This is a genomic window from Parasedimentitalea huanghaiensis, assembly GCF_009753675.1.
GTDB lineage: Bacteria > Pseudomonadota > Alphaproteobacteria > Rhodobacterales > Rhodobacteraceae > Parasedimentitalea > Parasedimentitalea huanghaiensis.
The window spans coordinates 1-57,339 of sequence record NZ_WQLV01000006.1; the positions used below are offsets into that span (position 1 = coordinate 1).

Annotated in this window: 55 protein-coding genes and 1 tRNA gene (1 of these 56 only partly in view); 23 read left to right on the plus strand and 33 right to left on the minus strand. The window is 55.5% G+C overall.

Annotated features, from left to right (window positions below; genetic code table 11):
- Window positions 1–334: 334 nt before the first annotated feature.
- From msrQ to GO984_RS10900, 3 genes are all read right to left on the minus strand, one after another.
- Complete coding sequence (msrQ, locus tag GO984_RS10890; RefSeq protein WP_157022577.1) at window positions 335–955, minus strand: protein-methionine-sulfoxide reductase heme-binding subunit MsrQ; 621 nt, start codon at window positions 953–955, stop codon at window positions 335–337.
- Window positions 955–1,857: a protein-methionine-sulfoxide reductase catalytic subunit MsrP gene (msrP, locus tag GO984_RS10895; protein WP_157022578.1), complete on the minus strand. Its 903-nt coding sequence runs from the start codon at window positions 1,855–1,857 to the stop codon at window positions 955–957. Before msrP ends, msrQ begins: the two co-directional genes overlap by 1 nt.
- A gap of 68 nt (window positions 1,858–1,925) precedes the next feature.
- Window positions 1,926–3,419: an FMN-binding glutamate synthase family protein gene (locus tag GO984_RS10900; RefSeq protein ID WP_157022579.1), complete on the minus strand. Its 1,494-nt coding sequence runs from the start codon at window positions 3,417–3,419 to the stop codon at window positions 1,926–1,928.
- 115 nt (window positions 3,420–3,534) lie between these two features.
- Here GO984_RS10900 and GO984_RS10905 point away from each other — a divergent pair, with 115 nt between their 5' ends.
- The gene (locus GO984_RS10905) at window positions 3,535–3,972 is read left to right on the plus strand and encodes a DUF302 domain-containing protein (RefSeq protein ID WP_157022580.1); all 438 of its coding nucleotides are present in this window, start codon (window positions 3,535–3,537) and stop codon (window positions 3,970–3,972) included.
- Window positions 3,973–3,995: 23 nt separating this feature from the next.
- Here GO984_RS10905 and GO984_RS10910 read toward each other — a convergent pair whose 3' ends face one another.
- Entirely contained in the window at window positions 3,996–4,643 is a 648-nt protein-coding gene (locus GO984_RS10910) for a TVP38/TMEM64 family protein (protein ID WP_157022581.1), read from the minus strand.
- Window positions 4,640–5,236: a TetR/AcrR family transcriptional regulator gene (locus GO984_RS10915; protein WP_157022582.1), complete on the minus strand. Its 597-nt coding sequence runs from the start codon at window positions 5,234–5,236 to the stop codon at window positions 4,640–4,642. Before GO984_RS10915 ends, GO984_RS10910 begins: the two co-directional genes overlap by 4 nt.
- Before the next feature lie 93 nt (window positions 5,237–5,329).
- Here GO984_RS10915 and GO984_RS10920 point away from each other — a divergent pair, with 93 nt between their 5' ends.
- Window positions 5,330–6,145, plus strand: coding sequence for a peroxiredoxin family protein (locus GO984_RS10920; RefSeq protein WP_167740301.1), 816 nt, complete (start codon window positions 5,330–5,332; stop codon window positions 6,143–6,145).
- A 93-nt stretch (window positions 6,146–6,238) separates the two neighbouring features.
- Here GO984_RS10920 and GO984_RS10925 read toward each other — a convergent pair whose 3' ends face one another.
- The 3 genes from GO984_RS10925 to GO984_RS10935 form a co-directional block, all read right to left on the minus strand.
- Entirely contained in the window at window positions 6,239–8,005 is a 1,767-nt protein-coding gene (locus tag GO984_RS10925) for a TadE/TadG family type IV pilus assembly protein (RefSeq protein WP_157022584.1), read from the minus strand.
- A gap of 778 nt (window positions 8,006–8,783) precedes the next feature.
- On the minus strand, window positions 8,784–9,500 hold the full coding sequence (locus tag GO984_RS10930) for a TlpA family protein disulfide reductase (protein ID WP_157022585.1): 717 nt from the start codon (window positions 9,498–9,500) through the stop codon (window positions 8,784–8,786).
- On the minus strand, window positions 9,487–9,963 hold the full coding sequence (locus tag GO984_RS10935) for a MarR family winged helix-turn-helix transcriptional regulator (protein ID WP_157022586.1): 477 nt from the start codon (window positions 9,961–9,963) through the stop codon (window positions 9,487–9,489). The genes GO984_RS10930 and GO984_RS10935 overlap by 14 nt, the downstream gene beginning before the upstream one ends.
- A gap of 69 nt (window positions 9,964–10,032) precedes the next feature.
- Between GO984_RS10935 and GO984_RS10940 the strand changes: the two genes are divergently transcribed.
- The gene (locus tag GO984_RS10940; RefSeq protein WP_245231079.1) at window positions 10,033–10,644 is read left to right on the plus strand and encodes a hypothetical protein; all 612 of its coding nucleotides are present in this window, start codon (window positions 10,033–10,035) and stop codon (window positions 10,642–10,644) included.
- Window positions 10,645–10,728: 84 nt separating this feature from the next.
- Here the strand turns inward: GO984_RS10940 and GO984_RS10945 are convergent, their stop codons facing one another.
- Entirely contained in the window at window positions 10,729–11,199 is a 471-nt protein-coding gene (locus tag GO984_RS10945; protein ID WP_157022587.1) for a hypothetical protein, read from the minus strand.
- An 89-nt stretch (window positions 11,200–11,288) separates the two neighbouring features.
- Window positions 11,289–11,885: a helix-turn-helix domain-containing protein gene (locus GO984_RS10950; RefSeq protein WP_157022588.1), complete on the minus strand. Its 597-nt coding sequence runs from the start codon at window positions 11,883–11,885 to the stop codon at window positions 11,289–11,291.
- A gap of 171 nt (window positions 11,886–12,056) precedes the next feature.
- Between GO984_RS10950 and GO984_RS10955 the strand changes: the two genes are divergently transcribed.
- Complete coding sequence (locus tag GO984_RS10955) at window positions 12,057–12,578, plus strand: fasciclin domain-containing protein (protein WP_157022589.1); 522 nt, start codon at window positions 12,057–12,059, stop codon at window positions 12,576–12,578.
- Between the two features lie 65 nt (window positions 12,579–12,643).
- Here the strand turns inward: GO984_RS10955 and clpB are convergent, their stop codons facing one another.
- Window positions 12,644–15,262, minus strand: coding sequence for an ATP-dependent chaperone ClpB (gene clpB, locus GO984_RS10960; protein ID WP_157022590.1), 2,619 nt, complete (start codon window positions 15,260–15,262; stop codon window positions 12,644–12,646).
- 232 nt (window positions 15,263–15,494) lie between these two features.
- Between clpB and GO984_RS10965 the strand changes: the two genes are divergently transcribed.
- The 3 genes from GO984_RS10965 (at window position 15,495) to pyrF (ending at window position 17,260) form a co-directional block, all read left to right on the plus strand.
- The gene (locus tag GO984_RS10965) at window positions 15,495–15,752 is read left to right on the plus strand and encodes a hypothetical protein (protein WP_157022591.1); all 258 of its coding nucleotides are present in this window, start codon (window positions 15,495–15,497) and stop codon (window positions 15,750–15,752) included.
- Window positions 15,753–15,986: 234 nt separating this feature from the next.
- Window positions 15,987–16,499 (plus strand): methyltransferase, encoded by a 513-nt coding sequence (locus GO984_RS23810; protein ID WP_157022592.1) that lies wholly within the window; start codon window positions 15,987–15,989, stop codon window positions 16,497–16,499.
- A gap of 65 nt (window positions 16,500–16,564) precedes the next feature.
- Entirely contained in the window at window positions 16,565–17,260 is a 696-nt protein-coding gene (gene pyrF / locus GO984_RS10975; RefSeq protein ID WP_157022593.1) for an orotidine-5'-phosphate decarboxylase, read from the plus strand.
- A gap of 330 nt (window positions 17,261–17,590) precedes the next feature.
- Here pyrF and GO984_RS10980 read toward each other — a convergent pair whose 3' ends face one another.
- A complete protein-coding gene (locus tag GO984_RS10980; RefSeq protein ID WP_157022594.1) occupies window positions 17,591–17,998 on the minus strand; it encodes an NUDIX hydrolase in 408 nt (135 codons plus the stop codon).
- Window positions 17,999–18,096: 98 nt separating this feature from the next.
- On the opposite strand from GO984_RS10980, the gene GO984_RS10985 reads away from it, so the two are divergent.
- A complete protein-coding gene (locus GO984_RS10985; protein WP_157022595.1) occupies window positions 18,097–19,350 on the plus strand; it encodes a DNA polymerase IV in 1,254 nt (417 codons plus the stop codon).
- 134 nt (window positions 19,351–19,484) lie between these two features.
- Here GO984_RS10985 and GO984_RS10990 read toward each other — a convergent pair whose 3' ends face one another.
- Window positions 19,485–20,345, minus strand: coding sequence for an N-formylglutamate amidohydrolase (locus tag GO984_RS10990; RefSeq protein ID WP_157022596.1), 861 nt, complete (start codon window positions 20,343–20,345; stop codon window positions 19,485–19,487).
- A 159-nt stretch (window positions 20,346–20,504) separates the two neighbouring features.
- Between GO984_RS10990 and GO984_RS10995 the strand changes: the two genes are divergently transcribed.
- The 4 genes from GO984_RS10995 (at window position 20,505) to GO984_RS23635 (ending at window position 22,379) form a co-directional block, all read left to right on the plus strand.
- Window positions 20,505–20,579 (plus strand) — tRNA-Val (locus GO984_RS10995).
- A 79-nt stretch (window positions 20,580–20,658) separates the two neighbouring features.
- Window positions 20,659–20,784: a type B 50S ribosomal protein L36 gene (gene ykgO, locus GO984_RS11000; RefSeq protein WP_008205324.1), complete on the plus strand. Its 126-nt coding sequence runs from the start codon at window positions 20,659–20,661 to the stop codon at window positions 20,782–20,784.
- A gap of 183 nt (window positions 20,785–20,967) precedes the next feature.
- Window positions 20,968–21,984: a Fe(3+) ABC transporter substrate-binding protein gene (locus GO984_RS11005; protein WP_157022597.1), complete on the plus strand. Its 1,017-nt coding sequence runs from the start codon at window positions 20,968–20,970 to the stop codon at window positions 21,982–21,984.
- Window positions 21,985–22,169: 185 nt separating this feature from the next.
- A complete protein-coding gene (locus tag GO984_RS23635) occupies window positions 22,170–22,379 on the plus strand; it encodes a GDCCVxC domain-containing (seleno)protein (RefSeq protein ID WP_157022598.1) in 210 nt (69 codons plus the stop codon).
- A gap of 8 nt (window positions 22,380–22,387) precedes the next feature.
- On the opposite strand, the gene GO984_RS11015 is transcribed toward GO984_RS23635, so the two are convergent.
- From GO984_RS11015 to GO984_RS11055, 9 genes are all read right to left on the minus strand, one after another.
- Window positions 22,388–23,947 (minus strand): ABC transporter permease, encoded by a 1,560-nt coding sequence (locus GO984_RS11015; protein ID WP_245227062.1) that lies wholly within the window; start codon window positions 23,945–23,947, stop codon window positions 22,388–22,390.
- A gap of 254 nt (window positions 23,948–24,201) precedes the next feature.
- Entirely contained in the window at window positions 24,202–25,404 is a 1,203-nt protein-coding gene (locus tag GO984_RS11020; protein WP_167740302.1) for a phenylacetate--CoA ligase family protein, read from the minus strand.
- A gap of 14 nt (window positions 25,405–25,418) precedes the next feature.
- The gene (locus GO984_RS11025; RefSeq protein ID WP_209279403.1) at window positions 25,419–25,610 is read right to left on the minus strand and encodes a hypothetical protein; all 192 of its coding nucleotides are present in this window, start codon (window positions 25,608–25,610) and stop codon (window positions 25,419–25,421) included.
- A 50-nt stretch (window positions 25,611–25,660) separates the two neighbouring features.
- Entirely contained in the window at window positions 25,661–26,497 is an 837-nt protein-coding gene (locus GO984_RS11030) for an ABC transporter ATP-binding protein (protein ID WP_157022602.1), read from the minus strand.
- A gap of 118 nt (window positions 26,498–26,615) precedes the next feature.
- Window positions 26,616–27,899 (minus strand): ABC transporter substrate-binding protein, encoded by a 1,284-nt coding sequence (locus tag GO984_RS11035; protein ID WP_157022603.1) that lies wholly within the window; start codon window positions 27,897–27,899, stop codon window positions 26,616–26,618.
- Window positions 27,900–27,988: 89 nt separating this feature from the next.
- A complete protein-coding gene (locus GO984_RS11040) occupies window positions 27,989–29,065 on the minus strand; it encodes a branched-chain amino acid ABC transporter permease (protein WP_157022604.1) in 1,077 nt (358 codons plus the stop codon).
- A 115-nt stretch (window positions 29,066–29,180) separates the two neighbouring features.
- Complete coding sequence (locus GO984_RS11045; RefSeq protein WP_157022605.1) at window positions 29,181–30,176, minus strand: branched-chain amino acid ABC transporter permease; 996 nt, start codon at window positions 30,174–30,176, stop codon at window positions 29,181–29,183.
- Between the two features lie 29 nt (window positions 30,177–30,205).
- Window positions 30,206–31,015 carry an ABC transporter ATP-binding protein gene (locus GO984_RS11050; RefSeq protein ID WP_157022794.1) on the minus strand — a complete coding sequence of 270 codons (810 nt, stop codon included), beginning with the start codon at window positions 31,013–31,015 and terminating at the stop codon, window positions 30,206–30,208.
- Window positions 31,016–31,106: 91 nt separating this feature from the next.
- The gene (locus GO984_RS11055; RefSeq protein ID WP_157022606.1) at window positions 31,107–33,080 is read right to left on the minus strand and encodes an AMP-binding protein; all 1,974 of its coding nucleotides are present in this window, start codon (window positions 33,078–33,080) and stop codon (window positions 31,107–31,109) included.
- A 225-nt stretch (window positions 33,081–33,305) separates the two neighbouring features.
- Here GO984_RS11055 and GO984_RS11060 point away from each other — a divergent pair, with 225 nt between their 5' ends.
- The 4 genes from GO984_RS11060 to GO984_RS11075 all read left to right on the plus strand — a co-directional run bounded on the left by GO984_RS11060 (window position 33,306) and on the right by GO984_RS11075 (window position 37,780).
- Window positions 33,306–35,207, plus strand: a complete 1,902-nt coding sequence (locus tag GO984_RS11060; protein ID WP_157022607.1) for a PAS-domain containing protein — start codon at window positions 33,306–33,308, stop codon at window positions 35,205–35,207.
- Entirely contained in the window at window positions 35,204–35,908 is a 705-nt protein-coding gene (locus GO984_RS11065) for a response regulator transcription factor (protein WP_138162973.1), read from the plus strand. The genes GO984_RS11060 and GO984_RS11065 overlap by 4 nt, the downstream gene beginning before the upstream one ends.
- An 80-nt stretch (window positions 35,909–35,988) precedes the next feature.
- Window positions 35,989–37,434 carry a sulfatase-like hydrolase/transferase gene (locus GO984_RS11070; RefSeq protein WP_157022608.1) on the plus strand — a complete coding sequence of 482 codons (1,446 nt, stop codon included), beginning with the start codon at window positions 35,989–35,991 and terminating at the stop codon, window positions 37,432–37,434.
- Between the two features lie 118 nt (window positions 37,435–37,552).
- On the plus strand, window positions 37,553–37,780 hold the full coding sequence (locus tag GO984_RS11075) for a WGR domain-containing protein (protein WP_138162971.1): 228 nt from the start codon (window positions 37,553–37,555) through the stop codon (window positions 37,778–37,780).
- Here the strand turns inward: GO984_RS11075 and GO984_RS11080 are convergent.
- Complete coding sequence (locus tag GO984_RS11080; protein ID WP_157022609.1) at window positions 37,765–38,961, minus strand: hydantoinase/carbamoylase family amidase; 1,197 nt, start codon at window positions 38,959–38,961, stop codon at window positions 37,765–37,767. The genes GO984_RS11075 and GO984_RS11080 overlap by 16 nt on opposite strands.
- Before the next feature lie 170 nt (window positions 38,962–39,131).
- Here GO984_RS11080 and GO984_RS11085 point away from each other — a divergent pair, with 170 nt between their 5' ends.
- Genes GO984_RS11085 through GO984_RS11100 form a run of 4 tightly spaced genes read left to right on the plus strand, consistent with a single transcriptional unit; the run spans window position 39,132 to window position 42,699 of the window.
- Window positions 39,132–39,785, plus strand: a complete 654-nt coding sequence (locus GO984_RS11085; protein WP_157022610.1) for a histidine phosphatase family protein — start codon at window positions 39,132–39,134, stop codon at window positions 39,783–39,785.
- A gap of 34 nt (window positions 39,786–39,819) precedes the next feature.
- Window positions 39,820–40,434, plus strand: a complete 615-nt coding sequence (locus GO984_RS11090) for a glutathione S-transferase family protein (protein WP_157022611.1) — start codon at window positions 39,820–39,822, stop codon at window positions 40,432–40,434.
- 11 nt (window positions 40,435–40,445) lie between these two features.
- Window positions 40,446–41,498 (plus strand): saccharopine dehydrogenase, encoded by a 1,053-nt coding sequence (locus GO984_RS11095; protein ID WP_157022612.1) that lies wholly within the window; start codon window positions 40,446–40,448, stop codon window positions 41,496–41,498.
- Window positions 41,499–41,556: 58 nt separating this feature from the next.
- On the plus strand, window positions 41,557–42,699 hold the full coding sequence (locus GO984_RS11100; RefSeq protein WP_157022613.1) for a saccharopine dehydrogenase family protein: 1,143 nt from the start codon (window positions 41,557–41,559) through the stop codon (window positions 42,697–42,699).
- Window positions 42,700–42,831: 132 nt separating this feature from the next.
- Here the strand turns inward: GO984_RS11100 and GO984_RS11105 are convergent, their stop codons facing one another.
- The 9 genes from GO984_RS11105 to GO984_RS11145 form a co-directional block, all read right to left on the minus strand.
- Window positions 42,832–43,149, minus strand: a complete 318-nt coding sequence (locus tag GO984_RS11105; RefSeq protein ID WP_138162965.1) for a DUF3775 domain-containing protein — start codon at window positions 43,147–43,149, stop codon at window positions 42,832–42,834.
- A 96-nt stretch (window positions 43,150–43,245) separates the two neighbouring features.
- Window positions 43,246–44,523: an adenylate/guanylate cyclase domain-containing protein gene (locus GO984_RS11110; RefSeq protein WP_157022614.1), complete on the minus strand. Its 1,278-nt coding sequence runs from the start codon at window positions 44,521–44,523 to the stop codon at window positions 43,246–43,248.
- A gap of 69 nt (window positions 44,524–44,592) precedes the next feature.
- Window positions 44,593–45,993, minus strand: coding sequence for a DNA recombination protein RmuC (locus GO984_RS11115; protein WP_342448077.1), 1,401 nt, complete (start codon window positions 45,991–45,993; stop codon window positions 44,593–44,595).
- A gap of 80 nt (window positions 45,994–46,073) precedes the next feature.
- A complete protein-coding gene (locus tag GO984_RS11120; protein ID WP_157022615.1) occupies window positions 46,074–46,319 on the minus strand; it encodes a hypothetical protein in 246 nt (81 codons plus the stop codon).
- Between the two features lie 80 nt (window positions 46,320–46,399).
- Window positions 46,400–48,286 (minus strand): DNA mismatch repair endonuclease MutL, encoded by a 1,887-nt coding sequence (mutL, locus tag GO984_RS11125; protein WP_157022616.1) that lies wholly within the window; start codon window positions 48,284–48,286, stop codon window positions 46,400–46,402.
- 54 nt (window positions 48,287–48,340) lie between these two features.
- The gene (locus GO984_RS11130) at window positions 48,341–49,270 is read right to left on the minus strand and encodes a metal ABC transporter permease (protein WP_157022617.1); all 930 of its coding nucleotides are present in this window, start codon (window positions 49,268–49,270) and stop codon (window positions 48,341–48,343) included.
- Window positions 49,267–50,472, minus strand: a complete 1,206-nt coding sequence (locus tag GO984_RS11135) for a metal ABC transporter permease (protein ID WP_157022618.1) — start codon at window positions 50,470–50,472, stop codon at window positions 49,267–49,269. The genes GO984_RS11130 and GO984_RS11135 overlap by 4 nt, the downstream gene beginning before the upstream one ends.
- Window positions 50,473–50,477: 5 nt before the next feature.
- Window positions 50,478–51,281 (minus strand): metal ABC transporter ATP-binding protein, encoded by an 804-nt coding sequence (locus GO984_RS11140; RefSeq protein WP_157022619.1) that lies wholly within the window; start codon window positions 51,279–51,281, stop codon window positions 50,478–50,480.
- A gap of 2 nt (window positions 51,282–51,283) precedes the next feature.
- Window positions 51,284–52,249 carry a metal ABC transporter solute-binding protein, Zn/Mn family gene (locus GO984_RS11145; protein ID WP_157022796.1) on the minus strand — a complete coding sequence of 322 codons (966 nt, stop codon included), beginning with the start codon at window positions 52,247–52,249 and terminating at the stop codon, window positions 51,284–51,286.
- A gap of 198 nt (window positions 52,250–52,447) precedes the next feature.
- On the opposite strand from GO984_RS11145, the gene deoC reads away from it, so the two are divergent.
- A complete protein-coding gene (gene deoC, locus GO984_RS11150) occupies window positions 52,448–53,437 on the plus strand; it encodes a deoxyribose-phosphate aldolase (RefSeq protein ID WP_157022797.1) in 990 nt (329 codons plus the stop codon).
- A gap of 12 nt (window positions 53,438–53,449) precedes the next feature.
- Window positions 53,450–55,786 carry an aldehyde dehydrogenase family protein gene (locus tag GO984_RS11155; protein WP_157022620.1) on the plus strand — a complete coding sequence of 779 codons (2,337 nt, stop codon included), beginning with the start codon at window positions 53,450–53,452 and terminating at the stop codon, window positions 55,784–55,786.
- 68 nt (window positions 55,787–55,854) lie between these two features.
- Here GO984_RS11155 and GO984_RS11160 read toward each other — a convergent pair whose 3' ends face one another.
- Entirely contained in the window at window positions 55,855–56,046 is a 192-nt protein-coding gene (locus GO984_RS11160; RefSeq protein ID WP_138162957.1) for a DUF1674 domain-containing protein, read from the minus strand.
- 87 nt (window positions 56,047–56,133) lie between these two features.
- Here GO984_RS11160 and GO984_RS11165 point away from each other — a divergent pair, with 87 nt between their 5' ends.
- Window positions 56,134–57,339, plus strand: partial view of an RsmB/NOP family class I SAM-dependent RNA methyltransferase gene (locus tag GO984_RS11165; RefSeq protein ID WP_157022621.1) — the 5' portion only. It continues 72 nt past the right edge of the window; 1,206 of the gene's 1,278 nt are visible here — the first part of the coding sequence; the start codon lies at window positions 56,134–56,136; its stop codon lies beyond the right edge, outside the window.

Consider the following 57,339-nt stretch of genomic DNA (forward strand, 5'->3'; position numbering starts at 1 on the left):
GCGCCGCCGGTAAGGGGGGTTCTAGGGTTATCCAACCAAACCCGCAAGCGCTAAATCTACCTTTTTGAAACTTTCTTGAAAAAAACGTGAAAACATCAGAAAAACAATATGTTAGACAAAGAGACATCACGCCAGTTTTCAATAAACTTGAGTTTTCCAACGCCCCAAACCCGCAAACAATCAACGAGCCACCAGATCTGGTAGACGAACCCAGAGCCAGCACTAATACCAAATCGCAAAACCCGAGTCGCCACGCGAAGCCGCAGTGGAAAAACGTCAAAGGCAGGTCAGCTTCCTGACCTGCCTTTGACGTCTGATAGCCTACCCAGAATATTCAGGCGCGCTGCCTGAGTGGGCGAAGGAATGCGGACAGGCGGTCAAAGGGCAACCGCAGTAGCAACAACCCCACAATTAGCGCCAGATAGATCACCGGTTCAAACTGGAAGCCTTTGACCAGGATGACATAGTGAAGAGCACCAAGCAGCCCCGCTGCATAAACGGCACGGTGCAGTTTTCGCCAGCTACGCCCCAGCCAGCGGATAGACCTGTTATTCGAAGTCAAAGCCAGCGGCAGCAGCAACACAAAACCCGCCATGCCAATCGTAACATAGGGACGTTTGACGATGTCAGCCCAGATCTGTCCGGGCAGTTGGACATCCAGCACCAACCAGACAGCCAAGTGACAACACACATAGAAGAAGCACAACAGGCCTAGCGCTCGGCGAAATTTGAGGAGGTTCAACCCAACGTACTTTCGCAATGGCGTTACAGCCAGGCCAAGCACCAGCAATTGCAGAGCCAGCTTACCGTACTCGTGCTCCAAGGCTTTGATCGGCTCGACCCCTAACCCACCTGTCAAACCCTGATAAAACAACCAGGGCGCAGGCAATGCACCCAGAAGGTAGATCACCCAGGTTGGCAGGCGACGCAGACTATGATTGAGACGGTCCCGCATCAGAATGACTTGGCCAGATCCATACCACTATACAACGACGCCACCTCGTCGCCGTAGCCATTGAACATCTCGGTGGGCTGGCGCTTGGCAAACAAGCCACCGCCAATGCGACGTTCTGTGGCTTGGCTCCAGCGCGGGTGCGAGACCTCGGGGTTTACATTACTATAGAAGCCATACTCGCGAGCATTGGACATATTCCAGCTGGTTGGCGGTTCCTGGTCAGTCAGGGTGATACGGACAATCGACTTGATCGATTTGAATCCGTATTTCCACGGCACCACCAGACGCAGCGGTGCGCCGTTTTGATTGGGCAGGTCTTTACCAAAAATGCCGGTGGCCATCAAGGTCAGCGGATGCATCGCCTCGTCCAGGCGTAGCCCTTCGCGGTAGGGCCAGTCCAAAACGCGGTAGGCTGTGCCGGGCATTTCATCAGGCCGGTACAGGGTTTCAAACGCGACATACTTGGCATTCGACTGCACCCCAGCCATAGCAAGCAGATCCGCCAACTCAAATCCTGTCCAGGGAACAACCATGGACCAGGCTTCAACACAACGGAACCGATAGATGCGTTCCTCGAGGGTCATCTCGGACAGGATTTCCTGAAAGTCATAATCCCCCGGACGATCCACCAGGCCATCAATTTTGACACTCCAAGGCGTGGTGGTCATTTGATGGGCATTGGCAGCCGGGTCGCCCTTACCAGTGCCGAACTCATAGAAGTTACAATAGGTGGTGACGTCTTCCCAGCTGTTAGGTTCCAGTGCTTGTTCAGCCTGCGCCCCACCGGCCAATGCGCTAAGCCCCAATCCAGCCGCACCCGTCATGATCTGGCGGCGGTTCAAAAATGCCCCGTGTGGTGTCACATCGTCATGGGTCAGGTCGTTGGTCCAGCGATAGGCCATCTAGGTCTCCTTACATCTCGTTTCTTCCGAGATACGCAAAGCGAGCCCAAGAACCAAAACATATCCTGTCACGTTTCGGCGACGGGACTGTAACTTGGCATCAACTCGTTCATCGGACGGGACTGCCCACCGTCCTGCATAATGCGCACATGGCGGCGACGGATTTGACGCGGTTCGGACACCCCAACCGAGTGAGCGATGACCTCAACCTCATGGGTGATTTCGCGGGCATAAGCGGCCACGCGGGCATATTTATCCTCAGCTACCAAACCCTTTTGGAACCTTGGGTCATGGGTCGTGATGCCTGTTGGACAGGTGTTCTTGTTGCACTTCAGCGCCTGAATGCAGCCCAGCGCAAACATGAATCCACGGGCCGAGGTCACAAAGTCAGCCCCAGCAGCCAGCGCCCAGGCCACATCTCCAGGATTGACCAGCTTACCAGACGAGATCAGTCGAATCCGGTCTTTTAGCCCATGTTCATCCCGCAGATTGGCCACCATCGGCAACGCCTCGCGCACCGACATACCAACCAAATCTATCAACGGCATCGGCGCAGCGCCGGTGCCACCTTCGCCTCCATCAATCGTGATAAAGTCGGGCGCGCAGTCTGTGTTTCGTGCCTGAATGCATTCAAACAACTCGCGCATGACATCTTCGGAGCCAACCACAGTTTTGATCCCCACCGGCTTGCCCGTCACCGAACGGATATGGGCAACCATATCCAGCAGATCGCCAAAATTCTCCATCTCTGGGTGGCGATTGGGCGAAAGACTGGCCTGACCAACAGGTATACCCCGTATCCCCGCAATTTCCTCGGTCACTTTGGCAGCGGGCAAGATGCCACCTTTGCCGGGCTTGGCCCCTTGGGACAGTTTGATTTCGAACATCCGAACAGTGTCATGAGCCGCAATCTCTGCCAGCTTGGTATCACTTAATCCGCCTTGTTCGTTTCGCACGCCGTATTTGGCGGTGCCAATCTGGAAAACGAGATCACAGCCCCCTTCCAAGTGAAACGGACTCAGCCCACCCTCGCCTGTGTTCAGCCAAACCCCTGCCTGTTTGGCCCCACGGCTAAGTGCCTGAACGGCTGGTTTCGAGATGGCACCAAAGCTCATCCCTGAGATATTAAAGATCGATGGCGCCAAATACGGCTGCTTGGCAGTAGGACCGATCTGCAAAGCCGTCGTCTGCGCGCTTTGGTCATCCAGTGGTGGGAACGGCGCATTCACAAAGATCGGCGTGCCGGGAACAGTTGCATTGCGGGTCGAGCCAAAGGCAACTGTGTTGCCTTCACCCGATGAGGCCCGCCCAACCCACTCGCGCTGTGCGCGGTTAAACGGCAGTTCTTCGCGGTCCATTGCAAAGAAGTACTGGCGAAAGAATTCACCCAGTTCACTGAACAAATGACGGAATCGCCCGATAACCGGATAGTTACGTCGTATGGCATCATGGGTTTGGAACCGGTCGATCACAAACAGAACTGCGGCCCCTACGGCCAGTGTTCCCAAAATAAACACAAAAGAAAGCGCCATGAATTCTATGGCATTCGCTGCGAAACCCATGCAAAATCTCCTATATGTTAATTGGGCGCGCAACTGCACACCTGGAAATGATATATAGTCTGAGCGCGATTGTCGGGCTTCACAAGTCAAGGCTGATCACATTGGGAGAAAATGTATGAAACAGATCATCGCGGCCTGGGTATTTGGGCTGGTTTCGCAGATGGCAACTGCTCAGGACATGGTGAGCTATACCACCACCTTGGATTTCGACGATGTCACCTTTGGCATTGAGAACGCGATTACCGACCTGGGGCTGGTGGTGGATAACATCAGCCATGTTGGTGAAATGCTGGAGCGCACCCGAGGAGCAACCGGATCTGATGTCGTGTTGTTTGAAGCAGCCGAGGTCTATTCGTTCTGTTCCGCCACCCTGTCGCGTCAGGTTATGGAAGCTGATCCCATGAATATCGTGTTTTGCCCCTATGACATCTTTATAGCCCAGCTACCCGGCTCTGACGAAGTCACTGTTGGGTTCAGGCAATATCCCGAAGGTGCGATGCAGTTGATCCAATCCATGCTGGACGGGATCGTACAGGAAGCCATCGAAGAGTAAGGCCCGGGGCGGGATCGGCTCAATCAATTCTGGCGACGGGATTTAACCAGACGCTGTAGCAGACACAGCGTCACAATTCCGCCGCCTGAAACCATCAATAACAACGGCCAGCTCATGTTTTTCATATGGGCGCCCAGGTAGGCTGACAACACAGTGATTGGGACAATGCCTAAACCCGTGGTCCAGACAAATGTCCATAGTCTTACGCGGGTCAACCCAGCGGCATAGTTGATCAGGTTAAAGGCAATCACGGGGATAAAGCGGCTGATCAACAGGGTGAAGGTACCCTGCTGGTCCGTCCACTCGTCCAACCGCGCAGACTGACCTTTGGAAAGCCAACTCTGAATGACTGAACGCCCCAATTTGCGTGACAGACCAAATGCGGCCAACGCGCCCAGCATGGCGCCGACCCAGACCAGCGCACTGCCAACAAGTGTACCAAACACTGCGCCTGCACAGATCGCCAAAATTTCAGCCGGGAACGGGATAAAGCTGTGCAACACCATCAGCGCAATTATGGCAACTGGCGCCCAGGCTCCGGTGGCACGCAGCTGGTCTGCCAATGCCTCGGGGGTGGGAAAGGTACCTTCAGAAACATAGGCCAGCATACTACCCAGAAGCAGCACAACAGCGATCCCCCATAGGGCAACGCTGCGGCCGGACAAGGTCATCCCACAACACGCCACTGCCGGATCATAGCGGCGGCGGCGGCGGCAAATGGCTGGGCAAAGGCATCATTTGGACGCGCCTTGATTGTCAAAGACAGCCCCAGCAGCGTGTTTTGAAGTAGTGTTGCCTTTTCGTCTGGATCAAAATCAGCTGCGACCTCCCCCGTCTCTATTGCCTTACCAAGGATCTGCGCAAAGCGGTGATGCAGAACCTCGAAATAGTGTGCAATTCTAACGTCGACTTCGCCGCCATTGCGATCAAACTCGGTGATTGCATTCAGCAGCAGACACCCCTGGGCCCCAATTTGTGGCATGGCCGCAGGATCTGCACGATCCGCAAACCACTGGGCCAATTCCTCGAGGTTGGTGCTGCCTGCGTCCGGCAGATGCTCCGCCTCGACCCGGCTCATATAGGCATCAAGGGTTTCCAGAAAAAACGCCTCTTTTCCACCGTAGGAAGTTTGTAGTGTAAACCGGGTCAATCCGGTGCGTTCTTCGATCTGCCGGGTACTGGCGCCTTGATAGCCGTGCTCCCAGAATACAGCCTGAGCGGCGTCGATCACGGTTTTGTGGTCAGCTTTGCGTGCGCGAGACATGGGATACCTGTTGTTTTTTCTATCCCCACGGATAGATACATATCTATCCGCAAGGCTAGCATGCCCTTTCGCGCCCCTCAACAGGAGACACCCATGAATACCTATGCTCTTTTGTCCGCTTTCGCCGGCTTTGCTCTCGTGATGGGGACGCTCACCGTCTACTTTGCCGCCATTCCCCGCGGCACTGTACCAGTGAAAGTCAACGGGCTGACACTCAGACTGGTTTTCGGTGTCGCCCTAGCCGCAGCCGGGATTTATTTGGGACTTACCGGCGTCGGGTCCGCAGGTGGCCTTGTCTATATACCCGCAGTTCTAGCGTTGTTGTTTGGCAGCTTTATCTTGTGGGTTCTACCACAGCGACATACGCCATTGGGTGATATCAAGGTTGCAGTTGGTGATCCAATCATCCCATTCAAAGCCCTGACGACTGATGGCACCCCGTTCAACAGCAGTGAGCTGGCGGGCAAGCGTATTTTGTTCAAGTTCTTTCGCGGTGGCTGGTGCCCCTATTGCGTCGCTGAACTCGCGGAATTCAACAAGATTGTCCCTGAGCTGGAAAAAATGGGTGTTCAGATCATTGCACTCAGCAAAGACACTCCAGACCAGGCAGCCCTGAACAAGTCCCGTGACGGATTGAAATTTGATTTGCTGTCAGACCCGAACCTGTCGGTCATCCGCGCCTATGGTGTTGAACACCACAAGGCGCTGGGTCAGACCAAGAACCCCAAATCCACCTATGGCGGCCTGGCATTGGGGCTGGCCCCGTTCAAAATCGAAACCATGGCGATCCCCACTACTTTGCTGATTGATGAAACCGGCGTGATCCGCTGGATTGATCAGACTGACGACTACCGGTTGCGCAGCAGTACTGAACGGGTGATGTCGGCGGTCAGCCAGGTTTTTGAGTAGCTCTATACCGGTCCGCTTCAAATCCAAACCCGTCTTGCCAAGATAGAGCCTTGAGCAAGACGGATTTCGCAGCGGTTCAGGCAGACCTTGGCTTCATTGAATAAGCCGTAGATGTTGAATGGAGGATGCAATGGAAACAAACGCGTCAGCCAACTCCTGCGTAGTGACCTCAAAGAAATGCCCCGCCGACGAAGCACACTCACCGATTTCATCAACGGCAGAGCCTGCAACATCCACTGCAACAGTGTAGACAATCACCCCTCTATCCTTAGCCAGTTCACACTGCTGTAAGAACATCGAAAGATTAGAAGCCTGCCCGGATTCCAGAGTGGTATCAGTTAATGGGCGCGCGGTGAGTTCTGTAGTTGAATTTTCTTCGGTCAGTGCATCGCTTGGGCGGACCTGTGCACTGGTGCGGCCATCCGTCATCAATACAATGAACTTTGACGAGTCCGCTGCATCCCATTGCAGCGGACGATTGCTGAATTGCTCTGGCACTTCACCAGTTGTGCTCAGGAATTCGAAGGCCGGTTGGGTGTCCGGGTCAAGCAGCGCGAGGGCATATTTCATGCCGTAATTGGTACCGGTCCCGTCATATAGCCTCAGGTTGTCGATAAAGCTGTGCAGGCTGGCGGCATCATCCTGTGCGTACTGAATGCTCATGGTGTCATCCGGGCACCATCCCCAGTTCTGTGTCACCTCGTCATAGTCCCAATTCACGAAATACGGGACCTGATCAATCGAGCCTCCAGGCAATCCGGTTGACAGGAAATCGTCGTAGGTCATTTCCAGACATGAGGCGACGTTATTGGGAACAAGGCCCGCATAGAACTCCGCGAACGGGATCTCCAGATCCACTTTGTTGTAATTGGTCGGACCATCGACCAACTCATCCCCGGTCATACTGTAAAAGCTGGTTGGTTCCAGACCGCCTTTGATCGTAGCACCAAGCATCGACAGGTGACCTTCCAGACTGGGGTTCAGGCGGACGATGTAGTCCTGCGCATAGAGGTAATAGGTGTCCAGATCATCCTTGTTGAACAACTCAACATCGTCGTCCGGATAGCCCTCAATCTTGACCGAGTAATCAATTTCGCCATCACCAGTTGTGTCAAACCAGAATACAATATTTGAAATGTCTTGCCCCCATTCAGGAAAGTAATCCTCGGATGTGGTGGTTCCAAACCGTTCCCCCCCTAGATATTCAAACATCGCTTCACCGGGATTCGCCTGCCCGGCAAATGGAATGACATTGATCGAAGTCTGATGTGGGCCGCTGACCCCCGTCTCGGAATCGACATTCCTGCTCAATGAAGCCGTGACAAATTCATTGGCTGCCGTTTGCATAATCTCAACACGCCCGTTCAAGCTCATACTGCCCGACACGTCCAACACCAGCGAGATTTCGGTGGCTGGTTCGTTTTCAATGGCAATGGCGCCCAGATTCATTGACAAACTATCAACCCCAGTCATCCGCATATACTGGGTGACAATAGCCCCCTGCGCCGTCGCCGAGACCTGTCGTTGAAAAGTGTCCTCCTCAACCACGACGCCCGTCAGGTAGGACAGCATGCCAGACACGTTCAGATAATCCCTTACCACGGCTTCTGGCTCGAGCGGCTGGTTCATACTGGAGGCCGCCAAAACCGCATTATCAAGCGAAGCCTGAAGACGGACCCGATCTCGCTCGTATCGCATCAGGTCGATACCGATCCCTCCGACCATCAGCATGATCGCAAATAAAACCAAAACAGGTATGGCCAACACCCCATCTTCAGCTCGCCTGAAGGCTTTGAACAGATGAATTAGCGGATGGGTTTTGGTGTTTTGATTTGCTGCGAACTTGGCTCTGCAAGTCATGGCTACATCCTCTATTCTGAAAGGCTCGTCCCTATAAACGCTATTCAGAAATGTGGCCGGAAATGCGCTCAAATGCGGCGAGGATGTGGCGGACGCCTTTGAGCCACCACATTGTTTACCCTTTGTTCATATGTGCGCAACTTTTTCGCCACCCTTATGACGCATTGCTTTCATTGAAGAGTTTTGAAATCTGGCCAATTGCTGAATGGCCAAGCCCGGGCCGGCAAAAAACTAGCGCGTTTCTTGGCAACAATTCGAGACAGTTCTGAGTGATCTCAGAAACTGTGGCTTTGCTACGGGTTGGGGTTGTTTTGCACGCCATAAGATCGCCCCGCAAGGGTGACGACTTGCCTCCCCTTTGCTGTTTGCGTGCCGAATTGATACCGCGCCTGCGCCTTCATTCCATAGTTCCTCTCCCCATTAAGCTTATCCCTTAGCGGGTATCTCCGACGGAAGTTGAACCTGTCATTTGCCAAGGAAGACCCGGAGCATTGACCTGCCGGTTGGGCGCAGCCGTATTCTCCCGACTGGGTTCATATCCCAGCGGGTGATGCTGCTGTTTTGCTTGCCTACTTCGCAGTTGATTACTAGCGGCGACGTCGCCAAAGCGGGTTCGGACCAGGACTTTATCCCCCGTGCGTAGATGCATCCCATAGCGCCCCCGGTACAACGGAGGTCCTGTTCCTGTGCCGGGGGTGTCAGGCCCAGCGGTAATCGCGATTGCGAGGCAGGTTGCAGGAGCGAAACGAAACTGGGGTAAACAGGGCGCGCGGTGGGCCTAGCAGCCCGGGCTTTTGCGGGCGCCCTGCTGTTGGTTAAACAATAGCCTGAGGTTTCTTTTGATCAGGTTGGTCCAAATCAAAAACGGCAAGCCACGAAAGAAATCACCGGCAGATCCGCGTCCTGCCCGACCCAAGGTTTTCAGGGCGATCGGTGGCAAGGCTGGGCGAAAATAGCTTTTAACGCGCACAGGTTTCCCCGCAATCAACGCCGCAAGCGCTTTGCGCGTGGCAGACGGGTTGTTCCACTCGGCCTGGAACCGAACGCAGCCTTTGCGGTCGATGATGAAGACAGCATTGGGCATGCTGCCATATCCCAAATGCGCCGCCCCTTCGAAATCATCCACAAAAACGGTCCGGGTTTCACCGTCCTCACTTTTGAGCCGGGTTGCGCAAGCAAGTTTATCGTCAAAATTCTGATGACCCGGAATGTCCACACCCGGGTGCGCCTCGCGGACATAAAGCACCGCGGAACTGATCTGTGGGAATTCTTGCTGCAGTGGTTGCATGATCCCCCGACGACTTTGAAACAGTGGGCAAGTGATGCTACCTATTTCAAGAACCAAAAAATCACCCTCAAAATCGAGCAATCGCTTCGTCCGTCCATCGCTTGTCGTGAGTTCAAAATCAGGGGCCTTTTGCCCAACAACAGGGCCTTCGACCGTATCGAAATCATAGTCGTCCGGCGAAAATTCATCATAATTATAGCTTGGCATCTTGGGTCTCCTTTTTGCTGCTCGAAGACAGGTCAGCGCCTTGCAGGCTTGATGTCATCCTTTTGAGCACTGCGAGAGTGATTTGGGCATCATCATCACTTATCCCGCCCATGGCATCACCAATGAGCCCCTTTGCGATGGGGGCCAGTTTGGCGAACAGGCTGTGCCCGGACGCGCTGAGTTCGATAACCATCCTTCGACGATCGGATTCATTTGGGATCCGGTTGACCAGACCTTTACGGACCATCCCATCAACCAAACGCGTGACAGTTGTGCGATCCTTCGAGGTGATCTCAGCAATTTCACTGGGGGCCTTTGCCCCGCCTTCGTTGAGGAGCAGCAAAAGCGCCCACTCTTCCGGGCTGACCTCAAAACCCGCCGCGCCAAAGCGCGCAACAATTTCTTTGCGGGTAAGAAAGCCTAGCCGGTTCACCCAGTGTAGGATCTGTTGTTCGTAGTTCATAATAGATGTATAGCACAACTATTGCTATTTACAACCTGAAACGCCTTGTGTTGGTCGCAGCTACTCCGCATGTTGCGAACAAGCACTGGGCGAAGTGGCGTTGAGCAGGACAAGATGAAACGGCTGATTTCTATAATGATCGGGTTTGGCGCCCTGATGCTGAGCGGCTGCGCCGCGCCGGTTGCCACGTCCAACGACCCCGTTGGTGAGCTGACACTGGCAATTCAGGCGCTCGACCCCGATGTGGACCCGGTCGAAGCCCGCCGCGCCGCCGAGATTTCATACAGCTATTCGACTCGGTTGGCACAGGATTATGGCGTCACCACCGCGCCACTGGTGCACAACAGCAAGGTCAATGCCGGGATCAAGGACCGGGGGCTGTGTTATCATTACGCTGAGGACATGCAGACCCGGTTGAACCAGGAAGAGTTCAAAACCCTGGTAATGCTACGCGCTATTGCCGAGCCCAAAGTTGCATTCCTGATCGACCACAGCACCGCGGTGATCGCCGCGCGCGGGAATGACATCTATGATGGTGTCGTTCTGGACGCCTGGCGCAATGGTGGGGAATTGTTCTGGTCACCAACGGTGGAGGACACCCGGTATAACTGGGAACCCCGGATGCGGGTGCTGGAAAGGAAGTGGGAGGAGCGGGTAGCTAGGGAGGCGGTTGCGGGGTAAGAACAAAGCAGCTGATGCAACCGACCGCTTGTCGTTATTGCATTTTCAACTAAAGCTGCCGCGCGTTTCCTATAATCAACATGGCTAGATTAATGGATCATACGACCACTGCAGAAGGGCTTGGCGTTGCCGTGGCCTGCAAAAGATGTCAGCAGGTTCGCAATTGGCACGGATTTGACCTGCATGGCGAGAAAATGCACGCCATCGTTTGATCTGTATTGAATCTACCTCCGGGAGACGGCGACCAAGGTAATAGCGACAGTACCATTGGAACCAGCCCCTTGGGTCGGGGCCGAAAATCCAGCCCTTTTGTTGCCACACCGAAAGTGGTTGCCGGCTTTTTACACCAAAGTAATTCAGGGAAGCATTCGAACGGGCGCTGATTTTTGCATTGCTAAACCAATCAGAAGGAAATTCGTTGCGACAATCGTTGCAGTACTTGCCTTCAAAGACACCCATCTCGAGCATTTGCTGCGGGCTGTAGACAGGGGTGAATTCAGGTGCAAAATCTTGACCAATAGGTGCTACTAATTGGTACTGATAGTTCACCTGCATCGTGTCGCAGACTTTAATAGTATTTCCAATGGACGTAACCAATTTCTTATACCCCTTCGGATTTCGTTTTCTGAACTAGTGAGCGCGTTTTACTTATTCTGCTGAGACCCAGCCCCCACGACCACAAACACGCTACAAATTTCAGTACCCTGACGCGCATAGCTATGATCAAAATTTGAATCGAAATACATTGAGTCACCTTCCTCGAGCAGGTGGACTTGATTGTGGATGTAAATTTCTAGAGCGCCACTCAAAACATAGACAACTTCTGCCCCGGCGTGCGCATGTGTTTCGGTCTGACCGGAACCAGTAAAATCCGCTACATACGCCTCAATATTTCGATCTAACACTGGAAAATCCAAACTTTCGAAATGAAACTTTGGCCGCCCTTCAGACGTATTGGGCAACCTTAGTCTGTCCTCTTTACGGACCACTGCAAGGGCAGGTTTTTGACTAACAGGCTTGAAGAAATGTTCGAGCCCAACACCAAACACCATCGAAATACGCAAAAGAGTGGGAAGCGTCGGGAAGACATGCCCACGCTCAATCCGAGAGAGCATACCAGCTGATAACCCGGTATGTTTACCCAATTGCTCAAGCCCAAGCTGTTTTTGTGTGCGCAATTCGCGAATCGCTGCGCCGATCCCATATGCCTCGAGGCCTTCATTAAGCGTGTCCGATAACATAGCGCTGCTCCCTAATTGTATATCGCGCAACATCCCACACGACTTTTGACCCTAGTGCAATAATATTGAATTTAGTGAAATTTGCAGTTGATGCAAATAATTTTATCTTGGATCAACTACCTATCGCAAACGCTTTAACCTGAAAGCCCTAAGTCAAGTAAGGAAGATAAAATGACCGTTCAAAACCTAAAAGCAGTCGCTTTGACGTCCGCAATTGCATTAGCGCTGTCTTTTGGCGCAGCCAATTCAGCTGATATCGTCGATACAGCTGTAGATGCAGGACAGTTTTCAACACTTGCTGCTGCTTTAGGTGCAGCCGGGCTGGTTGATACCCTGAAAGGTGAGGGGCCCTTTACAGTATACGCCCCAACTGATGCGGCGTTTGCGGCCCTTCCTGAGGGAACTGTCGAGACACTGATGAAGCCAGAAAACAAAGACCAGCTAACCAATGTGCTGCTGTATCATGTGGATGACCGCAAGCTGACCGCCGACATGTTTCCCCACGGCTCAACATTTTTCAAACCGATTTTGGCCAGTGAGCGGATCTGTATCAACAATAGCGCAGGCAGCGTGACAATTGCAGACGGATCGGGCGAAGTTGCAACTGTTGTTGTGGCCAACATCACCGCTGACAACGGCGTGATACATGTCGTCGACAAAGTTCTTTTGCCAGGTACGCGCCCGTCTTGCTAGAAAATTGACGTCAGTCCTTGCTAAAACTAAAAGAGGCCCGCCATTTCTGACGGGCCACTCATTCTTTAGTGCACCACCGCGTCGTCTGGTTTGGGGCGGTTGGTGGATCCGACACGGTCGCCGATGATCAGCCCCTCAGCCCCGGCCGATACCGGAACCGTATCGCCGTCTTTGACATCCCCGCCCAGCAGCATTTCGGCCAGTGCGTTTTGCAGGGCGCGTTGGATCACCCGTTTTAGGGGACGTGCGCCAAATACTGGGTCATAGCCTTCGTCGGCCAGCCAGGTGCGGGCCTCATCGTCCAATGCCAGCGTGATTTTGCGGGCGGCTAGACGTTTGATCAGGCGCGCCAGCTGAATGTCGACGATACCGTCCATATCCTCGCGTTTAAGGCGGTCAAAGATGATGGTTTCATCCAGACGGTTCAGGAACTCGGGCCGGAAGTGACCGCGCACTGCCTCCATCACGTCGCGCCGTGCATCAGATGCATCGGCCCCTTCGGGCAGCTGGCTCAGCGCCTGTGCGCCAAGGTTCGAGGTCAACACAATCAGCGTTTGCTTGAAATCGACGGTGCGACCCTGACCATCGGTCAGCACGCCATCATCCAAAACCTGCAGCAGCACGTTGAACACATCCGGGTGCGCCTTTTCGACCTCGTCGAACAGCACCACCTGATAGGGGCGGCGACGCACGGCTTCGGTCAGGGCACCGCCTTCGTCATAGCCGACATAGCCCGGAGGCGCGCCGATCAGACGGGCAACGCTGTGTTTCTCCATGTATTCCGACATGTCGATGCGCACCATGGCATGTTCGTCGTCGAACAAGAAGTCAGCCACAGCCTTGGTCAGTTCGGTTTTACCCACACCCGTTGGCCCAAGGAACAAGAACGAGCCCAGCGGGCGGCCTTCGTCGTTCAGGCCGGCACGGGCACGGCGCACCGCATTGGCCACAGCGGTGACGGCATCGTTCTGACCGATCACCCGGCCATGCAGTTCATCCTCCATCCGCAGCAGTTTTTCACGGTCGCCTTCCAGCATTTTCGAGGTCGGGATACCGGTCCAGCGTTCCACCACCGCAGCGATCTGTTCCGGGCGCACGGCTTCGGCCACCATCAGGCCTTCGCCCTCGCGGTCTTCAGCCTCGGCCAGCTGTTTTTCCAGATCAGGGATCACACCATAAGACAGCTCACCCGCGCGGCCCAGATTACCCTCGCGTTTGGCGATACCCAGTTCAGCGCGGGCCTTGTCCAGCTGTTCCTTGATGTCACGTGCACCGGCCATCTTGTCGCGTTCCGACTGCCACTGGGCGGTCATCTCGGCGCTGCGCTCCTGTAGTTCAGCCAGGTCGACCTCAAGCGTTTCCAGGCGATCAACCGAAGCGGCATCATCTTCCAGCCGCAGGGCTTCGGCCTCGATCTGCATTTGCAGGATCTGGCGATCAAGCTGGTCCAGCTCTTCGGGTTTGCTGTCGACTTCCATCCGCAGACGGCTGGCGGCTTCGTCCATCAGATCGATGGCCTTGTCCGGCAAAAAGCGGTCGGTGATATAGCGGTGCGACAGGGTCGCCGCCGAAACCAGTGCCGAGTCCGAGATCCGCACACCGTGGTGCAATTCATACTTCTCTTTGATGCCACGCAGGATGGAAATCGTATCCTCCACTGTTGGCTCAGAGATCACCACCGGCTGGAAACGACGGGCCAGTGCGGCGTCCTTTTCCACGTATTTGCGGTATTCATCCAGTGTGGTGGCGCCGATGCAGTGCAGCTCACCCCGCGCCAGCGCCGGTTTGATCAGATTGGCGGCGTCCATCGCGCCGTCACCTTTGCCAGCGCCAACCAAGGTGTGCATTTCATCGATGAACAGGATGATTTCACCCGCGGCTTCGGTCACCTCGGTCAGGACCGCCTTGAGCCGTTCTTCAAATTCACCGCGGTATTTAGCACCGGCAATCAGGGCTCCCATATCCAGTGACAGCAGTTGTTTGTCACGCAGGGATTCTGGCACATCGCCGTTGACGATGCGCAGGGCCATGCCCTCGGCAATGGCGGTTTTACCCACGCCGGGTTCACCAATCAGAACCGGGTTGTTCTTGGTACGGCGCGACAGGACCTGCATGGCACGGCGAATTTCCTCGTCGCGGCCAATGATAGGGTCAATCTTACCCTCGCGTGCGGCTTCGGTCAGATCATGGGCGTATTTCTTGAGCGCGTCATAGCCGTCTTCGGCGCTGGCGCTGTCGGCGGTGCGACCTTTGCGAATGTCGTTAATGGCCTCGTTCAACTTCTGCGCAGACACGCCTCCGGCATCCAGCGCCTCTTTGGCTTTGGATTTCACCATGCACAGCGCCATTAGCACCCGTTCAACCGGCACAAAACTATCGCCCGCCTTGGTTGCCAGCTTCTCAGCCTCGGCCATCACCTTGGCGGTTTGACCATCCATGTAGATCTGGCCTGCATCACCGCTGACCTTGGATTGTTTCGACAGGGCAACATCCAGCGCTTCTACCACGCGCGATGGCACCCCACCCGCACGGCTGATCAGATTGCTTGCCAGCCCCTGGTCGTCATCCATCAGTGCTTTTAAGATATGCTCGGGGACCAGCCGCTGATGCTCTTCCCGCACCGCAATAGTCTGAGCCGCCTGCACGAAACCGCGTGCCCGCTCGGTGAACTTATTCAAGTCCATTTGTCTCTCCTTTTAACAAGCGCCCTAAAAATGTGGAACGCCCGCTAGGCAGCGCGTCCCGAATTGGGCCTCAAACATCAATGTGGGAAGTCCCGCCTCCCCTTCAAGTGGTATAGTCCACTAAAAAGATGAGAAAACTACTGACAGAAGTCATTCCTTTTTGTTCCTCATGAAGGTCACAGTTCCGCCGGCATTCAAGAGCAGCCTGAAAAGATCAAAACAGGAGGCTGCCATGCTAGTGACTGACATCGAAGTGACCCATTACCACTATGACAATCATCACGCGCGACATTGCGCCAACGTAGTGCTATCGCTGATTGACCGGACTGTTAATCTGTACTGTCAGATCAATTTGCCCCCCTATGAAAACACAGAAGACCGTGATCGAGGCTTTGCGCACGAAGCGGCGCGCCAATTGAAGCGCATGCCCGAGTTCCGCTCAGGCCACCAGGAACTGCAGCTGGCGGATCACTTGGTCAGCAGACACTGATCGGGTAACTGTCGACAATTCTCCGCCAGTACCGATACTGGCGGTATGACATCACTGCGAGATATACGCGAGCGGAGCACCCTTTGGGATATTTTGGAAGGGCAGCCGCAACACATTGGGCTGGCGATACTGCTGGTTGTCGGCGCCAGTTCTTTATTGGATAGGTCATCGTAAGCATCCTATCTGTTAGGATACAGTTCCGCAGGATGGGCCACGCTCTCGATCGGGCTTGCAGTGATCCATCAGGTCATCGTGGCCATAGTTTTTCGCCTACAGCTACACCGTAACCTGTTTACACGCTGGTTTGATAATCGCGACATGGCGGTCTGGAGGTTGATTTTCCTGCCTCTGCTGATCGCTCGTCCAATCACCGTGTTATTGGTGGCATGGACAGACGCTGCTGGCATAACTGGGGTTCGCCTCATTGAACTGTTGGCCGGGACAGCATTGCTAACATTAGCGATTTGGGCCATGCATTCGGTCTTTGTGCATTTCACCCTGCGCCGTGCCCTAGGTGGAGATCACTTCAGAGATACCTATGCCTCTATGCCCTTGGTCAACAAAGGTGTTTTCAAATACACATCAAACGGCATGTATGGCGTTGCGTTCCTAGGATTATGGGGCATTGCTCTGCTGTTTGGTTCGTGGAATGCACTGATACTGGCGCTGTTCCAGCAGTGTTACATTTGGGTGCATATGTACTGCACCGAGGCCCCCGACATGCGATGGATTTACGGCAAAACGTAACCCCTTGTGCCAAGGCGCTGGTGCCCATAAACAGGCGCGACCCCACCAGAACCGGAGCTGCCCCCATGTCTGACGACCGTTTGATTGTTGCAATGGATGTCCCCAACGCCGTGCAAGGTTTGCAATTGGCCGAGCAATTAGGTGACGCCGTATCATTCTACAAAATCGGACTGGGGATGCTGACCGGTGGTGGTTTGGCACTGGCCAATGAGCTGAAGCACGAAATGGGCAAACGCATTTTCCTGGACATGAAGCTGTTCGACATCAGCGCCACCGTCGAAAAAGCAGTACGTGGTCTGGCACAATTTGATCTCGACTTCCTGACTGTGCATGGCGACCCGTCTGTGGTGGAAGCCGCCAAACAGGGTGCCGCTGGCAAAGACATGAAAATATTAGCGGTCACCATCCTGACCTCTTTGGACCGGCAGGATCTTGACGCCGCACTGATCAAAGACGGCGACGTACAAGATCTGGTGCTGGAACGCGCCAGCCGCGCCTTTGCCGCAGGGGCCGATGGCGTCATTGCTTCCCCACATGAAGCCGCGCTAATCCGCGCCCTGCCCGAAGCTGCGGGCCGATTGATCGTGACACCCGGTGTCCGACCCGCAGGGGCTGATCTGGGGGACCAGAAACGGGTTGCAACGCCGGCAAGTGCAATCGCAAATGGTGCGGATCACATCGTTGTAGGCCGCCCGGTTTGGCAAGCAAAAGATCCGAGCGCCGCAGCACAAGACATCCTGAACGAGATCAAAAACACCTAAATTCAGGGTAAGCGCCTAATTTGTAGGCAAAATAAAAACTTCACTCAGACGCGCCGAATCTCGGAAACGGAAGACGATTCGGCGCAGTTGACCCAACGTCAACCCCTTCTTAGAAAACGAAATATCAGCGTAAAACACCTAAGGCGCGCCATATTGTCTCTGTGCCGGCAAAGGCACATTTTCCATGCTCAATTAAGGCATCAGCAATTCCAGACTAGGTGTTTGCACCAAAATATTAGATTTAGACTACAAGACACTCCCCTGATGGGTTCTCTTCCTGAGGCTCATCACCTACCCCCGCTTCAGCAGCGGGGGGATTTTCTTAAAGGGTTAGTGTCCTATCTCTTCCAAGTACTCACATAGTTGCGCCACAAAATGCGGCACTGCCAGTGGATGGTTGCAATACTCAGCCGACGTCATCAGTTTCCAACCCTGACCTTCATTTCCAAAACAAACTTGATCAACCACCTCTGCCGGTTGGTGAGAGACGAAGAACCACATTTTCCCGTTTGTTCGCTGGTATTCTTTTGCCCAGATCAGATCCGTCTCCTGCAACCGTAGTCCGACTTCTTCATACGTTTCCCGCAATGCACATTGGGCCGGAGTTTCCCCTGTCTCGCGGCCACCACCCGGCAGGTCCCAATAATTGGGAAACGGAATATCTGGCTTGTCGTCACGCTGGATCACTAACAAGTCGTGACCCAGAAACAACGCCAGTTTTGCACCCGTAAATTCCATGATACAATCATTGATACAGCCGCCACATAAAGACAAGACTGCCCAGCCAAGTTAAGCTGCAGAACAAACTCCACTCCCAAGACTTAGATGACATCCCAATGCACGCCCTCTGCCGAGATTGCCTGAGCCAGATCGCCCCGGCGCGACGTTGCCCGCACTGCGGTAGCCCGCGGATAAAGGCGCATGAGGAACTGTTTTCGCTATCCATCGCGCATATGGATTGCGACGCCTTTTACGCCAGTGTCGAGAAACGCGACAACCCTGAACTGGCTGACAAACCCGTGGTGATTGGCGGCGGCAAGCGCGGCGTTGTGTCAACCGCTTGTTATGTGGCGCGCATTCGGGGGGTCCGCTCGGCAATGCCGATGTTTCAGGTGATGAAGCTATGCCCTGATGCTGTGGTGATCAAACCCCGCATGCAAGCCTACGCAGAGGTTTCGCGCCAGGTCCGCGCCATGATGGACGAACTGACCCCCGACGTTGAACCTCTCTCACTGGACGAGGCCTTTATGGACCTGGGCGGAACCCAACGCCTGCACGGTGCGCCACCGGCAGTGATGCTGGCCCGGCTGGTCAAGCGCATGAAAGACGAAATTGGGATTACCGGTTCGATCGGCCTGTCCCATAACAAGTTCCTCGCCAAGGTTGCATCGGATCTGGACAAACCACGTGGCTATTCCGTGATTGGCAAGGCTGAGACCAGCACCTTTCTGCAGGATAAGCCAGTGAGATTGATTTGGGGTATTGGCCCCGCAGCGCAGGCCAGCCTGGAGAAAGCTGGAATTCGGACGTTTGCAGACTTGCTGCGCTGGGATCGCCGAGACCTAAGCACCCGCTTTGGCTCAACAGGAGAGCGCCTGTGGCATCTGGCCCGCGGAGAGGATCGGCGTCGCGTTTCAGCCAATGCCCCAATGAAATCCATCTCAAACGAAACCACGTTTTTTGAAGACACCGCCAGCACTGAAGTACTTGACGGCCACCTGTGGCGTTTGGCGGAAAAAGTGTCAGATCGCGCAAAGGCCAAGCAACAGGCTGGACGGGTGGTGACGCTAAAATTGAAACGAGCCGACCACACAGCCCTGACCCGGCGGCTCTCGCTTCGAGATGCTACACAAATGGCGGATGTCATCTACCGGACCGCGCGCGATTTACTGGACCAAGTTGGAAATCAGGGGCCCTACAGGTTGCTTGGCTGTGGGATTTCCGATCTGGTGCCGGAAACTCAGGCAGATATCACAGGTGATCTCCTGGACCCACTGGCCACTCAACGCGCCAAAGCCGAACGCGCAACCGATAGTATACGAGAGCGGTTTGGGGCGGATGCAATTCGTAAAGGCCGTGCGTTGCGCTGACCCACATCGCCAGAATGGGGCTTTGCCCCAAACCCCAGGAAACTTAGAGCTAGATGAAAAGGGTCCAAATTCATCTAGCTCTAAATATCCCGGGGGAAGAGCAGGCAGCGCCTGTGATGGGGGCAGCGCCCCTGCTATTCTGCAGCCAGCGGCAACTGTTCGCCGTTGATCTTAGCAATCTCGGCAATCACACTATCCAGCAAGGCCTTTAAAGCGGCAAAATTTCCATTGGGTTCTATTTTGTCCTCGTTCATATACAGAGCTCGATCTATTTCGACCTGCACAGCATGTTGTCGACGCGAAGGTCGTCCATAGGCCTGGGTAATATATGCTCCGGCAAACGGCGCATTACGAGAGACGGTCAATCCCGCCCCGATAAATGCCTCCTCTATGCGATCCATCACCTCCGCACTGGCGGCAGCGCCGAATCTATCACCAAGGACCACTTCAGGCTTTTGCCCCCCGCAGTGCCCCATCGCTTCGACCGCCTCATGCGGCATCGAATGGCAGTCCACAAGGATTGCCTGTCCAAATTGTGTCTGCGCCTGCCGCAACAATTCCTGTAGCGCCTTGTGATAAGGGTGCCAGTACCGATCAATTCGATTTTGAACCTCGCTTTGCGACAGCTTGCCATGATAAATGGCCTGACCATGTGCAACCACTCGTGGGATCACGCCCAGTCCAGACGCCACTCGCGGGTTTTGCCTCTTCTGCTTTGCCCCGTCGACCAGAGCAGGGTCCAATTCGTCCGCCGCGCGGTTAAGATCAACAAAGGCGCGCGGTGCCAAGGCCGTCAAAAAGGGAACACCAAACGTTGGGGCTGAGGCAAAAAGTTGATCTACAAAGGCATCTTCCGAGCTGCGAATCTGATGCCTATTTAGAATCGTGCGCGAGAGGAAGGACTGCGAGTAGTCCGCGCCACTATGAGGAGAGGCAAAAACAACACCTGACCGCAGTTTTTTCGGCGAAAATACGTTAAAAACGGCTTTAGGCATCCTATCTCCAGTGCGTCAGGTTCAATAAACAGCATAGTGCGGAAATTTCTGTGGTCAAAAGCTCTTGCGCCCCTGCACGACTCCTTTTATAGACCCCTTCACCGGCGCGGACTTCCGCGCCCCATTAATTTGGGGCAGGACATAAACGCAGGTATTCATGGGCGCTTAGCTCAGTGGTAGAGCACTTCGTTGACATCGAAGGGGTCACAAGTTCGAACCTTGTAGTGCCCACCATGAATTCATTGTTTTGATCACAAGATCAAGACACCCGTAACCCAGGCGCTGGTTCGCGCCGCAGAACAGGAGATGGCCCATGAAGGTCAAGAACTCACTCCGCTCGCTCAAGAACCGGCACCGGGATTGCCGCATTGTGCGTCGTAAGGGTCGCGTCTACGTGATCAACAAAACTCAGCCTCGCTTCAAAGCACGCCAAGGCTAAGTTCTAGCGCCGCTAGACAGTTTCGAAAACCGCATCCTAGGATGCGGTTTTTTTGTGTTTACAGGTTCTGTTTCTTTTCTGATCAAATTAGTCAGTTTTTAATTGCATCCCCCGTCAATTCCTATAATTGACTAAATCAGTCGGGAACATATCCCGGACAGATGATTTAACTTGGGACACGTTATGCTGAAATCTTCCACGATCCTCGCCTCGGCACTGACAGCCGCTGTCGCCACTACTGCTGCTGCAGAGGGTGAGCTGAACCTGTATTCGTCGCGCCATTATGACACCGACGAACGCCTGTATTCTGATTTCGAAGACGCCACCGGCATCACCATCAACCGCATCGAAGGCAAGGCCGACGAACTGATCGCGCGTATGGAAGCCGAAGGTGTGAACTCGCCTGCTGATGTATTGCTAACCGTCGATACCTCGCGTCTCGCCCGCGCAAAAAACGCTGGCATTTTGCAGGCCACAGACAGTGACACTCTGGAAGCCCGCGTTCCAGCCTACCTGCAGGACGTTGACAACCAGTGGTTCGGCTTCTCGCAGCGTGCGCGCATCATTTTCTACGACAAAGCCGACGTGACCAACCCTCCGCGCACCTATCTGGATCTGGCTGACCCGCAGTATAAAGGTCAGGTTTGCATCCGTTCGTCGACCAACACTTACAACCAGACCCTGCTGGCCTCGATCGTGACCCACCACGGTGCCGAAACCGCCACCAAATGGGCTGAAGGCGTTGTCGCCAACATGGCGCGTGCCCCTCAGGGTGGTGACACCGACCAGATGCGCGGCATTGTGTCAGGCGAGTGTGAAATCTCGGTTGCCAACACATACTATTTTGCCCGCTCGATCCGCAAAGACGTCAAAGGTCTGTCAGCTGAGCGTGACATGATCGGTTGGATCTTCCCAGCGCAGGACGCCGAAGGCGCGCATGTAAACCTATCTGGTGCCGGCGTTGCAGCCCATGCCCCGAACAAAGACAACGCAGTGAAGTTCCTTGAGTATCTGGCCAGCGATCAGGCTCAGCAGTACTTCTCGGCTGGTAACGACGAATATCCAGCGGTTCCGGGCGTTGCCCTGTCCCCAAGTATTGCTGCTTTGGGCATGTTCAAACCGGATGATGTGAGCCTGGCTGAAGTAGCTGGCAACATCCCTGAAGCACAGAAGATCTTTAACCAGGTGGGCTGGGAGTAACTCTCTCTTCCCCATGGTTTCAAAATTCAACAAGGTGCAGTCCAACTGCGCCTTGTTTGCGTTGGGGGCATATCTTACCCAACTTGGCCACAAAATTTTTCACTTGCTCTGGCAGCGGTCACCGCGTGTAAAGTAACGCAATCGAACCACTCACGCTGACGTCGGGAAAAGGGGTTGGGACAATCATGCAGGTCAATCTGAAGTCCACCCTCACCTGCCCACACTGCGGCCATGAAAAGACGGAAGAAATGCCGTCTGATTCTTGCCAGTGGTTCTATGACTGTACCAACTGTGCTGCAGTCCTGAAGCCACTACAGGGTGATTGCTGCGTCTTTTGTTCCTATGGTACCCGGCCCTGCCCGCCCATCCAAAAAGGCGACACCTGTTGCAGCTAGAGTAAACGCTAGCCGCGCCGTGCAACCTGACGACAGATCAAAATAACAGGCAACAGCCCTACGGCCATGATGACCAGAGATGGGACTGCTGCCCCCTCTAGTCGTTCATCTGAGGCTAAACGATAAGCCTGGACAGCCAGAGTGTCATAATTGAATGGCCGCATGATCAGAGTTGCGGGCAACTCTTTCATCACATCGACAAAAACAATCAAAAGGGCTGTTAGCAGACTAGGCGTCAGGATCGGCAGATGCACCCGGCGCAGCATTCCAAAGGGCCCTTGCCCCAGCGAGCGCGCCGCTGCATCCATATTGGCGTGCATAGTACTTTGTCCGCCCTCGTAGGCGCCTAGGGCAGCAGCCAGAAACCGCACCATATAGGCGGCCACCAGCAACCAGATAGAACCCGTGATCAACAGACCGGTTCGGATTTCAAAATTTGCCCGCATCCATGCATCCAGCGTATTGTCGAACGCCGCAAAGGGCACCATCAAGCCCACCGCGATCACCCCTCCTGGAACTGCATAACCCAACCGCGCGGAATAGGCCGCGGCCGAGGCCAGCCGACCGGGCTGCAGCCGCAGATAGAAACCGATGCAAACCGCCGCACAAACTGTGAGGAGCGCAGCAACGGTCGCCAATGTCACCGAATTTTGCAGAAGTGCGATATAGCGGCGGCTAAACAGGTTCTGTTCGGACTCCAGCCCCATATTGACGAGGATCACCACCGGCAGCAAGAAACCCAGCACCACTGGCGTCGCGCAGAGCGCCCAGGCAAACAGAGCCCGACTGCCGCTTAGCTCAGCTGGTGGCATTTTGGTGTGTTGTTTGCCCGCTTGGTGATAGCGCGCCTTGCCCCGTGTGGCGCGTTCAATAACAGCCAGCATCAGTGCAAACCCCAGCAAGACCAGCGCCAACTGAGCGGCACCAGCGCGGTCGCCCATTGAAAACCAACTAGTATAGATGCCGGTCGCAAAGGTTTGTACGCCAAAATAGGACACCGTGCCAAAATCGGCGACGGTCTCCATGATCGCCAGCAATACACCCGATGCGATCGCTGGCCGCGCCATTGGAAGGCTAACGCGCCAGAAGGCTTGCCACGAGGTATTGCCCAGAGCACGCGCCGCCAGAAAGGCACCCGAGCTTTGCTGCAGGAACGCGGCACGCGCTAACAGGTAAACATAGGGGTACAGCACCAGCACCAACATCAGCGCCGCGCCCGCAGTTGAACGGATCTCGGGGAACCAATAATCGCGTGGTCCCCAACCTGTGATCTGCCGCAAAGTTGTCTGCACGATACCGGGATGATCCAGAATGAAGGTATAGGCATAGGCCAGAACATAGGCTGGAAATGCGAGCGGCAGGATCAGTGCCATCTCAAAAAACTTTACACCAGCAAACCGGGTCATCGTCACCAGCCAAGCCGCGCCAACGCCGACCGAGAACGTCCCGAGTGCAACCAAGAGAACCAGCACCACGGTGGTGCCACTGTAGCGGAGCAAAACAGTGTCCATCAAATGCGAGATGGTTTCTGTGCCGCCTGTCACTGCAGCAAGGGCCACCGCAACCATAGGCAACAGGCAGGCCAGCGCCACAGTCCAGGACAAGACGGAAAACACGCGGCTGCCACTTTTGTTGCCTCGGCGGCTCCCGTTAGGGGCATAAGTTTTGGTATCGCTCACGGCTGGATTGACCCGGCTTTGTTGAATTACAGCCCTCTTATGCGACCATTTCGCTCGGAAACTCCAGATCGAAAGATCAGGGCAGACAAAAAGCCCCAGATGCAGACTACACCCGGGGCTTCTAATTCGATTGTTCCTGCGAATTAGTCGTACTTACGCTGATCCTCGATCACCAACCCATCTTTAGGCAGGCTGCCCGGGGCCACCACATCAACTCTGGCTTTCAACTTCAGAACGTCGATCACTGAACGGGCATAGGCCATGTCATCTCCACCAGATGCCTCGATCTGCACCGCCATCGCATCCATTTCACCGTCGCGGGAAACGATGACACGTGCTTTGATGATCTCGTCATGTTTTTCAACCAGTGCTGCCACCTGTTCGGGACGCACAAACATGCCTTTGATTTTGGTGGTCTGGTCGGCACGTCCCATCCAGCCCTTGATCCGCATGTTGGTGCGGCCACAGGGGCTGTTGCCCGGCATCACCGCACTTAGATCGCCAGTGGCGAAGCGGATCAACGGATAATCAGGGTTCAACGTGGTGACGACGACCTCGCCGACCTCACCCGGCGCAACAGGCGTGCCCGTTCCCGGAGTAACAATCTCGACGATGACTTTCTCGTCGACGATCATGCCCTCCATCGCTGCACTTTCGTAAGCGATGTTGCCCAGATCCGCAGTGGCATATGATTGCAAGCAAGCGATGCCGCGATCAGCATATTCCTGACGTAAACTAGGGAACAGTGCCCCACCGCCAACGGCCGCCTTGGAGAAGTTGAGTTTGATCCCCATGGTATCGGCTTTGTCCAGAATCACCTTCAGGTAATCCGGGGTCCCCGCATAAGCGGTAGCGCCAACATCGCGAGCCGCAGTAACCTGCAATTCGGTCTGGCCAGTGCCTGCCGGCAGAACGGTTGCGCCAACGGCGCGGGCGCCGCTTTCAAAGATCATCCCGGCTGGTGTCAGGTGATAACCAAAGCAGTTCTGCACCACATCGCCAGCCCCAATGCCACAGGCATGCAGGAACCGTCCCATGCGCCACCAATCATGGGTGATGCCACCGGGTTCATAGATCGGGCCGGGCGACTGAAAGACATGCGCAACGTTAGAGACTGCTATGCCCCCAAATGGCGGGTTCTCTTTCTGCCATTTGCTCAGTTCCGATTTGCGCAGAACCGGATATTGTGCAAGATCCGAGAAGTCCTGAATGTCTGGGCCATCCAGATTGCAGGCGTTTTTGGCCGCGCGCGCGCGGGTGATTTGATCACGCAAACCAGCCAGTTGGGCCGCAGCGCGTTCATCGGCCGAGCGGGTTTCCAATGTGTCATAATAAGAGAGTTGCATCCCGTTTCCGCCCATTAAATTCCCTGTCCTTGATCGTAAAGGTACAGAGTCACTTCCTCTTTCATCGACATCCCCCAAGTCATGGCCTCAGCCACAGAGATGTTCCTACGCTCTTCACAAAGCCCAACCATCTCATCACCGACCGCAACCTTGTCTGCATCTTCACAACTGTTGTCATGCCAAGTGCTTTCGACAACTGCGTTCACAGCCTTCCATCGGTATGGGCGCTTTCGATGATCTATAAGGTTTTTGATCATCAACTCAGCCACCGTTTGCGGCGGCGATAAGAGCGCACATCGCGAAAGGACTTGCGGCCTTCGTCGGACATGCCCAGGTAGAATTCTTTGACATCAGGGTTTTCGCGCAGCTCGGCCGCAGGGCCATCCATTACGATACGGCCCGATTCCAGAATATAGCCGTAATGGGCATATTTCAGCGCCATGTTGGTATTCTGTTCAGCCAGCAGGAAAGTCACGCCTTCCTGTTCGTTGATCGATTTCACGATCTCAAAAATTTGCTCAACCAGCTGTGGCGCCAAGCCCATCGAAGGCTCATCCAACAGCACGGTTTCTGGGCGGCTCATCAGGGCGCGGCCCATAGCCACCATCTGCTGTTCACCACCCGACGTATAACCCGCCTGCGATTTGCGCCGCTCTTTCAGTCGTGGGAAATAACTATAAACCATCTCAAGATCAGCTGCGATGTTAGCCTTGCCATCGGCGCGAGTATAGGCGCCAGTCATCAGGTTTTCTTCAACTGTCAGGTGTTCAAAACAGTGACGGCCTTCCATCACCTGGATCACCCCCTGGCGTACCAGTGCGGCCGGGTCTTCTTCGTGCACGTCCTGACCACGGTATTTCACAGACCCCTTGGTCACCTCACCACGCTCGGATCGTAGTAAGTTCGAAATCGCCTTGAGGGTGGTCGTTTTTCCAGCCCCGTTTCCGCCCAGAAGAGCAGTAATGCCCCCTTTGGGTACATTCAGGCTGACACCTTTCAACACCAGGATCACGTGATTGTAGATCACCTCAATGTTGTTGACCTCTAGCAAGGTCTCGGTCTGCACATCACTTGTTTTGGCTGCATCCAGCATCAGAACTTGTCCTCATCCGTTCCGGGTTAGATCCCGGATCTCTTGGCGGAGTTTGGTATGGCGGCGGACCGCCACACCAGTTTTGGTTGGACCCAGAGCAGGCTCTGGATCCTGCCGTTTAGTTACAGTTTGGTGTGATCTTGTTTTCCGCTGCATAGGCACCGGAATCTTCGGCAACCAATGCACCAATCACGTCGCCGTCTGTTGGTTTGAAGTCAGAGATCAACGACCAAGTCTTGCTGGACGCATCCCACTGAGTCACACCAACCAGGCCGGGGCCACCGTGGTTTTCACAGGAAACATTGAACGAGGGGCCAAAGTTGGGCATGCCCAGATCAGCCATTTTCGCTTCGTTGATTTCCAGAGCTTCCATGCCATCGCGCATCATAGCGGCGTTGATATCAGCAGTGCCGTGGATGCCTTGGGCTGTCTTGGCGGCCTCGGCTGCAAGCATCGCTGCATACATACCGCGGTTATACAAAACAGTACCAATCTGATCGCCAGCGCCTGCTGCCTTGCCAGTATCAACCACATATTTCTGGATGTGATGGAAGACAGGGAAGTCACGACCAACATTGTGGAAGGTCAGCGCCTTATAACCATCAGCCGCATCGCCTGCAGACATCACGTCATGCTCAGCACCGGACCACCAAACGCCGATGAAGTTTTCCATTGGGAAGCGGATGTTTGCTGCTTCCTGAATGGCGACCTGGTTCATCACGCCCCAGCCCCACATGGTCACAAAATCCGGACGCTCGCGGCGGATTTGCAGCCACTGGCTTTTCTGTTCCTGACCAGGGTGGTCAACGGGCAGTGCCATCAGTTCAAAACCGTGTTTAGCGGACAGTTCTTCCAATGTCCGGATCGGTTCTTTGCCGTATGCCGAGTTATGGTAAACCAGAGCAATCTTCTTGCCCTTCAGGTCACCACCGTTGGATTCCAACAGGTAGTTCACAACGCCCGACGCACCATTCCAGTAGTTGGCAGGGTAGTTGAAGACGTTCGAGAACACTTCACCATTGGCAGCCGAAGTCCGACCGTAACCCATGGTGTGCAGTGGGATATTGTCAGCAGTTACTTTGGGGATCAGCTGATAGGTGATACCAGTCGAAAGTGGTTGATAAACCAGCGCGCCTTCGCCCTTGGTGGACTCGTAGCACTCAACACCTTTTTCGGTGTTATAGCCGGTCTCACATTCGATCAGCTTGGTCATCACACCGCCGATGCCGCCATCGCGTTCGTTCAGCAGGGTGAAATAGTCAGCATAGCCATCCGCAAAGGGAATGCCGCCAGCAGCATAAGGGCCAGTACGATAGCTAAGCGATGGAAACACCAGGTCAGCCATTACAGGCCCGGCGGCCATCACGGCGCCGAGCGCCAGAGTGGTCAGTTTCAATTTCATCGGTATTAATCCTCCCATGGTATTATCCGATGTGGATGAAAACGGGGGCTTGATCTTATTATTCCCCCGCAGCTCAGATGCCTGCCCCGCTAGTGCGGGAAAGGCCAAAGTCGTAGTTTTTCTTTTGCGACACGCCATAGCTGTGCCAGACCGTGTGGTTCGACGATCAGGAACACAATGATCAATGCGCCGACAATAACCAACTGAAAATGCGCAACGATATCTGTTGGCCAGCCCAGAACATCGACACCAACAACCTTGAGCACCACCGGCAGCAACACCAGGAAGGCGGCACCGGCGAAGGAGCCAAAGATTGAACCCAGCCCGCCAATAATGACCATGAACAGCACCAAGAACGACTTGGTGATACCAAAGGCCTCGCCGACCTCCACCGCGCCCAGATAGACCGAGAAGAACAGCGCGCCTGAAATACCGATAAAGAAGCCTGACACAGCAAAGGCGGTCAGTTTCGCCTTCAGCGGGTTCACTCCGATGATTTCAGCGGCGATATCCATGTCGCGGATCGCCATCCAGCTGCGGCCAATGGTGCCGCGTGTCAGGTTGCGGGCAACCAGAGCACAAAGGGTCAGGAAGATCAGGCTGAACATATAGGTCGCCCAAGCCGGTGCGTTGGGGCCAGTGATCATGATGCCAAACACGTCGCGCTCTGGGGCGCTGATCTGGCCAGAGGCCGAATAGTTGTAGAACCACGGCACCCGGTTAAACAACCAGACCAGAAAGAACTGCGCCGCCAGTGTTGCCACCGCCAGATAGAATCCCTTGATCCGAAGGCTGGGCAGGCCAAAGACCACGCAGACAATGGCTGTCATGCCCCCCGCCAGCAACACGTGCACAAACATGGACACCTCGGGCATCATGGTCATGAACTTGTAGCAGGCATAGGCCCCCACCGCCATGAAACCACCGGTCCCCAGGCTAACCTGACCAGCATAGCCCACTAGAATGTTCAGCCCGATTGCGGCAATTGCATAGATCAGAAACGGCAGCAGGATCGCATTGGCCCAGTAGTCATTGATAACAAACGGCACCACCAGAAAGGCAATCGCCAGAACAGCATAATACCGGAACCGGTCAAACTTGATCGGGAAGGTCTGGCTGTCTTGTTCGTAGGAGGTTTTGAAATCTCCGGCTTCACGATAGAACATGACTTAGATGCTCCCCTGTTCCTGCGAACGGTTTAGATCCGCTGCATTGTGTTGTTTCGTCTTTGATGCGGCTTTGCCTACCTTGGCAAAACAAGCGGCGAAGATCGGATCGGTATTAAACCCTTTCAATGATCTTCTCCCCAAACAGCCCCTGCGGACGGAACACCAGGAACAACAGCGCCAGCACATAGGCGAACCAGTTCTCGGTTGCACCGCCAACCAGCGGGCCAATCCAGAATTCGAACATTTTCTCGCCCACGCCGATGATCAAGCCACCTACAATGGCGCCAGGGATTGAGGTGAAACCACCTAACATCAGCACTGGCAGCGCCTTGAGTGCGATCAACGATAGCGAGAACTGCACGCCCGATTTTGTGCCCCACATGATACCTGCAACCAGCGCGACGAAACCCGCAACCGACCAGACCAGCACCCAGATAAAGTTCAACGAAATACCAACCGACAATGCCGCCTGATGGTCATCCGCCACAGCCCGCATAGCGCGGCCTTGTTTGGTGTACTGTGAAAACAGCACCAGCCCGACCACCAACAGCGCCGCAACGATGGTCGCCACCATGTCCAGATTGTCGATAAAGAAGCCATAGAAATTTTCACTGCCCAGACCGGCGGTCATGTCTTCGATCCAGAACGATCCTCCCTGCGGCAGGCCAACGTCCAGCTTCTTGATCTCGGATCCCCACATCAGGTCGGAAACGCCTTCAAGGAAGTAAGCCAGACCAATTGTCGCCATAAACAGGATAATCGGCTCTTGCCCAACCAGATGGCGCATCACCAATCGCTGTACCAGCCAGGCAAAGCCAACCATCACGCCCACTGTTAAAATGATCGCCAGAAACGCCGGCACATGCCAGCCAAAGTGATGGATCTCTGTGCCAAACACCGCGTTGATGATATGGCTGAACGGCACCTGGCCATTCATGATCCCCACCAACGTCATCGCTGCAAACAGCGCCATAACACCTTGGGCATAGTTGAAAATTCCGGAAGCCTTGTAAATCAACACAAAGCCAAGCGCTACCAGCGCATAGAGCACCCCGGCCATCAACCCGTTGATGAAAACCTCGGTGGCGAATAGAAACTGATCAGGCATCAGTACGTCCTCTCATGTCTGTCAGAAAATCAGTCACTCGACACCCCCAGATAGGCATCAATCACTGCCTGATTGTTGCGGACTTCGTCCGGTGTGCCATCGCCAATCTTTTTACCGTAGTCCATCACAACCACCCGGTCGGACAGATCCATCACCACGCCCATGTCGTGTTCGATCAAGGCAATGGTGGTGCCAAATTCGTCGTTCACATCCAGGATAAAGCGGCTCATGTCCTCTTTTTCCTCGACGTTCATGCCCGCCATCGGTTCATCCAGCAGCAACAGTTTGGGTTCGGCCGCCAGCGCGCGCGCCAGTTCCACCCGCTTTTTCAACCCGTAAGGCAACCGCGCCACGGGTGTTTTGCGGATGTGCTGGATTTCCAGAAAGTCGATGATCTTTTCAGCAACTTCACGGTTCGCCACTTCTTCGGCCTCTGCCTTGCCCTTCCACAGGGCTTGCGAGAACAGACCCGATTTCATGTAGGACAGCCGCCCGGTCATCACGTTGTCCAGCACACTCATGCCTTCAAACAGCGCGATATTCTGGAACGTCCGCGCGATCCCTTGCTGTGCAACCTCATAGGGGCGCATCTGGGGCCGCGGTTTACCGTGGAACCAAACTTCACCTTCTTGCGGCACATAGAACCCAGAGATCACGTTCAGCATTGATGATTTGCCGGCACCGTTAGGTCCGATAATCGCGCGAATTTCTCCCTCACGAATGTCGAAACTGATGTCCTTGATCGCCACCACACCGCCAAAACGCAGGGTGATGTTCTTCATTTCCATCACTACGCCGCCAATCTTGCGGCCGTCTTCAGTGATATAACCGTCCTGCATATCTTTCACGACTCCGCGCCCTTCTTTTTGCCGGAAATACTCGCGCCGCAGGCCTGAATGTGCCGCGCAGCGGCTCCTGTCCTTGCGATGATCATTCTGCCGCTACCTTGTGCCCCATCGAGGACACAACCTCGGCATCCGCAATTTCCAGTGTGGCGCTGATTGCACCTTTGCGACCGTCTTCATATGTCACCTCAGTCGTGGTCGAGATGGTCTCGGAGCCGTCGTAGAGCGCGGCGATGATGTCAGCGAACTTGTCCTCGACAATGCGGCGGCGCACTTTGCGGGTGCGGGTCATTTCGCCGTCATCCGCATCCAGTTCTTTGTGTAACACCACAAAACGATGCACCTGACAGCCCGACAACATCGGATCTTCGGCCACAGATTTGTTGACCGTGGACACATGCTCGCGAATGCTTGCCAGCACTTTTGGATGACCCGCGAGCTCCTGATACGATGCATAGGCGATGTTGTTGCGTTCGGCCCAATTGCCCACCGCCGTCAAGTCGATGTTGATGAAGGCAACACAGCGATCCTTGCCATTACCGAACAGCACTGCCTCCAGAATATCCGGATAGAACTTCAGTTTATTCTCGACATATTTAGGGGCAAACATGCTGCCATCAGCCATTTTGCCAACGTCCTTGGCCCGGTCGATGATGCGCAGATGCCCTGACTTGTCTTCAAAGAAACCCGCATCACCTGTGGCGACCCAGCCTTCGGGGTCTTTGGTGTCTGCAGTGCTTTCTGGGTTCTTGTAATACTCAACAAAGGTGCCGGGCGAGCGATAGAAAATCTCGCCGTTGTCTGCGATTTTGATCTCTACGTCCGGTGCAGGAATACCAACAGTGTCAGCACGCACTTCGCCGTCTGGCTGCACCGTGATAAACACCGTGGCCTCTGTCTGACCATAGAGCTGCTTTAGGTTAATACCCAGCGAACGGTAGAATTCAAAAATCTCGGGTCCGATGGCCTCACCAGCGGTATAACCAACGCGTACTTTGCCAAAGCCAAGCGTATCTTTCAGTGGTCCATAGACCAGAAAGTCGCCGAGCGCATATTTCATCCGGTCCATAAACCCGACAGGTTTATCATCCAGAATGGCCGGTCCTACTTTTTTGGCATGGGCCATGAAGTGATGGAACATCTTGCGCTTAAAATTACCGGCATCTTCCATCCGGATCATCACGTTGGTCAGCTGGGTCTCAAACACTCGCGGTGGTGCGAAATAGTAGCTCGGGCCGATCTCGCGCAGATCGGTCATCATGGTTTCAGCGCTTTCCGGACAGTTCACGCAGAACCCGGTCCAGTAAGCCTGCCCAACGGAAAAGATAAAATCGCCAACCCAGGCCATCGGCAGATAGGCCAGAATTTCATCGTCCAATCCAAGTTTATCAAACTCAGATGCGTTTTTGGCGCTTTCAATCACGTTACGATTGGAAAGCACCACGCCCTTGGGCTTGCCAGTAGTACCTGAGGTGTACAGCATCACACAGGTGCTGTCGTAGGTCAGCTCGTCACGACGTTTTTTCAGTTCAGGAATAAATTCATCATAAGCCGCGCGGCCCTGATCCTGCACATGGCTGTACTGGTGGAGTTGCGAGTGGTCGTATTTCCGCAGCCCGCGTGGGTCGAGATACAGCAGATGTTCGAACTGGTGCAATTGATCTTGCACCTCGATCACCTTGTCGACCTGCTCCTGATCGGTAACAACAACAAAACGCGCACCACAGTGGCTTAGCACATAGGCCATCTCTTCTGCGTTGGCGTCCTGATACAGGGGCACTGGGATCGCGCCGACCGATTGGGCGGCAACCATCGACCAATACATATAGGGACGGTTGCGGCCAATCACGGCGATAAAGTCGCCCTTGTTGACGCCAAGGTTGATCAGACCCAGCGCCAAAGCCTCGATTTCTTTTTCCGCCTCGGCCCAGCTCCAGCATTGCCAAATGCCAAATTCCTTCTCCCGGTAGGCGGGTGAATGAGCGAACTGTTTCGCATTGCGTTGAAGCAGCGCCGGCAGGGACAGTAGTCCCTCGGCGCCCGACTGCGTCTGAGCCAATGTATTCTCCTCCCACTCCGGCCCTCCCGGCCGAACTGATCGCATTGCGCGATTCTGTCCCCGATTAGGGACGACACAATGATTGTCCGTCAACTTTTTCGTGAAGTTTTCCCAATTGTTACGAATTGTAACAGCTCGCCGGAGGTGTTGGCAGACTGCGCAATTCTGCCGCGCCCCCTTTGCCAAAGGGCTCAGCGGTGCTAGCCCTAGCGGCGGGAGATCAGGATGGACAAAGCCAACAAGCAAACAACCGCGATGACCATGGCCGGGCTGAACCTGATTGCACAGGCTCTGTCTATCTATGATGACGACTTGAATTTGGCTGTGTGCAACCGCCGCTTCCAAGAAATGTTTGCCCTACCCGACCATCTGGTCACCCCCGGCGCCCGTTTTGACGACACCATCCGATTTATCGCCCTAAGCGGCGAATATGGCCCCGTAGAAGATATCGACGACCTGGTGCAACAACGGGTGGATCAGGCCAAAGACTTTGTTCCGCACTATCTGGAACGCGAACGTGGCAACGGCCAGATGATTTCCATTGAAGGTGCGCCCTTACCAAATGGCGGCTGGGTCACTGTTTATACCGATATCACCCATACCAAACAGGTTGAACATCTGTTGCGCGCCCGGTCCGAGGAATTGTCAGAGCAGGTGCTGGCCCACACTGAACAGCTTTCAGCCACCAACCGTGAATTGGCAGCGTCGAATAGTTCACTGGAAGAAATCAAAAGCCAATTGACCGAAATCGAGCGACGCACCCGATTGACCACAGAAATGATGCCTGCCCATATCGCACACGTTGATGAGGATGGACACTACACCTACACCAACCGACGCCTAAGCGCGGTGTTTCCGGGCCGACCCTCCAAGATCCTGGGCCTTCACATGCGTGACGCATTGGGAGATTCAACCTACGCCCGAATTGAGCCTCATCTGCGCGCAGCCTATCAGGGCAAGAACCCAGTTTTCGAATTCACCGAAGACCACGGAAGTCACCGTATTCGGGTGGCTCTGACCCCAGATCCGTCGGGCGGGGTTTATATCCTGTCCATGGATATCACCGAAGAAACCCAAACCCGCGTTGCCTTGCAACAAGCACGCCGTCGCGAAATGGCGGCACAGATGACCAGCGGATTGGCACATGACTTCTCCAACCTGCTCACCATCATTCTGGGAATGCAAAGCAAGCTAGAGAAATTGGGGTTACCCACGGAGTCCGGTGATCTGGTGCAGGCCACATTGTCAGCGGCACGTCGGGGCGGACGTCTGTTGAACCGGATTGCCGATATGACCGGCAATCGAACTCTTCGCCCCCGCGCCACTGACATGCACGCACTGTTGCGTGAATTGAAAATTCTGGCCACGCCGTCCCTGCCGCAAGCGGTTGGGTTGAGTGTATTGGATAACACGCCTGACCCGGCGGTATTGCTGGATCCGGGAATGTTGCAAGACGCGCTGCTAAATCTGATCCTGAATGCCCGTGACGCCTGCGGGACAAGTGGTCAGATCACGGTCAGCGCCCATACTGTCGGTGAAACTTGGTTAGAAATCAGCGTCAACGACACCGGCCCCGGATTTTCCTCAACTGCATTGGACAAAGCACTGAACCCGTTTTTCACCACCAAAGGGGGTGAAGGGTCGGGGTTGGGCCTGCCGATGGTCTATGACACCGTAAAATTGGCAGGCGGCGATATGCACATCGGCAATACGGTCTCGGGTGCCAGTGTCACCCTACGACTACCCTACCGAGCGGCCCCCGACGCCCGCGGCGGTCTTGCGCTGTTGGTTGAGGACAGCGAAGATTTACGCGCAACGTTCCGGGACATGCTGATTGATCTGGGATATTCAGTGATCGAGGCAACATCGGTTGACGAAGCCTGCGCGCTGGCCGCTGACTTGCCCGATATTTCTCTGATCCTGTCAGATATCCACCTGCAAGGGGATGCGACTGGGCTGGACCTGTTGACCCGCATGCAAGGATCAGATCTGCCTTGCCTGCTGATGACATCTTTGCCGGTAAATGACCCCCTGCACCAGACCGCACTGCGACACGGCCCTGTCTTGCAAAAACCCTTTACCACTGACCAGCTCTCTGCGCTGCTCAACCCGGAGACCACGGCATGACCACGCCCCTGATCACCATTCTGGATGACGAGCCCGAAATTCGACGGATCTTGACCGATGCGCTGGATGAAGCTGGCTTTCGCACCCAGAGTTTCTCGCGAGCCCGCGAATTTGAGGCCTCACTGAAACGAGTAACGCCAGATGTTTGTTTAGTAGATCTGTCGCTGCCAGATACTGATGGCTTAGCGCTTGTACACAGGCTAGCACTGGAACAGGGCGCGGCAGTAATCATCATTTCAGGCCGGGCACAGGTGCAGGACCGGGTCACTGGGTTGGAACTGGGCGCAGACGATTACATCACCAAACCCTTTGACCCTGCCGAAGTGGTGGCCCGGGTCCGGGCAAGATTGCGCAGTGGACCGCGTCAAACAACACAGTCAGGGAATACTGCCCAGTTTTCCGGCTGGACCGCCCATTTCGACCGCTACATGCTGGAAGATGACAAGGGCGAAGAAACACCATTCTCCCACGCTGAGGGCGAAGTCCTGCGGTTGTTCCTTGATAGCCCCAAGCGGCTGATCTCAAGGGCACAGATGCAGGAAATGTTGGGCGGCGCTGCCGGGGATAGCTTTGACCGGGCGATGGATGTACGTATTTCACGGTTGCGGACCAAGCTACGCGAAGATCCCAAAAATCCTCGCCTTATCAAAACCATCTACGGTGCAGGCTACATTTTCCTTGGGGATGTCAGCTGGAGTTGATTGGACCGTTGCAATGAGTGCCCCCTGAACTATGGTCAGACTGGACTAGTGTCAGCACCTTCAGAACAAAGGTATTTCTTATGCGCCCATTCAGCCGTCAGTTATTTGCAATCACTTTCGCGGCCTTGCTGTTCGGTGTTGCAAGCCCTTCGTTCGCGCAGACCAAGCAGCCAAATATCATCTACTTGCTGGTCGATAACTGGGGCTGGGGCGACATATCCGTACAGGGAAGCACAGTTCCAACGCCTATTATCGATGCCTTTGCCGCCGAAGGCACACGGTTTTTGAATTTCAACATCGAAAATCAATGCACTCCAACCCGCTCGGCTATCCATACAGGTCGCTTACCAATTCGCTCTGGAACCCAGAAAGTTGCAGCACCGGGTGAACCAGACGGGCTTGCCCCTTGGGAATACACTATCGCTGAGCTCCTTTCTGACGCCGGGTACAAAACTGCCCTGTTCGGAAAGTGGCACATTGGGTCCCAGATAGGTCGCCACCCAAGCGATCAGGGCTATGACGAATGGTGGGGCATCAACGAAGGATCAAACGCTGCGGCCTATACCTCCACTCCGGAGTTTGATCCCAAAGTCGCCGCCACGCCCCACTTTTGGGAGGGTAAAAAGGGCGCACCATCATATGAAACCGAGCTTTACGACATCCCGGGCAAAACAACGTTTGACCAGAAAATTACAGATCGAGCTGTCGATTATATCCAGCACAATGCCAATGGGGATGATCCGTTTTATCTCTATGTCGGGTTCACGCAGTTTCACCCTCCGTGGGTGGTTCATCCGGATTTCGATGGAGTTTCGGGCGCGGGATACTATTCGGATATCAAATACGAAGTGGATCACAACATTGGCCGCATCTTGCAAACGCTTGAAGCAGTTAATGCCACCGATGATACGATTGTCATTCTCACCGGAGACAACGGGCCGGGAACACTCCCGCAGGGCCTTGGCTATGCAACCGGAGAAGTCGGTGGGTCGACGGGCCCGTGGCGGGGCGCGCTCAGCACCGGCTTTGAAGGCGGCATGCGGACACCGGGCATGATCCGCTGGCCCGGCCAAGTTCAGGCCGGTGTCGTCACCAACGAAATCATCTCAGTTCTGGACATATACCCCACACTTGCAACTTTGGTTGGCGAAGCGGGGCGCATCCCAACAGACCGTCCGATTGATGGTATTGATCAGAGTGCCTTTATCCTTGGCGAGCAGGAGGTCTCCAATCGCGAGCACATTGTTACATTTGTCGGCGATGATGTGTTTGCCGTGAAGTGGCGGGATTTAAAGGTCCATTTTTTCACTGCTGAGGCGTCGTTCTCTGAGATCAAAAAGCACACTTTTCCGCAGGTTTATAACATCAAGGAAGATCCCAGTGAGCAGTTTGAGCTTTGGGGCAACGAAGGCTTTGCACATGCCTGGGTTATGACGCCGGTGACTGGAATTCTTACCAATCTAGCCAAAAGCATGGCGGCCTTTCCCAACATACAACCGGGGCAGGATTTCGATGGCTACGACTAATCTTTCGCCTTAATCGCGAGCGCTTCTCGTCAGACTTCTTTCGCAGAAACGGTGGAATTCAACACCTCCATGGCTTCTGGGACTTGCTGTCGCGAATCGCCCACGTTACGATTCAAGGATGGCCACTTGTCTACTCTACCGCCAGATCCCCGCACGGATCCCCCGTTTCTATCGCGTTGAACTGGCGATGAACCTTTTTTCTGAGGTCTCGGTTCTGCGCGAATGGGGCGTCGCCGGACGCAATGGACAAAGTGTTATCAACAACTATGCCAATTTGCGCGACGCCTCAAAAGCGGCCGACCAGTACCGGAACCGCGCGTTGAAACGCGGTTACGCCAGAGCCTGAGCCGCCCCTGCCAAAACTTCTAGTCCCAGAACCAGGTCTGCTTCATCAGTGTCTTCATCAAAGGCATGACTAATGCCGCCGATCGAAGGCACAAACAACATCGCGACCGGCATCACCGATGCCATGTTCGACGCATCATGCAAGGCACCGGACGGCATGCGACGCCACTGATTTGGAGCTGATTGCCCGGCGGACTTGATTAAGGCGTCCTGCAGACCTGCGTCCATCGCAACCGGCTCGATCCCCATCACCGGACCAAGCGTCACTTCAAGTCCGCGCTCTGTGGCGGTTTCCATGGCCAAATCGTGAATGACCTGCTCCATTTGCTTTAATCGTGCGGCATCCTCATCTCGCCATTGCATCGAAAAGGTTACCTGCCCCGGCACGACAGAAGAGGCATTCGGGTGAAGCGACACATGGCCGATGGTCCAGACTGTTGTTGGCGTGACCACATCTGCCAGTCGATTGTTCAGCATAGCATTAAAGGCTGACAGTCCCTGAAACGCATCCTGACGCAAATGCATCGGAGTGGTTCCGGCGTGGTTTTGTCGGCCTGAAAAACTGATCCGCATGTCACGAATACCAACGATATTGCTGACCACACCGATTCTATCATCACTTTGATCCAACGATGGGCCTTGCTCGATATGCATTTCCAGAAACCCGCTGAAACGATCATGGGGTAAAAAGGGCCCTGTCAGGTCAGCCATCCGCCCCCGTGCCTGAGCAAGTGTAAGCCCATCATTGTCAGTGAACGCATCAGCCTGCTGTAAAGATACGTTTTCCGACCAGACATCAGATCCCGTAGTCACACCAAAGCGGCCTTCTTCATCCTGAAAACTGACAGCTGAAATCGGAGCAGCACCGGCTTCTTTGGCAGCGCGGGCAATTTCCAAGCCCGCAATCACACCCAAAGCCCCATCCAGCCATCCGCCTTCGGGCTGGCTGTCGCTGTGCGATCCAATCAACAGGGAACGTTCGCCGCCAAGGCCAAACAGATTGCCAAGTGGGTCAAAATGCACGTCCAGTCCTGCGTCAGCCATACGTGAGGCCAGCCATTCCCGGGACGCAAGATCGGCATCACTATAGGCCTGCCGCACCACGCCCTTGCCAATACCCGAAGCCCCAAAGCTGCGTAGCTTGTGCAAATCGGCCAAAAATCTCTTAGCATTCACAGTCATATCCGGCCTCTTTTTCGATCACTTCAATCCGTTGTTTCATGGCGGATTTCCTGTGGCAATGGCTACTCAACTACCAGACAATTTCAAAAGATGTGCAACAAACAAAACGCTCTCTTTCCACTGTTGCAAACCTCGCCTAAGACTTGCCAATCAGTACAGGGAACCGCCGCATGTCTCACATCACACTCATTCGTCACGGACAGGCCAATACCGGTGCCCGGGATGAGGACAGTTATGATAAGTTGAGCCCATTGGGACACCAGCAGGCGGCTTGGTTAGGTGAGCATCTGAAGGCGAGTGACCTCCATCATACGCGCGTGTTCTGTGGCACTTTGACTCGTCACATTGAAACCGCGCAAGGCATGGGTGTCGCCAGTAACATCACACGAGACCCGCGGCTCAATGAAATGGAGTATTTCACACTCGCCCAGCTTATGGAGCAGCAGCATGGGCTCGAAATTCCCACAGAACGCGAAGGTTTTGTACAGCACCTGCCCCGTGTGTTTGCGGCCTGGCAAGCGAACGATATTGAAAACCCACCAGAATCCTGGCGGGACTTTGAGAACCGCGTCAACGGTGCACTGACCGATATCGCCACGGGGGACGGACCAGCATTGGTTGTAACCTCAGGCGGTTTGATTTCCATCGCGATGCGATTGGCACTGGGGCTGGATACGTTGGCGACGGCCAGAATGGCACTGGCGATCATGAACACCTCCATGCACCGGTTGCACCCGATTGATGGCCACCTTTGCCCAGTTCTGTTCAACGCAGTGCCACATCTGGACAATCCCAATCGCCATTTCGCTCAAACCCATCTGTAATTTCAACACCGTCTCAATATAACAAGGATTTAACATGCAACTGTATTACGCTCCTGGCACCATCTCAGTCGCTGTGGCTATTGCCTTGCAAGAGGCAGGACTTGAACATGAAGCCATCAAAATTGATTTCTCCAAGAACGAACAGTCTTCGTCTGGATATGCTCAAATCAATCCAAAAGGACGAGTGCCCGCACTTGTTGTTGATGGCGGCATCTTGACTGAAACTGGTGCGCTACTGGAATACATTGCTGATCTAGCGCCACAGTCAGGCCTGCGCCCTTCCGACCCCCTGATGGCCTCGCGCATGCGGGAAGTCATGTTTTATCTCGCTTCAACCATGCATGTCGCGCATGCGCATAAAATGCGCGGTCATCGTTGGGCTGACAACCCGGCCTCGCACAAAGACATGGCCGCCAAGGTTCCTCAGACCATGAGCGACTGTTGCGCCTACATCACCTCAAACGGACTACGCGGCCCCTTTGTGCTGGGTGATGAACTTAGTCTGGCGGATTGCTATCTCTATCTGGTTTGCACCTGGTTGAACGGCGACGGCGTTGCGCTTGACGACTTCCCCAAAATCAAATCATTCATGGCAGCAATGGAACAACGCGACTCGGTCCGCGCCATTTATGCGGCCGGTATGCTGTAAAGGACATGACTATGACACATCTCTGGGTTCGGGCTGAACAACGGCTCAACGAAGATCGGGTTGGCCTGACACCTAAAGGCGCCAAGGCGCTGATGGATGCCGGGATCAAAGTCACAGTCGAGGAAAGCTCGGTCCGCGCAATTCCATTGCAGGGCTATGTCGATGCGGGTTGTGATATTGCACCGGAAAACAGCTGGTCACAAGCGCCGACTGACGCCATCATATTTGGCCTGAAAGAACTACCTGAGGATGGAACACCGCTGCCGCACCGCCACATCATGTTCGGCCATGCCTTCAAAGGGCAGCATTCAGGCAAGGCGCTGCTGGATCGATTCAAGGCAGGTGGTGGTACCCTGTACGATCTTGAATATCTAGTGGATGAAGCGGGCCGCCGTGTCGCTGCCTTTGGCTACTGGGCCGGCTATGCAGGTGCGGCGGTTACCTTGAAAACCTGGGCCGCCCAGCAACATGGGAAAAGCTGCGGTTCCGTTGGTGTCTACCCCAACAAAGACAGCTTACTGGCAGAACTCAGTGGCGAACTGGATGCGACCAGATCCGACCGTCCCAAGGCCATTGTTATCGGCGCATTGGGACGGGTTGGCACCGGGGCAGCAGACCTGTGCGAAGCCATGGGCGTACACGTCACCAAATGGGATATGGCTGAAACATCCTCCGGGGGCCCCTTCCCCGAAATCCTGAACCATGATCTGTTCCTGAACTGCATCTTTGCCCGCCCCGGCACCCCGGTTTTTGTCCCGCGCGACGCATTGACCACGCCACGCAAGCTAACCGCCATTGGCGACGTCGCCTGCGACCCGGACAGTGATTACAACCCAGTTCCGGTCTATGATCGCGCCACAACATGGGAGGAGCCTGCCCTTCGAGTGGCAACTGACCCTGTTTTGGACGTAATGGCGATCGACAACCTGCCCTCGATGCTGCCTGTTGAAAGCTCCGAAGACTACGCCGAACAATTGCTGCCATCTCTGCTGACGTTGGTTGATCTGGATGCAGGTGTCTGGGGACGCGCAGCAATGACCTTTGCCGAACACACCAAAGACTAGTCAAACACGGCTTTGGCCGCTACAGCGCTTATGAACTTCATATGAGGGGGAAACACTCATGACCATCCACTGGTGCGGCACCGGCCTTTCGGCCATTCCCGGTCTGCGTCGCCTGCTTCAAGCAGGGCATGACGTTGCGGTGTGGAACCGTACAACCGCAAAGGCGCAAGAGGCCGTTGGCGATCTGACCCAGAACATCCATGCTTTTGATATCGACAGCCTGGGTGCTCGCGTCGTCAAAGGTGATGTTGTCGTCTCGATGTTGCCCGGCGACTGGCATGTGCAACTGGCAGAACTGGCCATCGCCAAAGAGGCGCATTTTGTTTCGTCGTCTTATATCGCACCTGAAATGCGTGCACTGAACGACAAGGCCCTCGCCGCCGGTGTCGCCGTGATCAACGAGGTTGGCCTTGACCCGGGCATCGACCACCTGATGGCCCACGCGCTGGTGGAGGATTACAAGGCATCCGATGCCTATGACGCCAGCAACGAAATCAGCTTTATCTCGTACTGTGGTGGCATCCCAAAGATCGCCAATGATTTCCGCTACAAATTCAGCTGGTCGCCGCTTGGGGTGCTCAAGGCCCTACGCTCCCCGTCTCGCTCGATCCGCGACCACAAGCCACTGGATGTTGCGCGCCCTTGGGATGCCATCTCCAGCTACACCGCGCCGCTGCCCACACCGGAAAGCTTCGAGGTTTACCCAAACCGCGACTCGATCCCATTCATGCAGCAGTACGAATTTGGCAAGGACTGGTCGGTCAAGGAATTCGTTCGCGGCACCCTGCGCCTCAATGGCTGGGCTGAGGCCTGGGACGGCGTCTTCAAAGAGGTCGAAACTCTGTCCGGCCCGTCAGGTGACGCTCGGCTCAAGGAAATGTCTGACCAGTTCTGGAACGACAACGCCTATGACGATGGCGAACCTGATCGCGTTGTGCTCTGTGTTGCGCTAAGGGCTGAAAAAGACGGCGCCGAAGTCTGGCACAAGACCTATGTCATGGATGCCTGGGGCAACGAGGACAGTACTGCCATGGCGCGCCTGGTATCGATCCCGGTTTCCTTTGCAATCGAGGCCGCGATGAACGGCCAGATCGATGCTGGTGTACACGCCGCCCCTAGCGATCCCAAACTGGTCACGCAGTGGATGCAAGAGATTGGCAAACTGGCTCAACATCTCCAGTTGATTGACCATCACGCATAAACCAACAAATCTGGGGCCTGCCAAATGTGGGCCCCCGTTCCCTTGTTCATCTCGCCATAAATGTCCCGGGGAGTTTGAGGGGCTGACCCCTCAATTGCGCTGCGGTTACCGCCCACCGCCACGAGGCACGGACTACATTAGATCGTCTTCGACTTCATGTGCTGAAATTCCCAGCGCATCCAAACCATTTTCCAAATGATCCGCCAAATGGGGTGAGCCCAACAGGTAGTCGGCACAGGGGGTCGAAGCATCGCGTCTGGCTGTCAGAATCGCCTCTGCCAGATCCTCGGCAAAAAAGCTCTCGCGACCAATCCACATCACCGCAACCAGCTCTGCCTGTTCATCTTCATTCAGACGATCAATAAAGGCCCGCAATTCACCTTCGGCCCGATGTAACTCCCGCGCCATCATCGCCACCTGTGCTACTTTACGGGCTGAAATTCCCAGCATGGCCCAGCTCCTTCTATCTGCATGGATTAAGCATAACAGATAAACCAGTATTCCAGTTAAACTTTGATCTGGAACAATCCTGTCGCGATGAATGATCTAGCCACGGCCGAAGATTTCGATGCCGCCGCTACGCCCGCGTAGCTCAGCGGCCGGCAGCGGGATCCAAGCCTGCGACGCGGGCACCACCGATGCGGCTTGCAACACTGCCGCAGAGACAATGATCCCCTGCTTCTCCTGTTTGGTCAGTTGCTCCAGCCGCGCCGCAATATTCACCGTGTCGCCAAACACCGTGTATTCCAACCGTTGCGGGTCACCGACCACCCCGGAAAACACCTCGCCCCAGTGCAGCCCGATCCCCACCAATACGGCGTCTTCACCTGTTTCCTGCCGAGCATCAGACCAATTCGCCATGCTTTTTTTCAGCGCCGAGGCACACTCAATCGCCCGTGTTGCAGCCCCATCTCCTTCAAACAACACCATCGCAGCATCGCCCATGAACTTATCTATCATCCCACCACTGGCATCCGAGCATCCCTGAACGCGACTGCGGAAATCGGTAATGTAGCTGCCGACCTCTTGTGGATCCCGGTCCTGCGACCAACGGGTAAACCCCCGAATATCGATGAACAAAACAGCCATATTCTGACGCTTCCCGCGGCGCAGGTTGTCCAGGCTGGTCTCGGCAAGCCGATGGGCCAGCTGAGCAGGTAGATACCGCGTCAAATTGGCCTTTTGTTGGGCCTCGGTAATCGACCTGTGAACCAGTCGCCGGGTGCGCCAGGCTGCCACCACCAGAACAACGCCGCCAAGGGCGATCATGGTCACGCGAATGATATTGGGCGGGCCGGATAGCAGGATCTGCGCACGCTCTACTATGAATGGCGTCACCTCTTCTGGTTGCCACAGCGATAGTGCCGCCAAACCGACGGCAATCACAGCGACGCAGTAGGCCTGTAAATACGGGTTAAAGCGCAAAACCGTAAAGCCAAAGATCACGGGCACCAGCCAGGTTGGGGGCAGAATAAATGTCAACTCTCCCGGCAGGCCAGTGTTTGCCAATCCAACCCAGGCGTTGACCAACATGAACAGGCAATCCACCGTGACCAGTGGCCAGACCATCCAACTGCGAATACGCCCCGTTCGAGCCATCCAGAGTGAGATCATCCCGACCAGCAAATAAGAGCTCATGGTCGCCACTGCAAAAACCCACTGCCTGCGCAGGTAGTTTTCCGGCGAACTGTTACTGCCCTTCACTGCCAGAAAGAACATCGCCAACAGGCCAAGGGCGACCGCAATCCGCAGCAGAGACACGACCTGCTCGGCTTCGACTTCAGCCTTCTTCAGCAGTGCGTTATCTGGCGCGAGTATGCTCATGTTTCAAATGGCCTCAGTGACACAATGGTTCTGCGGTATTTAGGAACGATTTCTCAAAAACCTAGAAAATTACTCGTCTCCCAACAGGTCTGTCACCTGTCGAGCATCACTTTCAACCTGCGCTGGGGTGTTTAGTTCGGATCCACTCGCAACCACACCCATAGCCTCGAATTTACGGGCCGAGGGTAGCACCCGCGCCTCCAGCGACCCGACCGCCTTGTTGTAACTGCTGACGGAGGACGACAATGACCGGCCGACCGAGGCCAGATTGTTCGAGAACGTGACCAGTCGCTTGTACAACTCCTTAGCCGTGTCCTGCACTTCCAGTGCATTCTCGGCCATCTTTTCTTGCTGCCAGCCATAGGCAATGGATTTCACCAACGCCATCAGGGTTGTTGGTGTGGCGATCAAAACTTTGTTCTCAAACGCATATTCGATCAGCCCCGGATCCACTTCAGCGGCTGCCGACACAAATGTCTCGCCGGGGATAAACATCACCACAAAATCCGGCGTCTCACCCAGTGCATTTTGATAGGCCTTTGACGACAGCTGTTTCACATGGGTACGCACATGCCGTGCATGACGCGTCAAATGTTCTTGCTGCTGTTCAGGCGTTTCAGCCTCCAGCGCATCCAGATATCCGTCCAATGGGGTCTTGGCATCCACCACGATGCTTTTGCCACCGGGAATGCGCACAATCGCATCCGGGCGACGCAACCCGTCATCAGTGCCCAGCGATTTTTCCAGATCATAGTCCACATGCTCGGACATCCCGGCCATGTCGAACACCTGCCGCAGCTGCATTTCGCCCCAACGTCCCCGCGTTTTGGGGGCGCGCAATGCCTGCACCAACTTACGGGTCTCGCCGCCCAGTGTCGCCTGCCCGTCGGTCAGCGCCTTCACCTGCTCACGGATTGCCCCATAGGCCTCGGTCCGGGCTTGTTCGATCTCTTTGATCCGGTCGCCAAACTGACCCAGCTTTTCGTCCAATGGCTTGACCAGACCTTCAATTGCGGCATGGCGCTTGGCCAGGTCCGCATCCGCTGTTTGGGAATGGGTTTTGAACCGCTCGCTGACCAGTGACAGAAAGTTCTCGGAGTTTTGTTTGAGCACGCCGGATGCCATTGTCGAAAACTCATGCTTCAACTTCTGGTTCATCTTATCCAGCTCTTCAAGACGCACATCATGTTCACTTTTCAATGCGCGTACTTCAGCCTCGGCCTGATGTCGCGCTGCAACCTCGCCATCGCGCAACTGTCGCAGTGCAGCAAGCTCTCCGTTCAATTCCGGCACCCGGGCTACTTCGCTCTGCATCGAGGCACAGACCTGGCGCAGTTCTATATTTTCGCTCCGAAGGTCTTCGACCACTGCAACTTGTTTACGGGTCAGCACCCACAAAACGGCAAACAAAACGGTTGCGCCAGCCAAGGCCAAGGCAACCAACGGCCACAAAGAAGGATCTACTTGCACAGGACGGCTCCCATTTTGTGCCCTAAGGTATCTAAAGTGTTGCTATTCTTCATTAAGGTCTAAGAGCACAAAGTGCCACCTCAGTACCGTCCTTCGAGAAACCCCATGAACTCAGATTCTGGACAGGGAAAATCTTCAAATTCCATTAGGTCATCCTGAACAATGATGACTTTTTTATCGACATGCCGGATGAAAAAAATCGTATTGGTGTAGACTTCTACTTTTCCGTCTTTAACTTTGCCACACAGGAGTTTTTTCAAAAGTTTGAGAGGCAAGCCCTCCATTTCAAGGTCTAGTCGGTACAATATATGGCTTGGTAATTTCATGTTTTCAAAATTCTTATTTATAGGGAAACCTGGTTACTAAGAGTTCATCGTTGTTGAAATTAATTCTCAACCGGATTGGATCAACTACGTCCAAACAGCCGTTCAATATCGGCCAGTTTCAATTCAACATAGGTAGGGCGGCCATGGTTACACTGGCCAGAATGCGGCGTCGCTTCCATTTCGCGCAACAGGGCGTTCATCTCTTCGCCGCGCATGCGACGGCCGGACCGAATCGAGCCATGACAGGCCACCCTGCTCAGAATCGCCTCGACCTTGGCCTGCACCAACTGGCTGCTGCCCTGATCATCCAGCTCGTCCAGAATATCCTTGATCATCGCCTCGGCGTTGACCTCGCCTAAGATTGCAGGCGTCTCGCGCACGGCGACAGCCCCACCACCAAAGGGTTCGATCCCTAGCCCAAATTTGGCCAGCTCATCCGCCACCTCCAGCAGCTTGGCACTGTCATTGTCGCTCAGCTCGACAATCTCAGGTATCAACAAGGCCTGAGCAGCCACGCCATTTTCGGCCATCTGGTTCTTCAGCTTTTCATAGACCAAACGCTCATGCGCGGCATGCTGGTCAACAATCACCATACCGTCGGCGGTCTGGGCGATGATATAGTTTTCATGCACCTGCCCGCGTGCCGCACCCAGTGGCAGATGCTCCACCCCGGGCGCGGTGGCCTCTCCCGCATCCGACATGGACCCCGGGGCTTCGACCAGTTGACCGCTATAGCTCTCGGCCAGCTCAGCAAAGCCCAGGCTGGGGGGCAGATCTGCCGGTCTCTGGGCGGCATAAGATGCGCCGCGTGCACCCATCGAAGGGCGATCCATCTGATAGACCCTTGGCGGCATCCCCTGGGTCTCTGGCGTCATTGAGCCCAGTGTTGCGCTGCCCACAGTTGTCGACGCACGATGCCCCGCCTCGGCCAATGCGTGGCGTAAGGCGGACACAATCAACCCACGCGCAATACCCGGATCGCGGAACCGCACTTCGGACTTAGCCGGGTGAACGTTGACGTCCACCATTTCCGGGTCGCAATCGATAAACAGCGCTGCCGCCGGGTGACGATCGCGGCTCAGGAAATCAAAATAGGCGCCGCGCAATGCACCCTGCAACATCTTGTCTTTCACCGGACGGGTGTTGACGAACAAGAACTGCGCCACGGCTGCACCGCGTGAATAGGTCGGCAACGCCGCATAGCCATACAGCCGGATGCCATCACGGGCGGCGTCAATTTTCAGCGCGTTCTCGGCAAACTCGCGCCCCAACACCGACGCCAGCCGCCCATGCAGCGCATCAAACAGATCACCACTCAGCGGATCAGCGCGAAACGTCACCCGCCCCTGTCCACCGCCCGAGACATCGCGCAGGGTGAAGCCAATCGAGGGTTCCGCCATCGCCAGCCGCTTGATCACATCCGAAATCGCCTGCGATTCTGCCCGGTCCGTTCGCATGAACTTCAACCGTGCCGGAGTGGCGTAGAACAGATCTGACAGTTCCACCACCGTGCCGGATCGCAGCGCGGCCGGTCGTACCGGTTCTATCTTGCCGCCTGCTACCTTGATCATTGCCGCGTCATGTCCTTCGGCGCGACTGGTGATGTTAAGCCGTCCCACCGCCCCCAAACTCGGCAACGCCTCACCGCGGAAACCGAAGGTGTGGATGTTCAAAAGGTCTGATCCGTCAATTTTGGAGGTCGCATGACGCGACAGGGCCAGTGGTAGATCATCGGGCGACATGCCGCAGCCATCATCGGTGATGCGGATCAGGGTTTTGCCGCCATCCGCTATCTCAATACCGATCCGGGTTGCACCCGCATCAATGGCGTTTTCCACCAGTTCCTTAACCGCAGAGGCCGGCCGTTCCACCACCTCACCCGCCGCAATCCGGTTGATGGCGGCGTCGTCCAACTGACGAATGACAGGACGTTCACTGTCGCTGATATGGGGGTCTGGCGTATTCATACCGCTAAATTTAGCAGAGGTGTGAGATTCTACCAGCCCAATAGAAGCCCGTGCCTACACGCCAACTGGTGCACCGCTGCGGGTTCGACACGGACCAAACCGCGCCGCGGCAGCCAGAATAACGCCGGATACCGTGGCGATCATCCCCGCAGCGCTAACGGCATCTTGCGCGCCCAGCCATAGGGGGCCGTAGCCAGCCAGTACATACCCAAAAACGGCAGACAGCACCGCAAAACCAACGCTCCACGCGACTTGGCCTTCCAGTTGGTTCGACATCATGCGCGCCGCTGCCGGTGGACAGATGAACATGGCAATCACGATGATGGACCCCACCGCATCAAAAGCAGCCACAGCAGCTACCGCTGCGGTGATCACCAGTGCCAACCCCAGCAGGTTGGTACGGATCCCCAGAGTGCGGGCAAAGCCCTCGTCAAAGGTCGAAATTTTCAACACGCGCCAAAACATCGCAATGAAGAGCGTGACCGCCAACAGCGTCAGCGCCATACGTGGCAGCTCGACCGGCAAATGCGCCAGCGCTTGCACGTCTAAAAGTGACGACCAACCCACGGCATCCAACCAGATCAGGCTTTCCAGATTACCATACAGTGCGTGTTCCACATCCAGATGCACTGACGATGTATCGGTTTGTTCCAGCAACAACACTCCGCCAGCAAACATAGTGGTGAACACCACACCCATTGCAGCGCCGGGTTCGATCCGGCCCAAACGGCGGATTGCCTCGATCAGCACCACGGCAACCACCGCCGCGCCAGCAGCACCCAGCATCATTGGTGCGGCCGAAATCGCTCCGGTCAGTAGGAACGCGACCACGATGCCCGGCAACACCACATGGCTGATGGCGTCGCCAATCAGCGCCTGTTTCCGCAGCAACAGGAAATTCCCCGGCAGCGCGCAAGCCACAGCAGCAAAGATGCCGATCAGTAGCGGGGTCAGCGACAGGGGGACGAACTCTTCACCGCTCATGCCAGAACTTCCTTTGGGCCGCCAATTTGACGGTCGATTTCGGTAATTTGATCTTGGGTCAACACAGATTCGATCTGACGCAACCCGTCATACAGCGCCGCGGCGGCCTCATGCGCCTGATCGCTACGCACCACCGCCCAGCGCCGCTCGTCGCGCAGCGCCTTGGCCGCGCGGGCCTTGCCCTTATCTGTGGCAACCCCGTCGGCGCGTACCAGCCCACCGTTGCGCAGCAGCCGTAAGGTTAGCTTTTCATAAATGGGTTGTCCTTGTGCCAGTGCCAGCAGGCCCTGACGCAGATGCACCCGGCGCTGAAATCTAAAGTGACGCAGTACCGCCGCCAGCACGCCCCGATTGGGGGCGAACAGCAGTGAGAACAGGAACAGCGCAAAACTCACCAACACGATGATCGGGCCGGTGGGCAGGTTTGGGGCCGAAGCCGACATCGCTGCGCCGATATAGGCCGACAGACCACCTGCTAGCCCTGCCAGCAGCACCACATAATCGGATCGCTCGGTCCAGAACCGCGCAGTCACTGCGGGGATGATCAGCAAGGCCACGATAAGAATCAGACCCACGATCTTGAGACCCACCACGGTAACCGCCATGACCAGCCCCATCATCGCCATGTCGATCTTACTGACCGGCAAGCCTCGGGCGGCGGCATATTCAGGATCAAAGGCCACCAGTGTCATCGGACGTCGGATCAGCAGGATCAGCAGCAACGTCACCGCCCCGCCGACCGCGATTACCATCGCATCGGCCCAGAGCATTCCGGCGGTTGATCCCAACAGAAACCCTTCGAGCCCGGCCTGACGGCCCACACCCAGCGTTTGGATCACTGTCAGCAGCACAATGCCAAAGCCAAAGAACACTGACAGTACCGACCCAATCGCCGCGTCCTCGGCCAGGCGTGTATTGCGGGTCAGCCAGTTCAGGCACCACAGTCCAGCACTGGCAGAAGCAGCCGAGCCGAAAAGCAACCCAATCAGATTACGGCCGTCGCCGCCGAAGCTGGCCATAATGAGGAACGCAATGCAGACCCCCGGCAGGGTGGCGTGCGAGATTGCATCACTTACCAGCGCCCGCTTTCGTAGAAAAAGAAATGTCCCGGTAACGCCTGCGGAAATCCCAAGCAGAGTCGCACCGATAGCCACCAGCGTGGCGTTGTAACCAAGCTGCAACAGCAGAGCATCAATCAACATGTTACTTATCCCAGCGCCAGAGCGAGCTGATCGACCTGTGCCGTTGCCAGACGTCCACCATAGGCCGCCTGTAAAGTTTCAGCAGTAAATGCCTCAGCCACGGTTCCCTCGGCCACTTTGCGGGTGTTGATCAGGAATACGTTGTCGAAATAATCCGCCACGGTCGCCAGATCGTGATGCACCACCACAACGGTTTTACCAGCTTCACGCAGCGATTTGAGTACGCCGATAATGGCTTTCTCGGTCGCAGCATCCACCCCGGCAAAAGGTTCATCCAGCAGGTAAAGGTCAGCACCCTGTGCTAATGCGCGCGCGAGGAATACACGCTGTTGTTGGCCACCGGACAGTTGGCCAATTTGACGGGTGGCAAAGTCGCCCATGCCCACCCGATCCAGACAGTCCATCGCCTTGGCCTTGTGGTCACCACGCAAGCGACCCAGCAGACCCAGCTCGCGGTACAGGCCCATCAACACCACGTCGATCACCCGTGTTGGAAAATCCCAGTCCACACTGGCACGTTGCGGTACATAGGCAATGCGCGCGCGCTGCGCGTCCAGCGGTTTGCCAAACACCTGAATCTGACCGGATACCGGCGGTACAATGCCCAGCGCAGCCTTGAGCATGGTGGATTTACCGGCACCATTGGGACCGATAATCGCCGTCATCTTACCCGCTTCGACCGTCATATCTACTGAGAAGACAGCCGGTTTTTGACCGTAAGAAACCGTCAAGCCTTGGATTGCCAGTGGACTGTTCTCTGACGCCTGACTTTGTTTCACCTGTCCATCACTGCATGCCAAATCCAACATACTCAGGACCCCGCCGACAGTTTGCCTGCCATACCGCGTTCTGGAACTTCGGCGCCCAGCGCCGCTCCAATGGTTGAAATATTGTGGTCCAGCATGCCGATGTAGGTACCTTCATAGGTGCCATCGGCCCCCATCGCATCCGAGAACAACTCGCCGCCAACCCGGACTTCGTGTCCCTGCGCGGCAGCCCCCTCGATCAGTGCCCGCATCGAGCGATCCGAAACAGAGCTTTCGACAAAGACTGCGCTAATCTGACGTTCGACCAGAAGGTTCACCAGTTCTCCGATCCGGTTCAGTCCAGCCTCTGACTGGGTTGAAATACCCTGAATGCCCAGAACCTCGAACCCGTAAGACCGGCCAAAATATCCAAAGGCATCATGGGCTGTAACCAGCACCTTATTGTTCTCTGGCACGGTTGCCAGGACAGCTTCACCATATGCGACCAATTGATCCAGATCGGCCAAGTGAGCCTTCGCATTTGCAGCAAAGGTATCAGCGGCTTCCGGACGTGCATCGGTCAACGCATTTTGCACTTCGACAACAACCAGCTTCCACAGTACCGGGGTCATCCAGACGTGTGGGTCATATTTATCAGCATAGGTATCGTGGCTGCGCAGCATGTCCTTGGGCAGCCCTTCGGCCACTGCAACGACTTGACGCTTACGCTCTAGATCGTGAAAGAAGTCACCCATCTGCGCTTCTAGGTACAGCCCGTGCCACAAAACCAGATCGGCGCGGGTCATCGCAACGATGTCTGACCGGGTTTGACGATAGGCATGCGGATCAACACCGGGGCCCATCAAACCGCGCACCTGAACCAGATCACCGCCAATCTGACGGGCCGCATCTGCAATCATACCCGTGGTCGCTACAATTTTCAGCGGCGCTTCTGCACGCGCAAACCCTGCCGCCAATGGCAGTGACATCACAATCATCAAGCCCATCAAGGCAACCTGGCGAATCCACATCATCGAAGTCCTTTTACGATCTTATCTCGAATATATATGAGAACCATTCGCAACTAAGTCAACGCAAATGCGACTTATTCGCAAATAAGAGTTGTTTTTGTCCAAATAGTCAAATTTTTTGTGCGCATCGCGCGCCAGTTGCTTGCGCAAGGGGCCGCAGTCATGGCACCGTCTCCCCCAAGCTTTCGAGGACGCATGATGGACAGTCAAACAACAGAACGCACCGCGCAGCTGCCGCAGGTGACTGAACCACGCAATCCCGGCATGGCGCTGGATCTGGATTGGGTGGCAGGGGTTCAGGCCAATACCTCGGCCATTGAACGCCGCGCCGCCAGCCTGCCCGGTCGGCGCAGTGTCAAAAAGGACTATCAAGCCGCTTGGTTGCTCAAGGCAATCACCTTGATCGACCTGACCACCCTGTCTGGCGATGATACCGCAGGTCGGGTGCGTCGTCTGTGCTCCAAGGCGCGCCAACCGGTTCGGACAGAATTGCTCGACGCGCTTGGTGTTGATGGCATCACCACCGGAGCGGTCTGCGTCTATCACGATATGATCGCGCCCGCGGTTCAGGCCTTGCAAGGGTCAGGTATTCCTGTTGCGGCTGTTTCAACCGGTTTTCCGGCCGGACTGTCCCCATTTCACCTGCGGCTAGCCGAAATCGAGGAAAGCGTCAAAGCTGGCGCCGAAGAGATCGATATCGTGATTTCCCGGCGGCACGTACTGACGCAGAACTGGCAGGCGTTGTACGATGAAATGAAAGCCTTCCGCACGGCCTGCGGCGACGCCCACGTCAAGGCGATCCTTGCCACGGGTGAGCTGGGAACCCTGCGCAACGTCGCCCGTGCTTCGCTGATCTGCATGATGGCCGGCGCTGATTTCATCAAGACCTCGACCGGCAAGGAAAGCGTCAACGCCACTCTGCCCGTGTCACTGGTGATGATCCGAGCCATCCGCGACTACTACGAACGCACCGGGTATCGGGTCGGCTACAAACCGGCTGGCGGAATATCCAAGGCCAAGGACTCGCTCGTTTACCTCTCTCTGATCAAAGAGGAACTGGGCGATCGCTGGTTGATGCCAGATCTGTTCCGCTTTGGTGCCTCATCGCTGCTGGGCGATATCGAACGTCAATTGGAACACCACGTCACCGGCGCATACTCGGCGGGCTACCGCCACGCGATGGGATAAGGGATCAGAATTATGTCAATCAAAGAGATTTTTGAAACCATGGACTATGGCCCTGCTCCCGAAAGCGTAGTTGAGGCACTCGCCTGGCTGGTGGATCAAGGTGACCGTTTTGGCCACTTTATCGATGGGGCCTTCACCCCTCCTGCCGATGGTTTCGAAAGCCGCAACCCCGCTACAGGTGAGGTTCTGGCAACCCTGACACAGGCCACCCAGTCTGACGTCGACTCTGCCGTGATTGCTGCCCGCAAGGCCCAGCCAAAGTGGGAAGCTCTGGGCGGTCCTGGCCGTGCCAAATATCTCTATGCGCTGGCCCGCCTGCTGCAAAAGCATTCACGCCTGTTTGCGGTTCTGGAAAGCCTCGACAACGGCAAGCCCATCCGCGAAGCCCGCGACATCGATATCCCACTGGCGCAACGGCACTTCTATTATCATGCTGGTATGGCACAGCTGATGGAGGCTGAGCTGCCGGATGTTCAGGCGTTAGGGGTTTGTGGCCAGATCATCCCGTGGAACTTTCCGCTGCTGATGCTGTCGTGGAAAATTGCACCTGCCCTGGCAATGGGCAATACCGTGGTGCTGAAACCTGCTGAATACACCTCGCTGACTGCGCTACTGTTTGCCGACATCTGCAAACAGGCGGGGCTGCCCGCTGGTGTTGTCAACATCGTCACCGGTGACGGGGCCGTGGGCGAGATGATCGTAGCAGCCGAAGTCGACAAAATTGCATTTACCGGCTCCACCTCGGTCGGTCGTCGCATCCGCGAAGCCACTGCCGGGTCCGGCAAAGGACTCACGCTCGAACTGGGTGGAAAATCCCCCTACATAGTCTTCGACGACGCCGACATTGATTCGGCTATCGAAGGCTTGGTGGATGCGATTTGGTTCAATCAGGGCCAGGTTTGCTGCGCCGGCTCTCGCCTTCTGGTACAAGAGGGCGTTGCCGAAGCCTTCCACGCCAAACTGCGCATCAGGATGGACAAACTGCGCATTGGTAACCCGCTGGACAAATGCATCGACGTGGGCGCCATCGTCGACCCGGTGCAGCTGGACACAATCAGCGCTTTGGTCGCCGCCAATACCGCAGGTGAGATGTACCAGCCACAGATCAAAATGCCAGAAGGTGGCTGTTTCTACCCACCAACCCTGATCGAAGGCCTGACCACCTCTGACACTTTGATGCAGGAAGAGATCTTTGGTCCGGTGCTGGTTTCCTCTACTTTCCGCACCCCAGGCGAAGCGGTTGAGATCGCCAATAACACCCGCTACGGCCTCGCCGCCACACTGTGGAGCGAAAACATCAATCTGGCGCTGGATATCGCGCCAAAACTGGTGGCTGGCGTGGTCTGGATCAACGGCACCAACATGTTCGACGCCGCAGCTGGCTTTGGCGGCGTGCGCGAAAGCGGCTTTGGCCGCGAAGGCGGCTGGGAAGGGCTCAGCGCCTATACCAGGCCCAAAGGCAAAACCAAACCGCTGACTCTGATCAAACCGTTTAAAGGTGATGGCGCCCCCGCAGATCCTCTGGACCGCACTGCCAAAATGTATATCGGCGGCAAACAGACCCGCCCCGACAGCGGCTATTCGCAGGCCGTCTACGGCAAATCCGGTTCCCTGTTGGGCCACGTCGGACTGGCCAACCGCAAAGACGTGCGCAATGCAGTCGAGGCCGCAGCCGGTGCCAAAGCCTGGGGCAAGACCACCGGCCACCTGCGGGCTCAGATCCTGTATTACATCGGCGAAAACCTCTCGGCCCGCGCCGACGAATTCGCCAATCGCGTGAACAGTATGACTGGCGCAAAGGGCGGCAAAGCCGAGGTCGAAGCCTCGGTGCAGCGGTTGTTCACCGCTGCAGCCTGGGCCGACAAATATGACGGCCAGGTACATAACGTCCCCATTCGCGGCGTTGCGCTGGCGATGAAGGAACCCACCGGTGTAATTGGAGCGCTCTGCGCAGACGAAGCGCCACTGCTCGGGTTAGTCTCAGTGATGGCCCCTGCCATTGCCATGGGTAACCGGGTGGTTCTGACTGCCTCACAACCTTTTCCGCTGGCTGCCACCGATTTCTACCAGGTGTTGGAAACGTCAGACGTCCCCGGCGGAGTGGTGAATATCCTGACTGGCAGCCATACCGAAGTCGCCAAACCGCTGGCCGCACATCTGAACGTTGACGCAGTCTGGAGCTTCTCCTCCAACAACCTGTCCTCAACAATCGAGTCGGCCTCAGCCGGCAACCTGAAACGCACCTGGGTCAACAATTCACAAGCAGTGGATTGGTCTCTGGATCACTCCAAGCGTTTTCTGCAAGCTGCAACGGAAGTCAAAAACATCTGGGTCCCCTACGGCGAATAGATAGGGATCCTGTTCATCTAGCACTAAATATCCCGGGGGTGTGGGGGCTGGCCCCCACGCCCGCCCCTTCAAAAATCGATTGCGATGCCCTTTTTTTCCCAGTCACCATAGCGCGCCGGGTCCAGCCCATCACGACCACCCAGCTCTTTGGGAGGAGGGGATTTACCCTCAGCCGCTTTGCGACGCTCCTCCGCTTCAGCCAATGCACGCACAGCGGCAGGCGGTAGGTCGGAGGGTTCAGTTGGGGTTTGATCGCTCATCGCGGGTTCCTTTATGCTAATCCCATGATATACGCCCCTGTCCCGCGGGAACAACCCGCATGCCCTCCCCCGCTTTAGGAGCTGAAGATGTCCAAACCCGCCACCCAATCGGCAACACAGGCGCGCCGCAGCGCCATTTATCTGCTGGATCAGGTGTTGGGCGAAAACCGGTTGATGCCCGAAATCCTATCCGCTGGGGCATTGGACAAGCTCGCTCCCGAAGACAGGGCACGCGCCCAAAGACTGGCAATGGAAACCCTGCGTGGGCTGGAACGCGCCGATCGCCTGCTAAAAAAGCACCTGCGCAAAGCCACACCTTTGATGGTTCACAATACACTTCGGCTGGGAACTGTGGAGCTGTGTCAAGGTGCGGCTGCCCACGGGGTGGTAAATTCCATGGTCGAGATTGTCTCCAAGCACAAGCGCCACGGCAAACTCAAAGGTCTGGTCAACGCTGTGCTGCGCAAGATTGCGGAAGAAGGCCCGCAAGACTGGTCTAACCTGCGGGTGCCACGTCTGCCCAAATGGCTGCGCAGCCCTCTAGCGCAGGCCTGGGGCAATCCTGAAATGCTGGAGATTGAAAAGGCGCATTTCAACGGTGCACCATTGGATATCAGTTGCAAACCCGGCACAGACCTGTCCGCTTTGGATGGCGAAGCCCTGCCCACCGGTTCGATTCGCATTACTGACGCCGGACAGGTTACTGCGCTACCAGGCTACAGTGATGGTACATGGTGGGTACAGGACGCTGCTGCGGCTCTTCCGGCAAAAATACTGAACATGAAGGCGGGCGAAACCGCTTTGGATCTTTGCGCCGCCCCAGGTGGTAAGACGATGCAAATGGTTGCGGCCGGAGCCAAGGTCACTGCCGTAGATATCTCCAAAGGCCGCATGGCGCGGGTACAGGAAAACCTGACCCGTACCGGCCTGGTGGCTTCACTGGTTGTTGGTGATGCACTGGAACAGCAGGGACAATATGATGCCGTCCTGCTTGACGCGCCCTGTTCTGCCACCGGCACCATTCGCCGCCACCCTGACCTGCCCCACGCCAAGGATGGCAGCGAATTTGGTCAGTTGATCGAGTTGCAGGCCCAGATGCTGGCACATGCCTGGTCACTGGTTAAACCCGGTGGAAAGCTGCTGTTTTGCACTTGTTCCTTGTTGCCGGACGAAGGCGAATGCCAAGTCGAAGAGGCGCTGGACATGTTCCCTGATATGTCCGTGGATCGCGATGCATTGAACGTACCCGGCGTTGATGCGGCCTGGATTACCAGCGAAGGCGGGCTACGTCTT

Coding starts and splice junctions, on each gene's coding strand:
- deoC (WP_157022797.1), top strand. CDS start 52,448: ATGGACAGTCAAACAACAGAACGCACCGCGCAGCTGCCGCAGGTGACT.
- GO984_RS11050 (WP_157022794.1), bottom strand. CDS start 31,015: ATGCAGGACGGTTATATCACTGAAGACGGCCGCAAGATTGGCGGCGTA.
- GO984_RS11060 (WP_157022607.1), top strand. CDS start 33,306: ATGGACAAAGCCAACAAGCAAACAACCGCGATGACCATGGCCGGGCTG.
- GO984_RS10920 (WP_167740301.1), top strand. CDS start 5,330: ATGAATACCTATGCTCTTTTGTCCGCTTTCGCCGGCTTTGCTCTCGTG.
- GO984_RS10950 (WP_157022588.1), bottom strand. CDS start 11,885: ATGTTATCGGACACGCTTAATGAAGGCCTCGAGGCATATGGGATCGGC.
- GO984_RS10915 (WP_157022582.1), bottom strand. CDS start 5,236: ATGTCTCGCGCACGCAAAGCTGACCACAAAACCGTGATCGACGCCGCT.
- msrP (WP_157022578.1), bottom strand. CDS start 1,857: ATGGCCTATCGCTGGACCAACGACCTGACCCATGACGATGTGACACCA.
- GO984_RS10965 (WP_157022591.1), top strand. CDS start 15,495: ATGCTAGTGACTGACATCGAAGTGACCCATTACCACTATGACAATCAT.
- GO984_RS11095 (WP_157022612.1), top strand. CDS start 40,446: ATGACACATCTCTGGGTTCGGGCTGAACAACGGCTCAACGAAGATCGG.
- GO984_RS10925 (WP_157022584.1), bottom strand. CDS start 8,005: ATGACTTGCAGAGCCAAGTTCGCAGCAAATCAAAACACCAAAACCCAT.
- GO984_RS23635 (WP_157022598.1), top strand. CDS start 22,170: ATGCAGGTCAATCTGAAGTCCACCCTCACCTGCCCACACTGCGGCCAT.
- GO984_RS11045 (WP_157022605.1), bottom strand. CDS start 30,176: ATGCCTGATCAGTTTCTATTCGCCACCGAGGTTTTCATCAACGGGTTG.
- GO984_RS10900 (WP_157022579.1), bottom strand. CDS start 3,419: ATGGGTTTCGCAGCGAATGCCATAGAATTCATGGCGCTTTCTTTTGTG.
- GO984_RS11110 (WP_157022614.1), bottom strand. CDS start 44,523: ATGAGCATACTCGCGCCAGATAACGCACTGCTGAAGAAGGCTGAAGTC.
- GO984_RS11065 (WP_138162973.1), top strand. CDS start 35,204: ATGACCACGCCCCTGATCACCATTCTGGATGACGAGCCCGAAATTCGA.
- GO984_RS11085 (WP_157022610.1), top strand. CDS start 39,132: ATGTCTCACATCACACTCATTCGTCACGGACAGGCCAATACCGGTGCC.
- GO984_RS11135 (WP_157022618.1), bottom strand. CDS start 50,472: ATGTTGATTGATGCTCTGCTGTTGCAGCTTGGTTACAACGCCACGCTG.
- GO984_RS11120 (WP_157022615.1), bottom strand. CDS start 46,319: ATGAAATTACCAAGCCATATATTGTACCGACTAGACCTTGAAATGGAG.
- GO984_RS10980 (WP_157022594.1), bottom strand. CDS start 17,998: ATGGAATTTACGGGTGCAAAACTGGCGTTGTTTCTGGGTCACGACTTG.
- pyrF (WP_157022593.1), top strand. CDS start 16,565: ATGTCTGACGACCGTTTGATTGTTGCAATGGATGTCCCCAACGCCGTG.
- GO984_RS11030 (WP_157022602.1), bottom strand. CDS start 26,497: ATGCTGGATGCAGCCAAAACAAGTGATGTGCAGACCGAGACCTTGCTA.
- GO984_RS11090 (WP_157022611.1), top strand. CDS start 39,820: ATGCAACTGTATTACGCTCCTGGCACCATCTCAGTCGCTGTGGCTATT.
- GO984_RS11145 (WP_157022796.1), bottom strand. CDS start 52,249: ATGTGGATTCGCCAGGTTGCCTTGATGGGCTTGATGATTGTGATGTCA.
- GO984_RS11155 (WP_157022620.1), top strand. CDS start 53,450: ATGTCAATCAAAGAGATTTTTGAAACCATGGACTATGGCCCTGCTCCC.
- msrQ (WP_157022577.1), bottom strand. CDS start 955: ATGCGGGACCGTCTCAATCATAGTCTGCGTCGCCTGCCAACCTGGGTG.
- GO984_RS11160 (WP_138162957.1), bottom strand. CDS start 56,046: ATGAGCGATCAAACCCCAACTGAACCCTCCGACCTACCGCCTGCCGCT.
- GO984_RS11070 (WP_157022608.1), top strand. CDS start 35,989: ATGCGCCCATTCAGCCGTCAGTTATTTGCAATCACTTTCGCGGCCTTG.
- GO984_RS10905 (WP_157022580.1), top strand. CDS start 3,535: ATGAAACAGATCATCGCGGCCTGGGTATTTGGGCTGGTTTCGCAGATG.
- GO984_RS11140 (WP_157022619.1), bottom strand. CDS start 51,281: ATGTTGGATTTGGCATGCAGTGATGGACAGGTGAAACAAAGTCAGGCG.
- GO984_RS11005 (WP_157022597.1), top strand. CDS start 20,968: ATGCTGAAATCTTCCACGATCCTCGCCTCGGCACTGACAGCCGCTGTC.
- GO984_RS10930 (WP_157022585.1), bottom strand. CDS start 9,500: ATGCCAAGCTATAATTATGATGAATTTTCGCCGGACGACTATGATTTC.
- GO984_RS11100 (WP_157022613.1), top strand. CDS start 41,557: ATGACCATCCACTGGTGCGGCACCGGCCTTTCGGCCATTCCCGGTCTG.
- clpB (WP_157022590.1), bottom strand. CDS start 15,262: ATGGACTTGAATAAGTTCACCGAGCGGGCACGCGGTTTCGTGCAGGCG.
- GO984_RS10910 (WP_157022581.1), bottom strand. CDS start 4,643: ATGACCTTGTCCGGCCGCAGCGTTGCCCTATGGGGGATCGCTGTTGTG.
- GO984_RS10990 (WP_157022596.1), bottom strand. CDS start 20,345: ATGCCTAAAGCCGTTTTTAACGTATTTTCGCCGAAAAAACTGCGGTCA.
- GO984_RS11080 (WP_157022609.1), bottom strand. CDS start 38,961: ATGACTGTGAATGCTAAGAGATTTTTGGCCGATTTGCACAAGCTACGC.
- mutL (WP_157022616.1), bottom strand. CDS start 48,286: ATGAATACGCCAGACCCCCATATCAGCGACAGTGAACGTCCTGTCATT.
- GO984_RS11015 (WP_245227062.1), bottom strand. CDS start 23,947: ATGGTTGCGGTGGCCCTTGCTGCAGTGACAGGCGGCACAGAAACCATC.
- ykgO (WP_008205324.1), top strand. CDS start 20,659: ATGAAGGTCAAGAACTCACTCCGCTCGCTCAAGAACCGGCACCGGGAT.
- GO984_RS10955 (WP_157022589.1), top strand. CDS start 12,057: ATGACCGTTCAAAACCTAAAAGCAGTCGCTTTGACGTCCGCAATTGCA.
- GO984_RS10985 (WP_157022595.1), top strand. CDS start 18,097: ATGCACGCCCTCTGCCGAGATTGCCTGAGCCAGATCGCCCCGGCGCGA.
- GO984_RS11105 (WP_138162965.1), bottom strand. CDS start 43,149: ATGCTGGGAATTTCAGCCCGTAAAGTAGCACAGGTGGCGATGATGGCG.
- GO984_RS10945 (WP_157022587.1), bottom strand. CDS start 11,199: ATGCAGGTGAACTATCAGTACCAATTAGTAGCACCTATTGGTCAAGAT.
- GO984_RS11020 (WP_167740302.1), bottom strand. CDS start 25,404: ATGCAACTCTCTTATTATGACACATTGGAAACCCGCTCGGCCGATGAA.
- GO984_RS11035 (WP_157022603.1), bottom strand. CDS start 27,899: ATGAAATTGAAACTGACCACTCTGGCGCTCGGCGCCGTGATGGCCGCC.
- GO984_RS10940 (WP_245231079.1), top strand. CDS start 10,033: ATGTTGCGAACAAGCACTGGGCGAAGTGGCGTTGAGCAGGACAAGATG.
- GO984_RS10935 (WP_157022586.1), bottom strand. CDS start 9,963: ATGAACTACGAACAACAGATCCTACACTGGGTGAACCGGCTAGGCTTT.
- GO984_RS11075 (WP_138162971.1), top strand. CDS start 37,553: ATGGCCACTTGTCTACTCTACCGCCAGATCCCCGCACGGATCCCCCGT.
- GO984_RS11130 (WP_157022617.1), bottom strand. CDS start 49,270: ATGAGCGGTGAAGAGTTCGTCCCCCTGTCGCTGACCCCGCTACTGATC.
- GO984_RS11040 (WP_157022604.1), bottom strand. CDS start 29,065: ATGTTCTATCGTGAAGCCGGAGATTTCAAAACCTCCTACGAACAAGAC.